Source organism: Streptomyces sp. NPDC005070 (assembly GCF_053600395.1).
The window spans coordinates 1-55,342 of sequence record NZ_JBSFZS010000041.1; the positions used below are offsets into that span (position 1 = coordinate 1).

Sequence of the window (55,342 nt, forward strand, 5' to 3'; positions counted from 1 at the left end):
ACCACAGCTTGCGGGCGCGCGGGGTTTCGGTGGAGTGGCCGTTGCTCAACCAGACGCTGTCCGCGCTGCGGCCCAAGGGGGTGCCCTCGGGTGAGTAACGCGTTGGGGGCTGTTCAGCCATGCGCTTCTCCTAAGGATTCGGAGAGCTGGTCCCGCAGCCCTTGCGCAGTTCATTGTCGGAGCGGGTCTTCGGGCCCCAGCCAATGCCGCTGGCGTCGCCCTGCATCACAGGGTAGTAGGTGTCGGTGCCGCCGCCGTCATTGCAGTCCGTCGACCATCCGTAGTCGATGAAACTGTTCGAGGTAAGGCCCGTGCCGTGCCCGTCGTTGTAGCCGCGCGGCCCGCTCCACGAGCTGCGCCACATCTGGCTCTGGAGCTTCTGCGAGCCAAAGGAGCCAAAGGAGCCGCTACAGGCTTGCGAGGTCTCCCACTGGAACCACGCGCCCGCTCCGGCGCCGTGGAAGGAGACGTCCGAGATGTACACCGAACAGCCTGCCGTCGCAGGTGCAGCGCGCCTGGCGGGTTTGCCCTCCCCGGGCTTGTAGGTGAAGGAGTACAACTCGCCGTTCTCCTTCCGCCCCACTCCCCGATCGTGGTCCCCGCCATCACCCGGTGTCCGTCCACGATCACGTGCCGAGTCGAGGGCCCGGAATCGTCAGAGGCAGCCGACGCCGCTACCGCGACCGAGGTGCCTGATCCCAGGACAACGGCTGTCGCCAGGCCAACCCCTGTGACCGACAGCAGCGCCCGTCCGGGGCCTGGCCCGGGGACCTTGCTCTCACCTGGCCAGCCGGCCCAGCAGCGCCGAGGCGGACAGGACGCCGAGAGCCGCGGCCATGGCCAGTACGCCGTAGTCGAGGGCCAGATGCGCGGGTGTGCCGAGCAACAGGCCGCGCAGGGCGTCGACTTGGTAGCTGAGCGGGTTGACCAGGCTGACGGCCTGGAGCCAGCCGGGCATGACGGACACCGGGTAGAGGGCGTTGGAGCCGAAGAACAGCGGCATGGTGATGGCCTGGGTCAATGCCGGTCCACAAGGCATTTTCTGTCGGCTGGCATCCGGCCAACCGTGCTACCACTGCCCCTCAATCGTGCACCCCCTGTGTCCGAGATGATCTATTCCAAGGGTCAGTGATCGTAGGCGATCAGTGAGCGTAGGACGGTTTGTCCGGTGGCGTCGTTGTGCCAGATCGCGGCGGTCAGCGCGAGGATATGTTGCATGACGCGGGCTATGTCACCTCCGGGTGTGCGCCCTCGGTGCCGTTCGAGGTCAAGCTGTCCGGAGACGAAGCAATCACCGCCGCCCGCCACCGTGCCCACCAGGCATTCGCCCAGCTGTTCACCGCCCTGGGTACTGGACGTCACCGCCTGCACTACTGCCCTCCGGTGTGGAGGAAGGCCCTATCACGCCGTCTGCTTCGGTTTCCTAGCCCAGCAGGCGGAGTCGGGTCTATTGACGGTGGCCGGTGGCCAGTTCGAGAATGACACGTCATTCCGCGTTCCGCTGACGTGAGGGGAACTCCGTGCCCGGAGGTGTGGTCGACAAGCGGGACGCGATCCTGCGCGCCGCGGGAAAGGTGTTCGCCGAACGCGGCTACCACGCGACCGGTATCTCCGACATCGCGCGGGAGCTCGGCGCCGGACACGGCACGTTCTACCGTTACTTCAAGAACAAGGAGGACATCGCGCGGAGCGTGGTGTCGCGGGCGCTCGGCCGGATAACGGACGTACTGTCCGACGAAGACCCCGGCTCCTCGGAGACCCTGTCGCAGTACCGGGAGCAGGTCAGGCGGATCGGCCAAAAGTTGTTCGAGCTCGTCGTTGCGGAACCGGAGTTGGGCCGCATTCTGTTCTACGACGCGATAGCCATCGACCGCGCCGAGCCCGACCTCGCGGGCCAGGCCATGGAGGCGGCAGCCGCTTACACCGCCGCATTCATCCGCAATGGCCAGGACCGTGGCTTTCTGCGTCGCGATCTGGACGCACATGTGGTCGGGCTCGCGGTGAACGGGATGATCGTGACCGGAGCCGTACGCCTGCTGCACGTGCAGGACCCGGCCGGCATGCGTGAGCCGTGGATCCACACGGTGGAAACCCTCATGTTCGACGGCCTCGGCTCCTCCTGAGTCGCAGGCCCGCAAGGACCGTTCATTTCTTCTGCCTTCGAAGCGGAATGACATGTCATTCCGGAATGGAGAGCACGATGGTCCAGGTCGACGTCTTCTGGTCGTACGGCATCGGCGCAAGCTTCGCGACCGCCGCCGCGTACCGGCTCGTCAGCAGGCCCGGTTCGCCCCGCCGCCGCGTCCTTCGGTGGTCGGACCCGTACCTGATGGGCACCGTCCTGTACTGCTCGGTGCTGTTCGCGCCCAGCGGCGTATGGCTGCTCTGGGGCTTCCCGGACTGGGAGACGATGCAGGTGGCGCGTGGGCACGAAGCGCTGCCCGCCTGGCTGGTCGCCCTGTTCGCCGCAACCAACGTGAGCCAGGGCCTACTCGGATACTGGGTCGCTGCGCGGCTGATCGCGGCCGACCGCGCGTACGCCGCCTTCCTCCAGGCCGGAGTGGGCTACCTCGGGATGTTCTTCCTCCTGGTCCACGGCTGGGACGGGCGCGGGTACCAGCGGTTCTTCTCGGCCGACCGGAAGACCTTCGCATCCTGGCCGGAGCACCCGGGCTTCGGGCAGGTCCTGTCGCGCGTCGGCGACTGGCTGTCTTCGCCGGTCGCGCTGACGCTGTACGGGATGGGAGCTGTCCTCGTACCCGTGATGCTGGGAGCGATGGTCTCCTGGCTCGGGTCGGGCGAGCGTGAGCCGGGCAGCGGTGCGGCACCCGGACACGTCCGCATCGTGCTCGCGGTGCTGAGTGCCGTCTTCGGAGTGGCGCTCGGCAGCGCCATAGCCGCAAGTGTTCTGATCCATCTGCTGGACTGGTGGCTCGGCGTGCCCGCCGCGGCGGCCCTCATCGCCCTGGCCGTCGTCCGGCGTGGGACGGGTGCGGCCCACCGCGCTTTCGGGCTGCTGACCCTGCCCGATGTGCACAGCGGCCGCCCGCGGCACGTGCCCTCGGCTGGCTGACGGCGTCGGGAGGACCCCCAGTGTCACGACATACCGGACATCACCCCGGCCGGCTCCTGGACGGCACCGAGCTGCACGCCTACAACATGATCGCCTTCACCGACGACCGCCAGGGCGTCAGCGTCCACCGCCTCGTACAGACCGTCCTGCGCACCCGCACCCCGTCTCAGTCCGGGCCCGACTCGTACGCTCTGGGCCGCAGCGAGGCCGAGCAGGCCGTCCACCAGGCCCTGCCCACCCAACCGGACGACTTCCTGCCAGAACCCACCGCCCTGCGGGAACGCCTACTCCCCCATGCCCTGGCTCTGACCGAGTCCACGCCATCGGACACCCCCACCTCAGCCGACACCGCCGACACCGCCGACACCTACCACCAGATTGCCCAATACCTCCACCGGCAAGGCCGCGACGCCCACACCATCTCGCTGCGCACCGCCGTTCTCGCCCAGCGCGAGCCGGTACTGGGCCCCATCCACTCCGACACACTGAGTAGCCGCAACAACCTCGCGTGGGCCTACCGGGCGGCGGGAAACCTGAAACGAGCCATCCCCCTGCTGGAAGACACCCTCGCCCAACGTGAACAAATCCTGGGCGACACCCACCCCGACACCCTGGCCAGCCGCAACAACCTCGCCTGCGCCTACCGAGCGGCCGGGAACCTGGAACGGGCCATCCCCTGCTGGAAACCAACCTCGCCCAGTGCGAGCGGGTCCTGGGCAATACCCACCCCGACACACTGAACAGCCGCAAAAACCTCACATGCGCCCGCCGAGAGGCCAAAGCTGCGCGGAAGGAAAATCCAGCAGGTGCCACCGGCCCTCACCAACCCACACCAAATGTGTGACCCAGTAGATCTCAGCGACCACTCGCGCGTAGCCCGGAGCGAAGGGGGGCGCGCCAGGCCCGTGCCCGATCATGCGGGACCACCGGGGATCGAGACAGCGGCTTGCAGGGATGCAACGCGGCCCCGCCGCAGGTCATTCGGATGAGCCACTCTTACTCAATGGCCTGGGTCAATGCCGGTTGACAAGGTATTCACTGTCGACCGGCGTCCGGTCGATGGAGCGGCCGATGTAGCTCATGGGTGCACCGGCCTGGGGCCGAGGTGACAACGAATCCGATCTGAACGCACCACCTGGTACCAGCGTGTAGTCGTGACTCTCTAGACGTCGCCAAGAGCTTGCGCCTCGACTACACCTCTGATCGTAAGGGGATGCGGCCTTACAAATCGGCCTGACCAGCGAGAAGCTCCTGCCTCGGGTCTGCTGCACTGGCCCACTCGATGTCGGGTCTGCCGCACGATCGGGTGACATCTTGACCTGCCCCACCTCTGAGGTTCCAGTTTTGGTGGCTAACTGACAGCTCTTCACGGAAGGCTGGCAGTCATGCCTCGTCCCTATCCTCCGGAGTTCCGGGCGCGTGCCATCGCGTTGATCCGTGCCGGCAAGCAGGCCAGACAGACAGCGGTGGAGCTCGGTATCCATCCCGTCACGTTGTCGAAGTGGTTGCGGCAGGACGACATCGACAACGGGCGGCGACCGGGAACGCCGTCGAGCGAGTCTGCTGAGTTGCGGGCCGCTCGCCGGCGGATCCGTGAGCTGGAAACCGAGCTGGCGGTCGTCCGGCAGACAGCGAAGTTCCTCGGCGAGGACAAGCCCCGCCCAAAAGGCTCTACCCGGTGATCGACCGACTCGTCGATGCCGGGGCACCGGTCGACAGGTGCTGCCGGATCCTTGGCGTCACCCGGCAGAACTACTACAAGCACAAAGCGCACCCCGACCACTGCACGGCAGCTACGGCGGGACTGGCCGGCCGGGCTGATCCGAGAGGTTCACGTCGCTTCCCGCGGCACTTACGGCTACCGCCGCATCCACGCCGAGCTCACCCTGGGCATGGGCATCCGGGTCTGCTCCAGGACCGTGTCGGTGCTGATGACGCAGGCCGGGATCCACGGCCTGCCCGGACCGGTGCGCGTCAAGCGGCTGCGTGGCATCGCCACCGCCGAGGACCTGGTCAATCGCACGTTCCATCGGTTGCGTCCCGACGAGCTGTGGGTCACCGACATCACGCAGCACCGCACCAGGGAAGGGTGGGTCTACTGCGCGGCGGTCCTGGACGCGTTCAGCCGCAAGATCGTGGGCTGGTCCATCGACTCACGGCAGGACTCCACCCTCGTGGTCAACGCGCTGGACATGGCCGTCCGCAACCGCCGCCCCGAGCCGGGCGGGATCGTTCACGCCGATCACGGCACCCAGTTCACCTCCTGGGTCTTCGGGGGAAAAGATCCGCTCCGCCGGCCTCCTGCCGTCGTTCGGCACCGCCGGGGACGGCCTGGACAACGCGATGACGGAGTCGTTCTGGTCCTCGATGCAGATCGAGCTGCTCAACCGCAAGCGCTGGAAGACCCGGGTCGAACTGGCCAACGCGATCTTCGAGTTCATCGAGATCTTCTACAACCGCCAGAGACGACACTCGGCACTGGGCTACCGCACCCCCATCGAGTACGAACTACTCTCCGAGAACGACACCATCCCAGCTGCCGGTTAGCCACCGAGCCTGGAACCCAAATGGTGGGGCAGGTCAAACCTGTCACCCGAGCCTGCATCAGACCCACGACTGTCAGGGTGTTGCCCGCTTCGAGGGGTGAGCCGTCCGGAACCCGTCACGGGTGTCGGTGCTGTGGTCCCGATTAGGCTCCCTGCCCGTTAGGTACGACCTGACAGCCGGTTTGCCGGACGGATGCAGCCGACCTACTCCGGACAGCGAGGGTCCACACGCCATGACCGACTACCTGCGAGCCGTACTCGACATGATCGGCCCACCCGAGAACCGCTACGCCGACCCGGCCGCCTGGGCCCGCCTGGAGGCCGAACTCGGCACGGAACTCCCCGCGGACTACAAGACTGTCCCGTCTCAAATGATCTGGTCTGTGAGTAGGGCTGTGAACTGCGGCGACCAGATCAATTGAGACGCCGGACCGCCGAAACTCTCAGGCGATCTGGTCTTGGATGTCTGGACGTCGGTTGTTGTCTCAGCTGATCTGGTTCGTCCGTGAACAGGGCACACAGCTCGACGTTGAGCCGGATGGGCGTGTCGAGGGGCAGACGATCTCCGAGGGCACGGAAGGCCGCCTTTGAGCCTCACCAACTCGCAGGGCGGGCGATCTTGTTGGTGCCCTCGGCGCAACCCGGCCGGACCGCAGTCGTTGATCAGCGGAGCGAGTGCCGTCGGTGCTGGCCATTGGGGAGTGCTGGGAGGGTCCGTGTTCGATCCGGCAAGCAAGGGGTCCGGTCGTCCTGTGGTGCGCAGCGTGGTGGTGACGGGGGCGACCGGGGGTATCGGGATGGTCACCGCACTGCGGCTGGCCCGGCGTGGTTTCGATGTGATCGGTACAGCGCGCAGCCAGGTGAAGGCGGATGTGCTGGTGGCTGCTGCGGCCGAGTTGGGGCTGGGCCTGCGGACGGTGGTGCTGGACGTGGCCGACCCGGTCTCGTGCGAGCAGGCGATGGCTCTGGTGGAGGAGATGACGGGGGGTGGCGCGTGGGCGGTGGTGAACAACGCCGGTGTGCCGCAGGCGGGTTCCCTGGAGGACGTGAGCGATGAGCAGGCCCGTCATCTGCTGGAGGTGAACGTCCTGGGTGCGATGCGGATCTGCCGGCTGGCGCTGCCGCCGATGCACCGCCGGGGTACGGGGCGGATCGTAAACGTCTCCTCGGGCCTGGGGAGGGTGCCGTGGCCGCTGGGCGGCTGGTACAGCGCGAGCAAGCACGCGCTCAGCGCGCTCACCCACTGCCTGCGGGTGGAGAGCGCCCATGCCGGGGTGCGGGTGTGTCTGGTGGAACCGGGCGCGTTCGCGACCGCGATGCTGGACCGGGCGGTTGCCGACCTGTCCGCGGCCGGTGGTGGCGCGGGCTATGAGCGCACACGGAACCTGTTCACCACGGTCAACGGGCGTGTTCCGGGTCCGGAACCGGTCGCCCGGGTGATCGAGCGATCCCTGTCCTCCCGCCACCCCCGGGCCCGCTACACCGTCGGCCTCGACGCCCGCCTCCTGGTCCCGCTGCACAGCGTGTCGCCCCTGTGGCTCACCGACTGGGTCAAGCACACCGCCAGTGGCCTGCCCCGCACCCGCAGCGGCCAAGAAGCACACCTCCGCGACCCGGAACCCCAGCCCCGGGCCAACGCGGGACGGGAGACGGCATGAACCTTCACAGCCGCATCACCCAGGTCGCCGTCCACCTGCCCCCCGGCCGCCAGACCTCACAAGCCATCGAGGACCGGCTACGCCGCGACAGCCCCGCCTTGCGGATCCCCAACGGGCTGCTACGGCGGCTCTACGGACTTCAGGAACGCGTTCTCGCCGACGCCGACGCCTTGCCCTCCGACCTGGCCGCACACGCCCTCACCCAGGCTCTGACACAAGCACGACTGGATCCGGGCGACATTGACCTGCTGCTGTTCGCCGCCGTCAGCGCCGACGTCCAGGAACCCGCCAACGCCCACATCGTGGCCGCCAAGACCGGCCTGACCTGCCCGGTCCTCGATGTCTCCAACGCCTGCAACAGCGTCCTGAACGCGTTGGAGGTCGCTGACGCCCTCATCCGCACCGGCGCCTACCGCTGCGTCGCCATCGCCTGCGGCGAGACCCTGAGCCGCCTCAGCCGCTGGTCGCTGACCTGCCCCGCCGAGCTGCGCACCGCGCTCGCCTCCCTGACCGGCGGGGACATGGGCGCGGCCCTGCTCGTGGAAGCCAGCGCGGAACCGGGGATCATCGCCTCCACGTTCCTGGCGAACTCGTTCGGCTGGCCCGCCGCAACCCTCTTCAACCCCTATCAGGTTCCGGGTGCGACATCAGGGCTGAACATCGACTCCGAATGGCTGCTTGCCTCCTTCATCGGCCTGGACACCCGAGCCAAGCAGTGGCTCAAGCAGCGGGACGTCGACGCCGGCGGCCTGGACCTGGTCTGCGTCCACCAGCCCTCCGTCCCCTTCGTCCACACCTTCCGCGACCGCCTCGGCATCCACGCCGACAGCGTGCTGCCCACCTTCCACCGCACCGGCAACATGGCCGCCGCCACCATCCCCCTCCAACTGTCCCTCGCCACGGAGCAGGGACGGCTGCGCCCAGGCACGGACATCGCACTGTTCGGCCTGGCCAGCGGCGCAAGCGCCGGAGTCATGCTGATCAAGTGGTAACCCGGCCGGGTGCGCCGGTGAGTACGCGGATCACCATGAATCGCCCGGAACGACCATCAGCGGGAAGCTCGGCCAGGTCAAGTGAGAACGGACAGTTGAACCAGATCAATGGAGACGAGGAGCGAATCGGGCCAGGTCGCCTGAGACAGAGACCAGATCGTTCGAGAGACAAAGACCATCGTCGACGCATACTCGCCGATCCAGATCAACGGACACCTGTATCTGTCGCATCCGGCCACCGCTCGGTGGAACCTCCCGGAGAAGATCCGCGACACCTCCCAGGCGTACTCCCAGACTCGGTGGGGGAACTGGACTGGACGAATGATCCCGAATCCGACCCCCGTCAGATCTGCGGACTGCAGGACCTCGCCTTCGGTACCCCGCAAGGCATGATTCCACTGGCTTCCACGGACCGGGGAGAGACCATCTTCCTGGCACCCCAGGTCTACGACGTCCCCGGCGGCATGTGCGTCGCGTGCGAGGACGGAGACTGGGCCGGCTATCCGATGCTGTTCGCCGAGTGGCTCTACCGCTACCTGATCGGAGAGGACATGGCGGGATACAAGAGCGCGGCCTTCTACCCCGGCCCCGTGATGCTGGAGTACCCGCCCATGACGCCCGACAAGCGCACACGCGTCAGTCACGGCCCGGAACGCGGCATGTAGACCGGGCCCGCCGGACAAGACGTCCCCAAGGGGCTGTGAACGCGGCTTGATATGAGTTATCAAGCCGCGTTCGCAAGGCGTCGAGGAGGCCAGATCCTCAAGGTCACCGGACTGACCGCGTTCGCCTGGGTCAATCCCGGCCCACAAGGTATTTGCGCCGTCGCCGGACGTCTGGCTGTCAGAACGCCTGATGCACCTCAGGCGTGCACCACGCCTGTTTCAGAGGCGCGCATGAACGCGACCTGAACGTACCTCCCCAGATGTCAGCACGTCTTCGGGGTGTGACTCTCTCAAACATCGCCAAGAGCTCGGAGTTCGACTGCACCGGTGACCATAGACAGACGTGACAAGCCATGATGAGCCCTGGGATCTCCTGGCGTTGCGCGCAACACCTCGGCGAATGCGACCTTCTGAGCTCCCGTCGCCAACCTTTGGCGCGCAGGTTAATGTCGCTAGGGTTCGTCCCTTGTTAAGCCTTCCAGCACTGCATGGATCGCACTGAGGTTGTTCACGCGCAGGGCGGTGGTGGGGTGATCGGGACCGAGGGCCGCCTCACTGATGGCCAGCGCCCGCTCCGCCAGCGGCAGAGCTTCGGCATGCCGCCCCAGATCCCTGAACGTGCTGGCGAGATTGCCCAGGCGAAGGCCAGTCGTGGGGTGGTCGGAACCGAGGGCCACCTCACTGATGGCCAGCGCCCGCTCCTCCAACGGCAGAGCTTCGGCATGCCGCCCCAGATCCCTGAACATGCTGGCGAGATTGCCCACTTGACCGGACCGTTCGTCCGTGGGGCGACGCCTACGCCAACACCACCGTGGTCGCCGGCCTCGTCACCGAGGGCGTGCACGACGGCCGCCTCGGACTGCGCGGTCCGCTACGGCTCGCGCACGTCGGCTGGTGCCGGGCCCCTTCGACACGGCAGCGGCTCCCGTTGCAGGTGTGGCGGCTGCTTTCGACACTAGAAGTGAGCAGAAAAATCCCCTAACTTCTAGTTGAAAGGGGAACAGACATGGCTGACTCAGCGAACAGGAGAGTGAGACCGCTCAATGTCGTGCTGCGTCCCGAGTCGCCGGTCTCCCAGGCCTACGCGAGGGAGCAGGCACCTGCGACGGTCACGACGGAGGCGGTGACGTCCGAGGGATTCCGCGAGATCCCGGCGTGGGACCTGACGGACCACGGCGGCAGGAAGATCACGGACCTCGTCTTCGTCAACCGCTACCTCGGCGGGCAGGACGCCTGGGACACGGACGACATCAAGGAGATCGATGCAGCGCTCGAGGCCGCGATGACGGACCCCCGGCTGCAATCGGTGATCGCCCAGTACTACCCGGGCGAGATCTCGTCCAGAATGCTGGACTCCGACGTGCTGGCGGAACCGGCGCCGAAGAGGTTCTTCAAGGACCAGGCGGAGAAACTCGCCGCACGGCTGTTCCAGGACGGGGCGCTCGGTGACAGCGACCCCGGCGAGAGCGTCATCAACCTCATGCTTCCGCGCGGCGTCGTCCTCGTCGACGGGTTCTCACCGCAGTTCCGGCCTCCGGCCGGCGAGGAAGAGGAACACGAACGCCGCCAGCAGGCGCTGATCAAACTCGATGACGACGCCGACTCCGACTCGGAGAACGGACTCGCCGGTTTCCACGGGTCGGTGCACCTGAGGCACAACGGCCGGAACGTCACGGTCTACTACGCGGTCGGGGTCTTCTCCCAGGTGGTCAACGGAGTGAGGAACGGCATACCGGTGTTCAACGGACCGGACGCCTGGAAGAACGTGGTGGCCACCTTCTACCACGAGCTCAACGAAGCGCGGACCGACCCCGATGTCGAGGACGCCGCCCGGTCGAACGACTTCTCGAAGCTCGGGTGGTACTCCCTGGACGGCCGGGGTGAGATCGGAGATCTCCCCATCAACGAACTCGAGGCCCAAGGCCGCGACATCAAGACGGTCTTCAAGGAGGTGCCCCTCACTGACGGGGCCGGCAAGGTTCCGGTCCAGCTCCAGTGGTCGAACGCGGTACACGCTCCCGCCTCATCACTGTGAAGGGGACGGCGGCCCGGGTGGGCACCCGAGCCGCCGTCGGCCGAGCAACCGTCAGCAGGCAGTCACTTCACGGCAGTCGCACATCAGCCGTGGTGGGCCGCCTTCGCCAGGGCCGGCACGAAGCGCAGGGCGTCCAGCGTGCCGACTCCGGTGGCCATGTCGTAGCCCTTGACGGCCTTGTAGCCCTTGACGCGCCCTCGTAGCTGTTGTCGGTGCCGTCGTTGACGTCGCCGACGCCCGAGTCCTTGTGCTGGGCGAGGGTGTAGAGCGCCTGGTTGATGTTGCCCAGACGGTGGCCGGCGGCCTGGTCGGCGAGGGCGACGATGCCCGAGAAGAGCGGGCTGGTCTCGCTGGTGCCGCCGCTGACGTCCCAGCCGGTGGCGGTCGGGTCGAAGCTGGAGTACACCCAGGCACCGCCGTTGACCGCGGCGGCCATCGAGATGTCCGGGGTGCCGCGGCGGGTGCCGACGACCTTCTTCACGCCGTTCTGGAAGGACGGCCGCGTGAACACGTGGGACTGGCCGCCGGCGCCCGCGCCGTAGTCGTTGTAGACGCTGTCCGGCCGCCCGCTCACCCTTGTCGTTCAGGTGGAGCTGGGTGCCGCCGATGGAGGTGACCAGCGGGTCGGAGGAGGGCCAGGAGTTGACCCGCTTCTTGTAGTAGGTCTTGCCGTCCGCCTGGAGGTCGGTGGCACCGCCGTCACCGGAGGAGGCGAGGACCGTGACGTGCTTGCGGTTCGCGTCCTGGAAGGCGTAGCGCAGGTTCTTGATGCTGGAGAAGTCGCCCTTGCCGAAGCCCGGGATGGTGTTCTCCGTGGCGCCGAAAACGGAGGACCCGGCCCGGACCCAGCCGAGCCGCAGCCGGCCGACGGCGACGACACGGCGGCCACCGGGGACGGCCGGCAGGCTCCGGTGGCCATCGTCGACCTGGGCGTGCACGGCGGGTCGGGCTGGACCCTGGTGCGCTACGAAGACGACCACAGCCGGTGGCGGGTGCTGCGCGACGGCGAAGGACGGCGCCGATGGGGCTGACGGCCGCCGCCGCGAGGGTGTCTCGGTGGGTATCGACGCCGATGACGCCGTCGACGTGTTCTGCGAGCAAGGTCATGTGGTTGTTCTCCTCCGCGCGGACGACCGCGACGGTGTCGGCCTGAATGGAGTCACCGCGTGGCGGAACTGTGATGAGTCACGCCGGAAGGCGGACAAGCTGCTGATCAAGCCAACGGGTGGGCCCGGCTCGACGCCGATGTCCGGCAGACATCTCGGGGGAACGGCAGTCCCTGACGGGGCGCCAGTTATGTTTCGAGTCATGCCGGATCATCGGCGCCGAGCCTGACAGCAACCCATCCCGGGCCGCAGAAGAACTCTCACAGTTATGTTTTCCGCGGTCCTGCAAGAGGGCCGCTGGCCTCCGGGCCTGGCATGACTGGTCCCCCCTGTCGATCCGATGACCTGGGGGGTGGTGTCACCGGGCCCGGGAGGCGCCGTTGGAGACGCTGATGAGAGGTCCGACTACCGCCTGGCCCGGCGCAATGCCTGGCCGCTTGCAGGCGGCAGGTCTGCATAACGTGGATGCGCGCATACGACGCCAACGCCCTGGCCAGCACCGCACGAACCCCGTTCGGGAGGATGGGTTGAACGACATCGACGACGTGAGCGTCTTCCTCGGCCTGGATGTCGGCAAGAGCGCCCATCACGGGCACGGGCTGACCCCGGCCGGGAAGAAGGTCTTCGACAAGCAGCTGCCCAACAGCGAGCCGAAGCTGCGGGCCGTCTTCGACAGGCTGGCCGCGAAGTTCGGCACCGTGCTGGTGATCGTGGACCAGCCTGCCTCGATCGGGGCCCTGCCCCTGACGGTCGCCCGGGACGCCGGCTGCAAGGTCGCCTACCTGCCCGGACTGGCGATGCGGCGGATCGCCGATCTCTACCCGGGCGAGGCGAAGACCGATGCGAGGGACGCCGCGGTGATCGCGGACGCCGCCCGGACCATGCCGCACACCCTGCGCTCGCTCCAGCTGACCGACGAGATCACCGCCGAGCTGACCGTGCTGGTGGGCTTCGACCAGGACCTGGCGGCCGAGGCCACCCGCACCTCGAACCGGATACGGGGCCTGCTCACCCAGTTCCACCCCGGCCTGGAGCGCGTCTTGGGCCCGCGCCTGGACCACCCCGCTGTGACCTGGCTGCTGGAACGCTACGGATCCCCCACCGCCCTGCGCTAAGCCGGACGCCGCAAGCTGGTTGAGGTGATCCGGCCCAGGGCTCCGCGCATGGCCCAACGTCTGATCGACGAGGTTTTCGATGCGCTCGACGAGCAGACTGTCGTGGTCCCGGGCACCGGCACCCTCGACCTCGTGATCCCGTCCCTGGCCCGTTCGCTCGCGGCCGTCCACGAACAGCGACGAGCCCTGGAAGCCCAGATCGGACAACTGCTGGAGGCTCACCCTCTTTCCGCGGTCCTGACCTCGATTCCGGGGGTCGCGGTCAGGACCGCCGCCACCTTGCTGGTCACCGTCGGCGACGGCACCAGCTTCCCCACCGCTGCCCACCTGGCCTCCTACGCAGGCCTTGCCCCGACGACGAAGTCGTCGGGGACCTCGATCCACGGCGAACACGCGCCACGAGGCGGGAACCGGCAGCTGAAACGCGCAATGTTCCTGTCGGCATTCGCCGCGCTGCACGATCCCGCCTCCCGCACCTACTACGACCGATGCCGGGCCCGCGGGAAGACCCACACCCAGGCACTTCTCCGCCTGGCCCGCCAGCGGGTCAACGTGCTCTTCGCGATCCTCCGCGACGGCACCTTCTACGAACCCAGAACCCCACGCCTCGCTTGACGAAAGACATAGAGGCACCCCCCGCCGCGCAGGCCTGACACCTATGCCGCCAGGCCTGTGCATGGTCAGAGTCGGTGCGGCAGTACATCGTCACCAGCAGTACCGGGTCCTTGGACAGGGTCCGTGAAGGCTACGAGGAGGTCTCCAGCTCGTGGTGGTCGGTGCGTGCCGGTCACAGACCGCGCAGGAAGGAGAGCGAGGGCATGAAGAAGTACTCGCCGCCCTTCATGGTCACGGCCTGCACCATTGCAGGGACTTCCTGGCCCTCCGCCTTGCCCCACACCCGCGGCCAGGTCGCCGGGGGGCGATCGCCTTGCCCGATGACCTGGTCGAGACCGGGGGCCGACTCACCTTCACCGGGCTCTGGGAAGCCGGGGTTGTTGGCCCAGGTGTGCTGCGTGAACTCGAACTGTTTGTTCAGATCGGAGTTGAATGCCATGAACAGCAGGCCGACGCCGGTCTCGGGAAGGTCGCCCTCGGACCGCTCGCCATAGGTCTGCCCGCGCCGCGCCATCAGGTGGCGGCGTTCGGCTTCCGGTGGCTGCCCGAAGCCGCCGGAGCCGCGCGGGTTGGTCTTGCGGATGTGTGCCTGGTACGGACACTTGTCGGCGGCGCCGTCGCTCGCGTAGTTGAAGTTGTTCATCACCGGGCTGTGTGCTCCGGGCGTGGCCTGCAGCGTGAGCGGAGTGCCGTCCTTGAAGCGGCCGACGAGCATGGCACCGGCTCGCTCGCGGTCGTTGTTCTCAAGCTTCAACGCATCGGCGAGGGCTTCCTCCGCCTGCCTGAACGCCAGGACGTTCTGCTCCAGCTTGCGCAGCACGAAGTAGCTGCCGAAGTCCGTCGCGGGGTCGGGTGCGGCCGGATCCGCGACCAGTACGCGTTCCAGTGGCTGGGTCGGGTCCCATACGGAGACTCCGTCGGTCCGGCGGAGCTCTTCCTCCAGGTCCTCGGTAAGGAACAGCGGCTGGCTGCGGCCGTCGACATAGCCGAAGTGCTCGATCCCATCACCGTTCGCATTGTGCATGCCGCGTCCCGTCTCCTTGCCGAGCACACGGATCGAGCCCGTCAGCAGGCCCTCAATCTCCTGGCGCTTGCTGTCCACCGGGCCGGCTTCGGCGCCGCCGACCAGAACGACGGCGTGGATCGTCTCCTGAAAGCCGGCTTCCCACTGCGCGACCTCCGGGTCTCCCAGCCTTTCCCGGGTCCCGTCGTCCCGCATCCCCCTCCTGAACGCCTCATCGGAGGGAGCCCGGTCCGCCAGTTCCAGCTGTTCGTAGCCCGCGAATGTCAGTCCCACCCCGACGTAGGGCACGTCCGACACGTCCTTCGGCCCGCCCTCCTTGAAGGCCTTCACTTCCTGAAGTTGCGTCTTGGCCGACTTCACCAGCGGGGCCAGCCCGGTCAGGAACGCCCGCGCCTCCGCAATGGCTTCCGCGCCCTGGCCGAACTGCAGCAGCCGGATGTGAAGGTGTTCGCGTACGTGGCCCTTCAGAATATTGGCCTGCAGATTCTGCAGCATCGCGTCGGCGTCACCGGTGGCGTTCTTCCACGACAGGGGGTTGTTGAGATCGACGGGCATGCGGGCCCCTTTCATCGAGCCTGGAACGTGACGTCTTCCGGGCTGGCCTGCAGGGTGGCCGGTGCCGGAACAGAAGCCCGCACCGTGGATGGGTCCGTCTGACCTGGATCAGTCGGAGGCAGCAGAAGGCTGTCGTGGGCGGTGCAGGACCTGATGTCCAGCCTGGTGGATCATTCAGTGATACGCGACTTGGCCATCACGTCCTCAGTTGCTCCCGACTGCCGACTTGCGTTCACCTGAGCACGAGGTTGCCCGACAGCTTCGCGAGTGAAGGCGGGCTCCAGGAGCACCGTTCCTCTTCTACGGTCACCTCCGGGGAGGCCTGTCGTGCCGGTTTGCACTCCGACGAGCCGCGGCCAAACAGGTGAATGTGACAGCAGTCGACACGGGAATCCCTACCGGACAATAGGAATTCCTCCCCGAGCACCGCTTCGACGTATCGCAACCCACGCCCACCGTACGGATGAACTCTGCCAGCGCGGTCTCGCACCTCCAGTGACGCACACCCGCCGTATTTCACAATGAATCAAAATCCCCCGTGAGCGAGAAGGAGACCACTGTGTCCACGGTTCTCAACTATCGAAGCAATATGATCGTCGAACTGATGCGGATGCCCGCCGAGGAACACGACGAGCTGTGGCTAAAAAACGCACTGCAGCAGGCGGTCCTGCTGGAGCTGGCGACGCTTCCCCCTTACTTGTGCGGTCTCTGGTCGATCGAAGATCCGGACCGTGACGGCGACGTCTCCGAAACGATCAAGGAAATCATCTTCGACGAGATGTCCCACATGGGCCTGGTCTGCAACATGCTCACCACCATCGGCGGCGCCCCCCGGATCGCCGACGCGGCACTGGTGCCGAAATATCCTGGCCCACTGCCCGGCGGCGTACGGCCTGAGCTGTCCGTTTCCCTCACCGGCCTGACCAGGGAGGCGGTCAACATGTACTCCCAGATCGAGAGGCCCGACGACCCTGTCGTCGAGGACGCGGAAGTCCACACGTCCATCGGGGCCTTCTACACGCAAATCCTTGAAGCGTTCCGGAACCAGCCGCAGCTCATCAAGGGAACCAAGCAGGTCACCAGGGACATGTCGTTCCACGGCAAGGGGAACGATGTCGTCGCACTCACATCGCTGGATGACGTAGATGCTGCCATCACCATCATCAAGGAACAGGGGGAAGGAACTACCGCGTCGCCGGACAACCCCTTCCCGGGGCAGCCGGGGGAACTGGCCCACTTCTACTCCTTCCGGGAGATTTTCCACGGCCGAAAACTGGTCCTGGTGTCAAGCGACCCGCAGCGGTTCGACTTCCAAGGCGACGAGATTCCCATGCCACGGACCTCCCGCATGGGGACAGTCCCCACCGGTGGCTGGGAGCAGGGAGGGGTTCCGATCTCCAGTGAGGTGCGTGGACTCCTTGACACCTTCAATCAGCACTACAGTGCGATGCTTCGGTCCCTCGAAAACGCCTGGCAGGCTGATCCGTCAAGTACGCCAACACCGGCACAATTGCTGAACCAAGCCGTCAAGGAGATGCGCAAACTGGAGAATCCGGCGCGGCAGCTGATGCAGATCCCACTGTCGGATGGCAGCGAGATGACCTTCGGTCCGGAATTCCGGTACGTCGAGGCCGGAGGGTGACAGAGAAGATCGGACCGGCACACAATACGGACCCGCCGACCGGTTCCTGGGAGGCCCGGTTCAGTGGCACAGAGCCGTTTCCACGACACCCCCCAGGCGCTTCTGGGTCCCGGGTTCAGCCCTCGTGAGCCTGCCGTGCCGCACAGCTTCACCGTTGTATCGATCACACACCCGACGTTCAGGAGGCACTCGGAACATTGCGTCATCCGTCCTCCCGCACCGGCGCACCCGGCCTGGTCCGCGGGCCCGATCTGCGGTGGAGGGAGGGGTGAAGCTTCCGCCTCAAGCCAGGCCGACACCCGTGCTCGCGCAGCTCACGGATTCGTTCAGCCGGGCCCGGGCGACGAGCTCCTCGCAGGCGTCGAGCTTGGCGATGTGGACGGCGGCCGTCAGCGCCTCGCGAGTAGCGAAGCGCCGGTAGACCGTGCGCCGGTCGACCGCCCCGGCTGTAGCGATCGCCGCGATGCTCGTGCCGGGTCGAGCGGCGACAACGGGCCGATCTTGGCCCCGCTTCGGTGGGCCAGAGCCGGCGAAGGCGAAGATCCGGTGTCGGGCCGTACAGAAGATTTCAGTGGGCGTGGCTGTGACCTGGGCCCTGAAATCTTCTGTGCGGCGCCTCGGGGCGGTGCGAGCGCGCCGATCACTTCGTACCTAGTAATGGTCGTGACGTCTGCGGTCTCTTCTGCGGTGGGGCTGGTGGTCAGCGTTTGACACGACCGCGGATGGCCAGGGCGGCCAGGCCAAGGAGAATGGGTTCGGCGATGCGGGAGGTCGTCTCTGTGTAGGTGCCGGCGGTGGTGAGCTCCTGGCCGGAGGAGCGGAAGACCACCGAGTTGATCACCACACGCAGCGCCTTCTTGAACCGCTGGGTGGTGACGCGCTCGGACCACGCCCCCGTGGGATTGACCGGGTCGGGGGTGTCGGTGGTCAACGTGACATCCTGCCCGACGGCGACCTGGCGGCCGGTGGTGGTTGGCTTCGGATCAACTGCTGGAAAACCCCACAACAGTAGCGCTAGCAGGGTGGTGGCCATGGCACCCAGCAGCCAGGCTAGCTATAGCTAGGCCGTTTCTTTTGGATCAGCGTGCTGACCAGAGGAAGATGCCTGCGAGGTGGAGACCGGCGAGGTAGACGGTTGCGGTCTTCTCGTAGCGGGTTGCGATGCCACGCCACTGTTTGAGGCGCTTGATGCAGCGTTCGACGGTGTTGCGTTGCTTGTAGGCCTCGCGGTCGAAGGCGGGTGGCAGGCCACCGTGGCTGCCGCGTCGGCGGTGTGCCTGCTGGTCGGTGGGGACCGGGATCACTGCCGGGATTCCGCGGCGTCGCAGGTGTTCGCGGATGGCGCGGGATGAATAGGCCTTGTCGGCCAGGACCGCATCCGGCCTGGTTCGGGGTCTTTCGATGGGTCGTGGCAGCCGGACCTTGGCCATGACGTGTTCGAAGGCGGGTGCGTCGCCGGCCTGCCCGGGTGTGAGGACGAAGCACAGTGGGCGGCAGCGGCCGTCGGCGGCCAGGTGGATCTTGGTCGTCAGATCGCCGCGGGACCGGCCGAGGGCATGGTCGCCGGGCTCGTCGGCCGGGGCCCCTTTTTGCGACGTGTCCTGGCTCATGGCCGCGCTGTCAGGCGTTACGCGTAACCGGTCGACATACCCGCCATGCCCGGGGCAAACTTCACAGCCCGCCTCCGGGCCGCTGTGTGTCCGGCCGGTCCCGCAGGCACGCGCAGAGCTCGCTCAGGCCGCTCCGTCATCCCACCGGAACTCCGGACGGATCCCTCGCTTGATCAGGTCCCGCCCGAGGGTCTGAAGCTGGAACATGGCCGCCACGTTCGGCGGTGCGCCAGACGTCCAGCACGTCTCCAGGTCGACCAGCAGCTTCGACAGGGTGCGGTTGAACTCGGTCGAGGGGTTCGGCCGGGCCTGTGAGGACGCGAAGTCGTACACCTCCGGCAGGGTGACGGGAGTTCCGCTGAAACTCCACTTGCCGCCGGTTTTGACCAGCCGCTTCTGGACGTAGAGCTCCTTGAACAGGTAGTAGTGCGCGTGTCCGCTACCCCCCTCCTCCGGCGGCTGGTCGGGGGAGCCCTGCGTCCCCTCCCCCTCGCGCTTGATCCGGTCGATCGTGTCGACCGCGTCGGCGACCGTTCTGATCGGCTTCGCGAAAGGCACCTCCACCGCGTGGGCCTTCAGGTCGATCGCCGGCTCGAGCTTCTGGAACGTCTGGATGATCGTGTCGTAGAAGGCGCCGATCGTGGCAGGCGGCCGCCCGCGCAGGAGGGCGATCGGGGGGAACTCCGGGTACTCGATCTGCATGAACACCGCGAGCTGGTGCTTGACCAGCGGCTTCAGATCAACCGGAAGCTGCTGCGGAATGCCGCCGGGCAGCTCGTCGGCCGGATAGGTCGGCAGGAAGTCCGGGTGCGCGATCGACGGCCGGCCGCCGATCGCGGCCAGCAGGTTTCCGGCCAGTGCGAAGTGGTTCATCTCCTGGCTGACGATTCTGTGTAGCGCACCCTCAGTGCGGTCCGGGTCGTCCTTGACCGACCACTGCGCACACAGATACGGCGGGATGGTGGCGAATTCCAGCCGCATCGCGAGCTGCAAGGCGCCTTTGAGGTCGTCCAGCGGCAGAACCCCCGCCTCGACGTACTCCCTGATGGTCTTCATGCGCGGAGTGCCCGCGGTCACCGAATTCACGCTACAGCCCCAGCTTCCTGAGTTCGTCGTCCATGATGCGCTGCGCCTCCGGCGGGACGCCCGGAAAAGCGAGCAGCGGCACGTTCCCGGGATACCCGATCGCCTTGAAGCCGATGTCGGAGGTGAAGTAGCCGGCGAGCAGCAGGGACCGGAACCTCGTGAAGAAGCTCCGGTCCGTCGCGGTGGTCGACGCGATCTGGTCGACGATCGCGCGCTGCCGGGAGGCGTCCAGTTCGACGAACCCCGTCCCGAACTGGCGCCGCGCCTCCGCTTCGACCATGGCGAGGCCGGTCGTGATGACGGTCCTGTGGCCCTGCTGCGTCGTGTAGGGAGCACTCACCCAGTCGTCGAAGAAGTCGGCGATCCCCATCGCACTCGGCGCCGGGTACTCGGCGGTGCCCGGCAGAACGATGTCGGCGAGGGCCCCGACGAGTGCGCGCTCGCGCTCCGAGAGGGTGCGCGACCATGGCGTGTGCGGCGTCACGAGGTTGGGATCGGTGCCGTAGCCCTGCGGTGCGGTGCCGACCTCGGCGGCACTGTGCTGGTCCATCTCTTCCTTTCGCTTCCGTTGTACCGTCATCCGGTCGCGCTCGCTCGGCTGTTAGGTGCCTGGCGTGGTCAGATGCCACCGCTCCTCAGCAGTTCGAGGATGCGGGCCGAACTCCGCGCGGCCAGGGCCAGGATGGTGAGCGTGGGGTTCTTGTCCGGGCTCGACGCGAATGAGGCGCCGTCGACGACGAACAGGTTTCTTACGTCCCAGCACTGGTTGTAGGCGTCGAGCACGGAGTTCTGCGGCGAGGTCCCCATCCGCGCGCCGCCGACCTCGTGGACCGCCCCGCCGCCCTGCGGCATCGCGATGGGACTGGTGTCCGGCGCGCCGCCGAGCAGGCTGAAGACCTTGTTGAAGGTGTCGCGCATGTGCGTGACCTGCCGGACTTCCGAGTTTCCCCATTTCCAGTGGAACCGCAGGACCGGAACCCCCCACTTGTCCTTGACCGTCGGATCGAGCTCGCAGAGGGAATCCTCGTTCGGGATCATCTCGCCCTCGCCGATGAGAGTGACGGCGGTGCCGTACCTCCGCCGGACCTCCGCCCGTAAGGCGTCGCCGTAGATCGCGCTGCTGTTGTCGATCAGGCTTCCGATGCCGGTGGTCGGCATCCTGCGCCCCCCACGCGGCTCGATGTGGTACCCGCGCGGGAACCCGAGCTGCCCGGCAGCCTGCTCGGGCAGCAGCCACCACGGCACGTAGATGTGCGGGGTGAAGATGCCGTCGTCGTTCAGCACGGGGAGTTTTTCGAGCATCGGAATTCGCGACGAGCGCGAGAACTCAACCGAGTCCATCAGGTACTTGCCGACCAGCCCGTGGCCGTTTCCGATCCCGTTGGGGAACGCGGCGCTTCGCGAATTGAGCAGGATGCGCACTGACGAGCAGGTTCCCGCCGCCAGCACCACCACCCGCCCCGTGACCGAGAACTCGGAGCCGGTCACCCGGTCGTTGTAGGTGACCCCGGCGGCCCGCCCGGTCGCGTCGACGTCGACCCGGGACACCATGGCGTTGCACACGACGGTGAGATTGCCGGTGGCGTGGGCCGGAGGAATGAGGACGGTCGTGCTCTGGAAGTTGGAGCGGCTGGAGCAGCCCCGGGTGCACTGGGTCGAGTACAAGCACGCCGCGCGGCCGTTCAACGGGCGGGTGAGTACGGCCGCCCGGATCGCCGCCGTCTTCATGCCCAGGTGTTCGAACGCCCGGCTGAGGACCATCTCGAAGGCGCGCGGGGGCGGCGGTGGGAGCTGGACGCCGGGCGGGGAGTCGGGGGCGTTCTCGATCCCGTGGGGAAGGCCGGTGACACCGATGAGGCGTTCGGCCTTGTCGTACCACGGCGCCAGGTCGGCGTACTCGATCGGCCAGTCGAAGCCCAGTCCGTCACGGGTCTTCGGCTTGAAGTCGTACGGTCCGAAGCGCAGCGCCACCCGACCCCAGTGGTTGGTGCGACCGCCCAGCATCCGCGGCCGCCACCAGCTGAACTGATTCGACCTATCCGGATTCGGGGGGTCCGCCTGGCTGTAGGGCTCACCGACGATCTGTGAGCCGCCATCGACGGTGGCGTCGTAGAAACCCTGCGGCTTGTCCGACGTCGAGGCCGCCCGCAAAGGCGCGTCCTGCGGCGTGTTGAACATCGGCGTCTCGGTCCCTGGATCGTAGTCCCGGCCCGCCTCCAGTATCAGGACGCGAGCACCCGCCGCACAGAGCTCGTGCGCCGCCATTCCACCGGCAGCCCCGGAGCCGACGATAATGACGTCGAACGCCTGGATATCGGACAAGAGATCACCTTTCACCGGATATCACTGCATAGCGCATAGATATCACTTTCAGTGAGCCTCTTCAGCGTTGCCGCTCCAGGGTGAGAATGGCTTTGGCGATTGACGTCATGCGGTTGGGGCTGCAGCGGGACCTGCGGAAGATCCGCCAGGACTTCAGGCAGGCCACGTCGCGCTCAACCGGTGCCCGTGCCGCGGCCAGAGCCCGGTTGACGGTCTTCTCGGTAGGGGTGAGTTCCCGCAGGGGCCTGCGTTTGATGCCCGTGGTCAGCCAGGGGCCACCGCCCTGGTAGGCGAGATCGGCCAGGATGGGGACGCCCTGGCGCTCGCAGATGCGGATGATCCGGTGAGTGCGGGCGGCGGTCAGGTCGTGGGAGCGGCCCGGCAGCGCGGGCGAGAGCCACAGCAGCCGGCCGTCCGGATCGGTGACTACCTGCACGTTCACCCCGTGCCGGCGGTGCTCGTGGGAGTAGTCGGCCCGTCCGTCGCCGACCCGGTCGCACTCGGCGAGCGTGCCGTCCAGGAGGACGAAGTCCGGATCCTGCTCGCGTAGGACCCTCAGCAGGCCCGGTGCACGGTCGGCGAGGAGGTCGATGACCGCGCTGGTGTAGGCGTGGGCGGTGGACTCGCTGATCCCGAACCCGGCAGCGACCTTCGCCAGGGTGGTGTGCTCGCGCAGGTACACCAGTGCCACTATCGCGCGCTGACGGACGGAGCTTGCAGCGGCGGTCACCCTCACGGGTGACGATGAGCATGGTGACCCACTCCACGAGCGCATGTGGCAGGTCGAGTGCGGCAGGTATAGATGACCAACGAGGCCCCTGAGCAGCGTGGTTGAGACGTCAGACATCTCGATCAACTGCCCGGGGGCCTCGCTCGTTGCGCTTCACGGACCGTCACCCGACCGGTGGCCCGCTCGAAGAAGCTCAGTGAGCCCATTCCAACTTCAGGCGACAGCCGATCGACGCTGTGCCACGAAGGTTTGGTAGACCCTGGCTATGACGTTCTTGGCGGTGGTCGAGGGTGATGCGGGCGGATGGCGCATCGATCGGGACGGTCTGACAGACGCGATCCGTGCCCGGTGGTCCGGGGTCGAGATCGACTCGACGCAGCGAAGTGCGCAGCCTCATATGGCAGTTCGAGACCGAGAACGGCCCAGATGAGGCCTATCTGTACGAGGACGGTACCTGCCTGTACATGGACGTCTGGGAGGAAGACGCGATCTGGTTGGCGATCGTCTTCCGCAGGCTGGCACCCACGGACCTTGACCTGGTGTTCTGCGATGAGGGTTACACCTTCGACGTTCGTCTGCGGGCCGCGACGACGGAAGCCGAGTTGACGGATCTGGTGAATGCAGCGGGTTGATCTCAGCCCGTGGCAGTGAGCTGGAGGACCAGGACGGCTTGGACGAGGCTCGTGACCCGGGTCGTCGAGCAGCGGAGTTTGCGGAGGAGGCGCCAGGACTGAGGGTGGCGATGGCCTGCTCGACCAATGCACGGATCTCTCGCGTGGGACCGGTTGACGGCCTGCTGGCCGGTGGAGAGGCTGTCCCATCGGCCGCGGTAAGGGAGACGGACCGTGCCGGTGCGGCGGTCGACGGAGCGGTTTCGCATTGCTGATCGCACTCTGGATGATCGCGGTGGTGGCAACCGGCTTGGTGCCGTACGTGTGGTCACATGAGCCTGGTAGCCGACGCGTGGCCTGGTTGATTCTGGTGGCCTGCACACTGACAGGAGCCAGCCTGCTTACGTGGGTCGGAGTGAAGCTGCGCCGCCAGCCGGACAGCGACAGGCGTGACTCATGACCACCGTGTGATCCGCTGCACGGAACACTCGGATCCGATCACCGAAGTGAGGCCACCGCAGGGTCGACGCGGAAACGGTGATAGCCGAGGCCGCCGTCTTCGCGGCGTCCCATCAGCGGACTGAGGTCGCTCACTTCTCCGTGGACAGGCCAGTCCTTCTCCGCCGGGCCGGGCATCCGACAGATCACAGGGCAATCAACACGGGTTCGATGTCCGTGTCAGCGGAAACACTGGCCATTCCGTGAGCTCCGCCAACCTGCCCAGGATGATGAACGGCGGGAACCCCCACACGAGAGCGGCCCCGGCCCATACCCTGACAATGTCGAGCCGTTCAGAGAGGGGCAAGGCCGTGTCGTCTGAGGATGCCAGCCCGAACCCGTACACCGATTCACTGGTGTTCGGCCAGCGCCTGCAAATCCTGCGCACCCGTAGGGGCATGACTCGTGACCAACTCGGCGGACTGGCCGGCAAGACCGCGTCATGGGTCAAGGGCATCGAGACGGGACGCCTGAAGACGCCCAAGCTGGAGACGATCCTCCTCATCGCCGAACTTCTCCGCGTGCGGGACCTGTCTGAACTGGTCGGGGATCAGTCCGGGCGCGTGGACCTGTTCGCCGGCCCCGGTCATCCGCGGCTCGCCGAGGTAAAAGCCGCAATCGACGCCTTCCCACTGACCACTCAGCGGGAGGCGCCGCCGGCAGCCCACCTTCAGGCGCGGCTTGTCAGGGCTTGGAGCGCCCGCCACTCCGCACCCAACCACCGCGAAGTGATCGGTGAGTTGCTCCCGGACCTGATCCGTGACGCGCAACTCGCCGTACGGCAGGCCGAGACGGCCCCGGACCGCAGGGCAGCTCTGGCCGTGCTCTCCGAGGCCTACTCGTTGTGTCAGTTCTTCGTGGCGTACCAGCCGGACGCCGCGTTGTTGTGGCGCGTGTCGGAGCGAGGGCTCATCGCCGCTCAGGAATCGGAAGACGCCCACGCCATCGGAACGGCCGCGTGGCTGGCCGCTCAAGCCCATCGCGACGCAGGCTTGGCCCACTTCGAGGCCGCCGACGCAGTGAACCTTGAAACGTTGGCCTATCTGGAACCCATGCTGCCGGATGCATCCGACGATGTACTCGCGATCGCTGGGGCACTCACCTTCGAAGCGGGCTATACCGCGGCACAGAGGGCCGACACGGGCACGGCTTGGCGCTACTGGGACCAGGCACGCAGCTTGGCGCAGCGGCTCCCTCAGGACTACTACCACCCGGTCACATCGTTCTCGCGCGCCATCATGGGTGCTCACGCGGTCACCGTCGCGGTGGAACTGCGCCAGGGCGGCGAGTCCGTGCGACAGGCCGCGCGTGCCGACGCCGACACGATCCCTTCAAGGCCGCGCAGAGCCCGGCACCGCATCGAGGAAGCCCGCGGATTCCATCTCGACGGACAACCAGACGTCGCACTCGCCACCTTGGAGAAGGCACATGAGGCCGCTCCAGAGACGATCAAGTACAACGGCTACGCGAAGCGGATCGTCCTTGAGGAAGCGGACTCCAAGGCCCCGGCCCGTCGGCGGCGCGCCGCGGAACTCGCCGTGAAGATCGGCCTGTTGGCCGCATGACGCAGGGGCACATTCTGTGCCCCTGGTTCCCTCATCCTGCTCCTACGGTCGGAGACCACGAAGACCCCGGCGACCGCTCACGACGGCCCCGGGGCGTGGCCAACGCTGACAAGGAGCGCCGACCCATGCAAACTACAGCCCGCCCGCCATCAGCCGAAGAGGCCGACGGATGCCCGCCCGACATCGCGACGATGCGTTCCGGCGTGCGCCGCTTCCTCGCCGAGGATGCCCTCCCGCCAAGCGCACACGAGCTGGAAACGCTCACGCTGCAACTGCGGGGCCACATGCAGCTCCTCATTCCAGAAGTCGAGCAGTTCATCGCCCGACTCCCCGAGGACGACGTACCACGCTACTGCGCGCTTGCCTGCGTGGGCGAGGCGCGCAGAAAGCTGGACATCGCCCCACGCCCCGGACTCGGTGCCGGCATCGCACGCGCACGTCGCCTGGCCCGCTCGCTGAACGCGTTATGCGACCACTACGAGAACTTCAGCGGCGATCGCTCGTGACCCTCGTGCTGTATGTCTGCTGCTGCGACAGGCTGATCACCGAGCCGGAAGATGCAGTCCCCGTGGGATATGAGCTGAGCATGTCCGGCAGCCCCGGCTGGATCGTATGGGCACACAGCGAACATCCCTTGCACGTCGAGCCGGACGCCATGCCACGGAACATCCTGGCCCGCCTCCTGATCACGCGTGCCTTGCAGCCGGACGACTGATCCAGCCACCCCGCCCCAGTGAGATGGGGCCCCACGGCAACCGCAGGGTCAGGGTTGCAACAGACACCCGCCAGCTCTCCCCTTCATCCCCCAGGGGAGCGGGCGGGCCCTTGTCCGGTGCAAGGCCAGCGTCGCCCTCGCGAGGTACGCGAGACTCATACGGCTTGTGTCCCACGCCATCCGCACCGTCGGCTGGCCCCGGGCCGCCCTACCATCGGCGGCCCTGGCGCGTCGGCCCGCCCGGCACGCAACACCGGCGAGCGTGCGCCGATCCCCGGCAGCGGCCGCGCCGCCCATTCCTGCCCTCCCTCTCCTCAACTCCGTCCAGGGCATGGGCAAAAGCGGTCGCAACGAGGATGTCAGAGCCCCGACCACGCCCGCACGGAAAGGTGACCTGCACGGATTCCGCGATGCGGGGCGATCCTCGCGCAAGAGAAGTCGCAAGAGATCTCGCAGGAGATGCGACAAGAGTAGGTGCAAGAGATGTTGTCGCGAGGCCCCGAGATGTGGTTCGAACGGCAGTTCTGTCGGGCCGTGACATCCTCGTACGGCTCTGATCGACGTTCAGGACGAACTCGGTCAGGTCCGCGCAGATCTGCGGACGCTCTTCCAGCGGGTGTCGTGGTCGACCGAACCGCTGGATGCGTGGGAGGCGCACGAGAACGCATGGTGGAAGTCGCCGCGCACCTCCTCCCCCGGCCTGGGATCCCCAGGGCGTGGCGGATAGCGCCCGGCTCCGAGTGAGGGGGCGCGAACGCGCGGCTCTGATCGTCGCCCACACGTACTGGAGCGGCCGCGCTCCGGACGCCGCCGGATTCCCGTGGCCGCCGCGCGCGCCATCAGGTGCAGGACCCGATCACCGGCGAGTAGCCGTCGGCGGGGGACGCCAGCAGGTGCGCCAGTTCCATCCGTCGCGGAACAGCGCACCGCCCCCTCCGGATTGCGCAGGCGGTAGGCCACCAACCCCTTGCTGCGCAGTCCCACTACAGCACCGAGCTCCGCCACGGTCAGCCCCTCGACGGACAAGCCGATGATGCGCAGGATCTGTTTCTCCCGCACGGTCAGCTGCGCAGGCCCGCGCCGGTTCACCGCTGCGCATCCACGCCAGCGCGGACCCAACTGCGCAACTCCGCCCGCACAGCCAACCCCCGACCAGGACCCGACCAGAACGGATGCCACCACAACGACGTCGACAACATCAGCAACGACGACGACGCAGCACCGTGTTCCCCACGGTGGAGGTGGGCGCGGTGAGGGCGTCATAGGCGCGTTTCCAGGCCGATTGCAGCTGGACTACATTCGATTTCTTGTTCAAGTCGACACATGTCTGCTGCGCATTGCGCAGGGAGGCTGCGCAGCAGGGAGGGAGCTGCGCAGTGCGGTGTCTGGTCCTGTTCACGGCACAACGTCACCTGCGCACCGCGGAGAACGACTCCCCCACACAGACGCTCCCCCGACCGCACGACGCCGGGTCCGAGACCAGCTGGTGCTTGCCAACAGCGGCACCAGATCCGCCGCGGCTACGGATGCTCAGACACCCTCCAAATGTGGCGGCCGAGGACGTCCCGATCAGTGTAGACGGGCACCCCGACCACAGGACCGACCACGACGTCCCTCACCAGGTACATCGCTTTCCGACCTCCCCCGACCACAGGCTCCCGACCTCCGACCACAGCCCCCACCACAGCAGGTCAACGCCCTACCGGACGGCTCGATGTCCACAGCCAGAAGGGGGTTCCGGGAACCGTCGGCTGGTGGGGGCGCACTTCGTAGCCTTCGGCTTCCCGCCGACTGAACCGTACGGACACCATGGGGTGGCCCTACGGCGCCGCAGGGCCACGCTGGAATGCATGATCCCCGTCCGCCGGCGATGGCGCCGTGGACGATGCGCGGCTCGTCTCCGCTACGCGGCTTCGGCTGCCCGGGAAACGTCTGGGGCGTCGCCCTGGATGGCGGGCAGCAGCGCCGCCCAGGCCAGGACCTCGACCAAGTGTTCAGCCAGCAGCCCAACATGGGGATCAGGCTGCACCAGGGCGGTCACCCGGCCGCGGTCGGTGCGTTCCGCCGCCCATTCGTGGTCGAGGCCGGTGAAGTCGTCGTCGATCCAGATCGCGGGCGCGTCGCCGAGCCATGCGTCGGCGTGGTCGCGTTTCCAGAGGTAGCCGTCGGGGTGGCTGGTGGTGATCTGCGGACGCGGGAGGTCGACGTACGGCAGGAGCGGCAGGCCGAGGAGCGGGCCGATGAGGGTGGTGGCGTCCTGACGCCAGCTGGTGCACCAGACGGGCGTGAGCAGGCCGGTCCGGATCACCTGCATCAGCAGGGGGCCGTGGGCGGGGTTGAGCCAGACGGTAACCGGGTCGTCGGCGCTCCGGCCGATGGGCACAACGTCGTGGCGGGTATGGGTCGCAGGGCTGTCGCCTTCGGCGTCCGGAAAGGGTACGAGGACGCCGTCGATGTCGAGGAGCAGGTAGGGCGGCGGGCGCATCGGTGTCTCCCAAGGCAGTCGGGATGAGGGTCAGATTTTGCGCGCGGTGATCAGCAGGGTGGTGGGCCAGAGGCCGTGGCGGGCGTCATGGAACTCCTTGGCAGAGCTGAGCCAGAGGCCTGCGTTGCCGAGGTGCTTCTCCCAGCGGTCGGCGTCGAAGTCCCAGCGTGCGATGGGCAGTCGGGTGTGGTCGGGGAGGGTGACGTAGTCGCGGCGGGGCCGGTCGTCGGTGGTGGGGTGCAGGCCGCCGCGCTGGGGGTGCGGGACGGAGAAGGCGAGGGTGCGTCCGCGTGGGAGGTGTCGGGCGATGGCCGGGAGCAGGAGCTCGGGGGTGACGAGGCCGATGGCTCCGAAGACGGAGCAGACGGCGTCGAAGCGTTCGTCGGAGGTTTGCAGGTAGTGCAGGGCGTGGCCAGCGACGAAGGTGAGGTTGTTCAGTCGGCCGTAGTGGGAGCGGGCCCGGCGGATCTGGAGGCCGACGAGGTCGACGGCGGTGACCTGGGCTCCGTAGCGGGTGGCGAGGTGGGCGGCGTTGTGGACGGGACCGCCGCCGAGTTCCAGCACTCGTTTGCGGCGCAGGTCCGGGCCGAGGATCTCGGCGTTGGGTCCGCTGCCGGGCCGTGTGGTCCACTCCATCCGCGCGGGTACGGCCAGCGGCTCGGCGGGGGCGGCGGCGGTGCGCTGGAGCGCGTGGACATACCAGGGGGAAGCCTGGGCAAGCACCTAGACCTCCAGGAGGTGAAGCACGTCGGTGAGGTGCCGTCGGACGGCGTTGATGTAGGCGGGGTCGGTGGTTGGGTCGTTGATCCAGCGGACGGACTGCTCCATGAACCACTCGACGGCCCACATGCGGTGCCAGCCCAGTGCCCACTTCTCGGCGGGCAGGCCCCCGCGTTCGGAGAGGGCGTCGGGGGTGCCGCCCTCGGTGACGTAGGTGTCCAGGAAGACCCGCATGCGCAGGGGGTCGGGGGTGTCGAGGGTGCCGTGCCAGCTGGCGAGGTCGAGCAGTCCGGGGCCGGTGAAGGCGCGGGCGAAGTCCAGCAGCCGCCAGCCGTGCCGGCCGATGTGGAGGCTGGTGGGGTGGAACTCGGAATGTACCCAGCCGAATGGAGCCATCGTCGCACCGGCCGAGCGTGCCTCGGCGGCCTGGGCGATCCGGTCGAGCGCGTCCTCGACGTCGTCCGCATCCTCCCACCGTTCGGCCTTGCGGAGGCGGCTGAGGTGTTCCAGGGCCCGGCTCGGTAGGTTGCGCAGCCGCTCCCGGTCGACGATGGGCAGGGCGGCGGCCGTGCGGGCGCGATGCAAAACCACGGCGGCAGCAGCACCGTCGAGGTCGTCGGCTTCGCGTACGGCAACGCCGAGGTCCTCCAGCAGCATCCCGAGCCAGCCGTCCACGACCGCGGAGGCGTGTACGGCGGGCACCGGGACACCCCGGTTGTCCGCCAGTCTGAGTGTCTGGTCCTCGCTCTCGAACGGCCTCTGGGCGTACTTGAAGACGGCGGTGGTGCCGTCGGTGAAGGTCAGGCGCTCGACTCCGGACATGGACCACACGCGCACCTCTTCGCGCTTCGCGGCGCACCGGTCGGTGATGGTCAGGAGGTTGTCCAAGAGGTCGGTGTTGAGGGTCGTATCCATAAAGGGCTCCCGTGCGGTGGGTGGCGTCCGGGGCGGGTGCGGGAAATGGGCCCGCCCCGGAGCCGGTGCTGGGTGTTGGTGTTACGCGGCGGGGGTCACGCGGTGGGCGTAGACCTGCTCGAGCCAGCCGGTCTTGAAGGCCGCGAGGTCGTCGCGGAAGGTGTCCATCGAAGCGCCGTAGGGCGCCACGACGCCGCCGGACTGGTCCGGCACGGACTGGCAGCCGTGCACGAGCCGTCCACCGAGGGCGGCGTGGGCCTTGATGGACTCGGTGCGGCGGTGCTCGTTGAACCAGCCGCCGTGGTAGACCTCGTCGAGCATGCCGCCCGTCTCGTCGTCCAGGTCGAAGACGACGGAGGTGGCGGCGGGGAAGAACCAGCACGGGCCGACGTTGGAGATGCGCCCGTCCAGTTCCACCTTGTTCAGCGCCATCAGCGTGGCCGCCTCGCGCAGCATCTGCAGGTGGTCGGCGGTGATCTGCGGCAGGCCGAGGCCGGCGAGGTGCTCGTCGCGGAAGAGGTATGCGTACACCTCGTAGGCGGTGGTGAGGACGTGGGCGGCGTCTGCGGTGGACTCGGCGTGGTTCTTGACGAACTCCAGCGCGAGCTGCTCGACCGCGCTCTCGGTGGTTTCCTCCGCGTCCAGGAGCCGGGCCTTGACCAGCTCCCAGTCGGCGACGAGCCAGGTGTGGGACTCGAAGCGGAAGAAGTACTCGGCCGGGTCGATGGTGATGCGCCGGCCGTCGACCTGGATACCGGGCAGGCGGCTCCAGCGCTCGTCGAACGCCTCGGGCAGTACGACCGTGATGGCCGCGGTGTCGATGATGGTCACCGTTTCTCCGTCTCTGATCGGCCGGGCCCAAGGGCATAGGAATGCCCGAACCCGGTGTGGGTGTACGGAACTTCGGGAGCCGCCCGGGCCGAAGGGGGAGCCTGGTCATGGTGTCGGGCCGTGGCCGGGCGGCTGATGATTAGTGAACACGCTGTCACGCACAGTGGGTACGGTGGGAGGTGGTCGAAGCGGTATACGCGGTTTACAGGACCGGAGCGGAGGCGATCGATCGTGGCAGCGCAGAGAGAGCCCAACTCCCGCCTGCGCGAGGCCATCGACGCCATCGGCTGCACCTACGAGGTCCTGGCGAAGGACATCCGGCGCATCGCCGCCGAGAATGGCGAGACCCTCCAGACCAATAAGTCGGCTGTCTCCCACTGGGTGAACGGCACACGTCAGCCCACCGGCCGGAATAGCCGGTACCTCGCCGAGGCGCTGTCCCGCCGAGCAGGCCGCACCGTCACACGGACCGAGATCGGCCTTCGGACACCGGATGCCGAGGAGGTGGGCTCGGACGAGCGTGATCCGGTCCTGGCCGCCACCGATCTGGGGCGCGCCGACGTCGAGCGGCGCCGCTTCCTCGCGGTGGCCGCCTTCACCACGGCCGGCGTCGCCATGCCGCTCGCCCACGACCACGAGGCCACCACCCGCATGCTCCGCGCCCGCACCGGCACGTCTGCGGTCGGAGCAGAGGACGTGGACGTCGTACGCCAGATCACCGCGGCCTTCAGCGCGGCCGCCGAGCGCCTCGGCGGTGGACACGGCCTGACCACAGTCACCGCCTACCTCGCCGACACCGCCGCCCCGATGCTCCGGGGCCGCTACCCGAACGAAGCCTTACGCCGGGCAGCCTTCGGCGCCGTGGCTGAGCTTGCCTACCTGGCGGGCTGGAAGCACCACGACCTCGGCCAGGAAGGCGCCGCCCAGCGCTACTACCAGGTCGGCTACCAGCTCGCCTGCGAAGCCGACCCGCACGGCCATTCCGCCTGGATGATGCGCGCCCTCGCCCACCAGGCCCTCAGCCTCAAGCAGCCCCGCCACTGCGTCAACCTCGTCGAAGGAGCCCTCACCTGCGGCCTCGGCCACGTCGACGGCCAGACCGAGGCCCTGCTCCACATCACCCACGCCCGCGCCTACGCCGCCACCGGCGAGAAGCCCGCCGCAGCCCGCGCCCTTCTCGCCGCCGAAGACGCCCTTCTGCGGGACGACGGCCCCCAGCCCACCTACTCCCGCGTCAGCGGCCCTGCCGCCGGCACCGTCGCCAGCCACACCGCCCGCACGCTGACCGACCTCGCCGACCACGTCGGCACCGAGCAGCAACACCGTGACGCCCTGGTGCGCTGGGACCCCGAGAAGTACAAGCGCGTCCACGCCCTCACGTATGCCGACCTCGGCGACAGTCTGGCCGCCCAGGCCCGCGCCGACGAGGCCGTCGCCGCCTGGTCCCAGGCTCTGATCCTCATGGAGGGCATGACCTCCAACCGCACCCGCAAGGCCATCACCTCGCTCCGCTCCACCCTGGCCGTCTACCAGCGCCGCAAAGTGCCCGGAGCCGCCGAAATCGCCCGCCGCGCACGCGAAGCACTGGCTTAAGCTGCCCACCAACCGGCCGACGAAGGGACTCAGCCGTGGCTCAGCCACAGACCGACGACCAGCCCAAAGCCTTGCCGCCCGCCCTCGCATCCATGACGCTGCTGGTCGCTGCCGTCATCGTCCACGACAAGGCCGCCAACCGGGTCGTCCTCCTCCAGCGCAGCCAGAACGCCAAGTTCGCCCAGGGGATGTGGGACCTGCCGGTCGGCAAAAGCGAGCCCGGCGAGCCCATCACCGACACCGCCGTACGCGAGCTGCACGAGGAGACCGGCCTGACCGTGAAGCCGGAGTCGCTCAAGGTCGCCCACATCATCCACGGCGCCTGGGGCGTGGAGGCCCCTAACGGCTTCCTCACCGTCGTCTTCACCGCCCACGAGTGGTCCGGCGAACCCGAAAACCGCGAACCGCGCAAGCACGCCCAGGTCCGCTGGGTCGATGCCGACGCCATTCCCGCGGAGTTCGTGGACACCACCGCCAGTGCCCTCCGCCGCTACCTCGCGGGTGGTCCGGAAGTCTCCCTCGACGGCTGGCGATAGGAACGGTTGACCCGGCTCACTGCAGCCGACGCCTCTTGTCGTCGGCCGGGTATCCGTTGGAGTACCACCAGCTGTCGATGTCCCCCAGGCCGGACAGGTCCGGCTCCGGCGCGCGGGCGTGCCACCGGCGTCGGCACCGTCTCTCGGGTGCAGGGCAGGGCAGCTTCGTGTGCCGGGGAGGTCGTACCGCCGAGAGGTCACGCCGTTGGCGGGGTGGAGCGGCCGGCCGGAGGCGGCCACGCGGTCGGTCAGCCACTCGACCGCGTGCCGGTCTTCAGCGTGTACGGCACTGAAGGTGACGCTCCACAACTGGGCGATGGTGCGCTGCTGAGAATCGCCGGGCGGCGTGGCTGCGAGGACACCGGCCGGATCGGCGCGTAGCTCGCTGAGGTAGCTGGCCGCGGTGGTGCGGGTCTGTGCGAGATACGCGCCAGCCTGCTGCAGGGCCAGGGGCAGATATCCAAGTTCCTCGGCCAGCCGGGCCAGCCCCGCAGCGTCCCTGTCGGTATGACGTCCGGTGATCTCCTGCAGCACCTTCAGGGAGGCGTCGGGGGTGAGTGTGTCGAGGCGGAGTGGGGTGCCGAGGTCGCGCCAGGGCAGGTCGCGGCGGGTGGTGACCAGGGTCTGACCGGTGCTGAGTCGGCCGAGGTAGGGGTGAAGATCGGCTGGATCTTCCGCGTTGTCGAAGACCAGCAGCCATCCCGTGCGCCCTTGCAGCCAGGCAACAGCCCAGTCGGCGGCCTCGTCCAGTGGCAGCGCGGCGTGCACCGGGTCGATGGCCGTGGCGAGGGCCGCAAGGCTGGCGGTGATGGTCGCGGTGGATGAGGCATTGATCCACCACACCGGACCACGCCCGGCCGTCAAACAGGCGTGAGCGTGGTGAAGTACCAGGGTGCTCTTGCCGACCCCGCCCATGCCCCGCACCGTCTGGGTGACGATCCCCGTCCCCGTCGACGGCAACTCCCGCAAAGCAGCAAGGGCGCTGTCACGGCCTTCGAAGACTCGGCTGTCCGGTTCCGGCAGATTGTTCAGCCGCGGCACCGCGTCGTCAGGGACCGCAGCCTGCAGGGCGCCGGGAGGGAGCACGACGTTTCGCTGCTCGATCCGGACCTGATCGCCGGTAGAGATGACGCCAGAACTGTTGCCCGCGGCAGCTGATCGTCCTCCGGAGGCGGGTGGTGTGGGTGACTGAGTCATCGCTGAACGGTGCCGTTGTCCCCCGTGATGATCACCCCGGAATTGTCCTGCGCGGCCACCGCCCGCTCACCCGATGCGGTCGACGTTCCGGGCATCGTGGCAACCGGCGGAGCCGAAGACCCGATCACGGATGATGCCCAAGCTCCCAACACCCCCGCGATGACGGCGCCGGCTCCCGCACCTGTCCCGATCCGCGTCGATTGGTCCCACGGCAGCAACAGATCACCCAGCAGCACACACAACCCGAACACCACCAACGACCCGAAGAACACCAGCAGCCAACGCCCTGTCCGACCCATGCGACGCCCCCTCACACACCATCAGCGAACCAACCATGCTTCCACGACGCCAGGCACGACTCACACAGTTCCGACGATCCGGTACCAGAGCAGATCCACATCACTCCAGACCACTCCCCCAGTACTTGGAAGCGGTACCGCGATGGTCTGGGTCAATGCTGGTTCACAAGGTATTCACTGTCGACCGGCGCCCGACTGGGCGTGCCACACCTGCGCAACAGCTCAACCTCCAAGCTGGTCCGCCAACCGCGTGGGCAGCGAGCCGTGTGGGTAACCACGGCTAGACAACTTGCGCATGCCGGGGGGCTCGATGGCTGACGACGTTGACGTACTACTTCAGATGTATCGAGAGCAACTTGACCAGGCTCGGCAACTTGAAGGCCAGCGAGCCACACTCAGCAACCTGATCATCGCCGTAGCGTCCGCCGCCCTGGGGTTCACAGCGCAACACGGCCTAGAAATGATCATGCTGATCGTGACGCTTCCCCTGGTTGGCCTAGGAGGCTACGGAGTACTTGCCTGCCTCAAGTATCACGAGCGCTCCGTGCTCCATCACCGGGCGGCTCGCCTCTTCAGCCGCCGCATTGAGGAACGAATGCCGTCACTACTCATCAATGACGGCTGGGCGGAACTACATGCACAACAGCGTCTACGCTTCCCGAAGATCTTTGAGGTGCGCCTCTACGCCTTATGGATCACGCTGCACCTCGGCGTCGCAGCGAGTGGTGTCACCCTGTCGGTCATGATCCTCACCAAGGCTCCGTAACGACAACTGCGCCCTTCCCGCTCAGCACAGAGCAGGCAGACGCTGCGGCGCAGGCAGACGACCCAACGCCGGCAAAACCCTGCGCCACCTACGCCATATCCGCTGGTCAGCCATTCCGCAGCTACTTGAAGCGGGACTGCCATGACATGCCCGATGCCCATCAACCGGTCCCGGGTGAGCACGATGCCCGCGATCGTCATCGACAGGCAGGAGAAGAACGCCGAACCGAGCACGACGGCCACGGCCACTCCGAACAGCCGCAGGGGGTTCCAGGTCATCGCCACCCCGAGCAGCGCGGCGATGACGACGACCACCACGGCCTGGATCAGCGCCTTCACCCCGGCGGCGAACGCCTTGCCGGTGATGAGGGCGGAGCGGGGCGTGGGCGTGACGAGGAGTTTGGTGAGGATCCCGGCGTCCCGCTCCCAGATGATCATGATGCCGTAGAAGATGGCGATAAACATCGCGGACTGGGCGATGATGCCGGGCGCCAGATAGTCGAGGTAGGGGATTCCGCCGGTCGGGATCGCGTGGATCCGGGTGAACGTCTCGCCGAAGATCAGCAGCCAGAGGGCCGGCTGGATCGCCCGTGTGTACAGCTCGGTGCGGTCGTGGCGGAGTTTCTGGAGCTCGACCGCGCACATCGCGGCGACCCTGGCGGGCAGCAGGCGCCAGCCCGTGCGGGCCCTCGGCGGGGTCACGAGCAGGTCGAGGCTCCCGGGGCGGACGCGCTCAGCCGACGCGGGAAGCGGTACGGCGGGTGCTTCGGGCATCGCTGAAGTCTCCTGATCGGTCGTCGAGTCCACTGCCGGCGACGTCGCGGAAGACGTCTTCGAGCGTGGGAGGTTCGGCGTCTCCGGTGATCCCACGGCGCTCGCCGAGGCCCGCCCTGAGCTGCCACGGGGTGCCGAGCGCACGGACACGTCCGCGGTGCATCAGCGCGACGCGGTCGCAGTACTGGTCGGCCTCGTCCATGTAGTGGGTCGTCACGAGGACGGTCATCCCGGTGGCGGCCCGTACGGCGTTGATGTGCTCCCACACGCTGGTACGGGCGATCGGGTCGAGCCCGATGGTCGGCTCGTCCAGGATCAGCAGGCGCGGTGCGCTGACCAGTGCCTGGGCGAGTTCGAGGCGGCGGACCATGCCTCCGGAGTACGTCTTGGCGAGCCGGTCGGCCACGTCGGCGAGGCCGACCGCGTCGAGCGCCTGGGCGACACGGGCCGCCCGTTCGCGCCGGGACACGTCGAAGACGCGGGCGAACAGGGAGACGTTCTCCCGGCCGGTGAGTCCGGAGTCGGCGGACAGTTGCTGCGGCACGTAGCCCAACAGGCGTCGTACGGGCATGCGTTCACGGGTGGCGTCGTGCCCGAAGACACGGACCTTCCCGGCCGGAACCGGCAGCAGGGTGGTGATGCACCGGAGCGCCGTCGTCTTGCCGGCACCGTTGGGCCCGAGCAGTCCGAACACCTCACCGTCACGGACGGCGAGGTCGAGACCGTCGACGGCCGTCATCTCGCCGAAGGCGTAGACGAGTCCGGTACAGGACACGGCGTCCGGCGCCGGCGATCCGTCGGGGGCCTCGGCGCCGACCGCAGTGACCGCAGTGACCGGGTGCGGTGTTCGGGCCGTTTCCATGGGGTCGCCGACCGGGTCCTCCTCGTCGCGAGGGGGTTCCGGGTTCACCGGCTGAACGGGTTCCGCTCGTCCGCTCCTGTGCCGTCTCATGTCTCCTCGGCCTCCTCGTGCAGGTTCGCCGCCAGCTTGCGCAGGGCCGGAAGGGCGGCTTCCAGAGCGGCACGATCGGCCGCGTCGAGACGCTCCACCTGCGCGCGTACGAGCACCGCGCGCCGCTCTCGCCAGTCGCGCAGCCGGGCGTCGGCCGCCGGTGTGGACAGCAGCCGGGCGGCCCGCCGGTCGGCCGGGTCCGTCTCGCGGATCAGATAGCCGTCCGCGACCAGCCTGTTGACCAGTGTCGAGACCGAATTGCCCGCCAGGTAGAGCTCTTTGGCCGCCTCCGACACACCGATGCCCGGCCGGTCGGCGACGAGCCGCAGCAGGTCGACCTCGGCACCGCGCAGGCTCGGTCCGGCCGTACCGCGGCGCAGCCGCCGTCTGATCAGCCGCTGCAGCCCGGCCAGGGCATCCGCCAGGGCCTCGGGGAAACTCTCCGACTCCGACTTCACCTTTCCCGAATTACCTCTGTGTCAGAGGTAATTCGGGAAAGGGAGAGTCAAGACACCGGCTCCGGCGGCGAAACCCGCGGTGGCACCGATTCGGCCCCGGCAGCCAAGGTGGCACCGATTCGGCTCCGGCAGCCGCGGCGGAACCCGGGGAGTGCCCCTCGATCCGCCTCCGGCGGCGAAACCCAAGGTGTGCACCTCGATTCGGGGGGTAACCGTTGCCCTGCTCACCGGTGTACCCCAGCGCCGGGTGGATCCCGACGGGTCGAAGTTCCAACGTGGAGGTAACCGTGCCGGCCGAAGAGGCTCCTGTGTCCATCGACGCGACCGCGTACGGCGAAGGCATCGCGCTGGTCACCGTCGCCGGGGAACTGGACGTCGAGACAGCACCCGAACTGCACAACCGACTGGCCGACCAGATTCGCGGCGGCCGGCGGCACCTGCTGCTCGACATGTCCGCGGTCCCGTTCATGGACTCCTCGGGCATCAACGCCCTGCTCAAGGCGCACGACGCCGCCGGACGTGCGGGAGGGGGCCTGCGCCTCGTGTCCCCGGCCCCGGCCGTCCAGCGCGTTCTGGATCTCACGGGCGTCAGCCTCGCCATACCGTCGGTGAAGGACGCGGAGGCCGCGCTGGTCCAGATCGGCGAAGGGACGGCTCCCCGGCACTAGGCACTCGTCACTAGCCACCAGGCGGTGTCCGCGCCCTAGGCCGAGCGGGCCTCCATGGTGCCGGGCTCGTGAAGCTGCGCCGACGCCGCCGCGCAGAAGGCCGACAACCCCTCCACGAGCGCCGCCCGCCCGGCGGCCGGCATCTGTGCGAGGACCGCTTCCAATACCTCCTCCCGCCGAGTGCGCAGCTCGGCGAGGAAGGTGCGGCCCTGGGGGCTCAGGAAAAGCCGCAGCTCACGGCGACTGGTGGCGCTCGGCGCCCGTTCGACGAACCCCACGGCCTGCAGCCGGTCGCAGAGCCTGCTGGTCGAGGGAGGCGTGGAGCCGAGGGCGTCGGCCAGGGTCCGCAGGTTGATGCCCTCGTCGTGTTCCAGGATGAACAGCACCCGCAACTGGGAGGCAGAGACCGGGGCCGTCGAGGCGCGGCCCCAGAGGATCTCCAGCAGCTCGGACGCCTCGGCGGTCACGCGAGCCACCTCGTTGCGGTGCGGACGCGGGCCTGAGGAAGTCACCGTCCAACTCTCCCAGTCTTCTCGAGCGCTGTCAGCCTATCGGTCCGAGGTAAGGAACAAAATGGTGGATATCAACACTCAAGAGATGGGCATGCCCGACATCATGAACAGATTCGTGGCCGCGGAGCGAGCCGTGCGCACCGCGGCGCCCCACAAACTGCTGGACGCGGTCCGCGAGGTGCTGTGCGCCCACTACGCAGCCGATTCCGTCGAACTCTTCATGGCCGACTACGGGCTCACCGTGCTGCAGCCCGTCTCGGTGCTTCCGCACACCCTGGAACCCATTCCGGTGCACACCAGCCCCGAGGGCCGGGCCTTCGGCGCCCAGGAACCCTTCACCGAGGAACGCGACGGCGGGAGCGTACGAGCGCACCTCCCGGTGACGGTGCGCGGCGACCGGCTCGGCGTCCTGTCCGTCGTCCTGCCCTCCGCCGGCTGCGACGCGAAGACGCTCGCCGATCTCGCCGACATCGCGGAGGTCCTCGGTCACGAGGTGCTCGTGGCCGAACGCGACACCGATCTGTATCTCCAGGCGCGCCGCAAGGACCGGCTGACCCTGGCCGCGGAGATGCAGTGGCAACTGCTGCCCGGCCGCTCCTGCTCCCGGCGCGAGTACGAGCTCGGCGCCCAGCTCGAGCCCGCCTACGCGATCTTCGGCGACAACTTCGACTGGTCGGCCGACGCCGAACGGCTGTCCCTCTACGTCACGAACGGGATGGGCGAGGGCATCGAGGCGTCGCTGCTCACCAATCTCGGCATCAACGCCCTGCGCAACGCGCGCCGGGCCGGCATCCCGCTCCACGACCAGGCGGCCCTCGCCGACCAGGCGATCTACGCCCAGTACCGCGGCGACCGCTATCTGTCCGTGCTCATGCTCGACTTCGAGCTGTCCACCGGCCGGATGCGGGTGATCGACGCGGGCTCGCCCCAGATGCTGCGGCTGCGCGGCCGGACCGTCGAACGCGTGGACTTCGAGGCCCAGTTGCCCCTCGGCATGTTCGAGGAGACCGACTACCTCGTGCAGGAGTTCCGGGTGGAGCCCGGCGACCGGCTCCTCTTCGTGAGCGACGGTGTCCACGCCGTCGCGGGGCCGGGCGGGGAGAAGTACGGGGAGAAGGCCCTGGCGATGGCGATCAACTCCACCCGGCTGCTGCCCGCGACGGAGGTGCCCCGTGCCGTCCTGAGGGAACTGACCGGCCACCGGGGCAGGCCGAAACCGGAGGACGACGCCCTCGTGGTCTGCCTCGACTGGCACGGCCCGGCGGGCGCCGAGCGCTGAGGAACTCGACGGTTCGGGCGGCCGGACGCCGAGGGCTGAGGAACGCGAAGGTTCCGGCAGCCGCACGCCGAGCCCTGAGGAACCCGAAGGTTCCGGCAGCCGCACGCCGAGCCCTGAGGAACCCGAAGGTTCCGGCAGCCGCACGCCGAGCCCTGAGGAACCCGAAGGTTCCGGCAGCCGCACGCCGAGCCCTGAGGAACCCGAAGGTTCCGGCGGCCGGGTGCCTGCGCGGCCCCGGCCGGCAGCACTCGTCAGAAGGTCACGACCGCGTGGACGGTCTTGCCGTCGGGGCGGGACAGCACGGTCAGCTCGGAGGACAGCCGGCGCACCAGGGGCCAGCCGAAGCCGCCCTGTCCGGTCAGGTCGAGGCGCCTCGGGCGCGGTGGCTCGGGGTCGTCGTCGGAGACCGAGATGCGTACCCCGTTGCCCATGTCCCTCAGGTCCAGGCTGCACAGCCGACCACGGGCGTGCCGCACCACGTTCGTCACGAGCTCCGAGACCACGAGCAGGACGGCCTCGGCGGTCTCGCGCGGTACGGCACGCGGCAGGGTGTCCAAAAACGTGCGGACCATCCGCCGGGCCTGCACGGCGGCCTGCGGATCCCGCTCCAGCCTCGCGCCGAGACCGGGACCGGGTTCGCAGGACGGTTCGACGGTGGTCATGCCTTCGCCTCCTTGCCACACTCCCGCCCGCTCGCCGCGCGGCGGCGCCACTTCTTACGGATCGAAGTGCCGGGCAGGCTGCCTCCCCTTCTTCCCGGACCTTCGCAGCCCATGTCACGGGTTCCCCGAGCCCATGTCACGGGTTCCCCCACCTTCACACCTCACCCACAGGCGTCCCGGCCGGCGCCGTGCGGAGAGGCCCGGCCGGGGCGGCGAGAATCCCGGGGCGGGGGGACTGTCGCGGCGGATCGGGGGCACTAGGCACGCGTCCCGGACGCCCACGGGCGGTTCGGTGACCCGCTCCCGTGGCGGTCGCAAGGGGCCGGGCGACCCCGAGGCCGGCACGGTCGAGCGGCTGGGGTGGTGACCCTCGTCGGGCAGGGGCCGGCAGGGCCACCACCCCAGCACTGCCCCGGGCCCGCCCATGGCGACGAGGCGGGACGCGGTACGCGGTACGGACAGGCGGATGCGCCACGGACAGCAGGAGACAACGGATGTCCCAGACCATCGCGGCACGAGCCGAGGGCTACGGAACGGTGGACCCGGCGGAGGCACGGCGCCGCAAGCAGCGGTTCCGCAGACGTCTGGAGCGGCTGATCGGCATCGCCGCCACCGAGGGGAACGAACTGGTTCCCCTGCGGAACGGCGACCGGATCTTCGCCGCGATGCTCGACGCCGTGCGCTCCGCCGAGCACACCATCGACATGATGACCTTCGTCTACTGGCGCGGGGAGATCGCCCGCGACTTCGCCGCCGCGCTGGCCGACCGGGCGCGGGCGGGTGTCAGGGTGCGGCTCCTGCTGGACGGCTTCGGCGCGAAGCGGATCGAGGAGGACCTGCTCCGGTCCATGACCACGGCAGGCGTGCAGGTCGCGTGGTTCCGCAAGCCGCTGTGGCTCTCGCCGCTGAAGCAGAACCACCGCTGTCACCGCAAGGCACTCGTCGTGGACGAGCACACGGCGTTCACCGGGGGCGTGGGCATCGCCGAGGAGTGGTGCGGGGACGCCCGCGGTCCCGCCGAGTGGCGGGACACGCACGTCAAGGTGCGGGGGCCCGCCGTGGACGGCATCGCCGCCGCGTTCGCGCAGAACTGGGCGGAGTGCCACGACGAGCTCTTCGACGACCGGGACCGTTTCACCGGGCACGGCCAGCCGGGTACCGCGACCGTGCAGGTGGTGCGGGGCTCCGCCAGTTTCGGCTGGCAGGACATGCAGACCCTGATCCGGGTGATGCTCACCTCGGCCGAGGAACGCTTCCGGCTCGCCACCGCCTACTTCGCACCGGACACCTACTTCGTGGACCTGCTGTGCGCGACGGCGCGGCGCGGTGTCCGGGTGGAGATCCTGCTGCCCGGTCCGCACACCGACCAGCGGGCCTGTCAGCTCGCCGGCCAGAACCACTACGGCGCGCTGCTGGCCGCCGGTGTCGAGATACGCCAGTACCAGCCGACCATGCTCCACACCAAGATCATGACGGTGGACGGGGTGGCCTCCCTGATCGGCAGCACCAACTTCAACCGCCGCTCGATGGAGCACGACGAGGAGGTCATGCTGGCCGTCCTCGACGAGGCGTTCACCGCGGCCCTCGACCGGGACTTCGACGAGGACCGGGAGAACGCCGTGGGCATCGAACCGACCCGCTGGGGGCACAGGTCGCTGGTCCAGCGCGCCAAGGAGCTGGCCGTCGTACCCCTGCGCCGTTTCCTCTGAGCCCGGCCCGGCCGCATTCCTCTGAGCCCGGCGGGCCGAATTTCGCTGAGCCCGACCGGGCCGAAGGGGAGATCGCCGAGGCCGTCAGCGGGGGCGTTCGCCCGTCTCGCAGACCTTGCGCGCGATCTCCCGCAGTTTGATGTTGTGGTCCTGGGAGGCCTTCTTCAGCACGGCGAAGGCCTCCTCCTCGCCGAGACCGTGCCGCTCCATGAGGATGCCCATCGCCTCACCGATCTCGTGCCGGGTCTCCAGGGCCTGACCGAGCTGCTGCTGCTTCCGGGCCGCCGAGAGGGCGACCGCGGCGTGCGAGGCCAGGATCCACCCCGCGCGCTGAGCCGACTCGTCGAAGACGTCCGGAGTGTGCGAGTACACGTTCAGTGCGCCGAGCGCGTCCTCATCGGTGAACAGCAGGAAGCCCATGACACTGCCCATGCCCAGCTTTCTCAGTTCGGGCGCGAAGCGGGACCACCGCTCGTACGGCCGGCGCAGGTCCTCGATGACGTAGAGCTGCCGCCGGTCGGTCACCGCGTCGAAGCACGGGCCCTCCCGCAGGTCCTGCTGGATCCGGTCCGCCTGGCGCACGACGTCGCCGGTCGCCGCCAGTGCGCTGACCTCACCGCGGCGGACCGTGAGGATACCGGCCTCGTCGCAGCCGTTGATCAGCACCTTCGCGTGCTCCACGATCCGGTCCAGGGTCGCCTGCACCGTGTCCTGCGCCAGCAGATCCCGCGCCATGTCCGCCAGGGCGACGGCAAATTTCTCCCAGACCTCGCCGGATTCCTGCGCCATGAGCCATCCGTTCATGCGTCGAGACAGTCGAAGCGAGAGCGGCCGTCACTTGGGGTTCCATTTTGCCACCCCGGTGCGCGCCCGCCGCGGCGGGCGCGTGCCGTCGGTCGGTCGGCCCGGAGGAAGCCCGTCGCACGGCGCGGCCGACGCGTGCGGCCGCTCTCCACGGGATCTTTGCACGACTCGCCTGTTTCATCCGGCGGATCAAGGGTGACCCGGGAAGAGACCGGATTCCGGAGAACGCGCTCGATTCGATCAGGAGGTTCGCAATGGAGAACTGGCGCGAAGGGGCGTCTTGCCGCACCGTTGACCCCGATCTGTTCTTCCCCATAGGGAGTACCGGCCCCGCGGTGCTCCAGATCCAGGAGGCGAAGGCGATCTGCGCGGACTGCCCGGTCCGTGAGGAGTGCCTGCGCTGGGCCCTGGACACGGGCCAGACCGTCGGCGTCTGGGGTGGTACGAGCGAGGCGGAACGGCGCGCACTGGCACGGCGCCGCTCCCGTCGGCGCTCCCAGAACACCTCCGCGTAGACAAGGGGCAGCACCGGGCCACAGCACAGGGGCCGGGTTCGGAGCAGATGACCGGGTCACGGCGCGGCGAGAGGCATTCCGCCGACGAGATCCGAACGAAGGGCACGATGGAGATCGATCCGAGCCGGAACAGGAAGTCGTCGTTCGCGGAACTGGGGACGCTCACCAGCGCGTTCGGCGGGGAGCTGCGCAACGTGACCGACGCGCGGCTGGCCGCGGACGGCTATCTGCGTGCCCTCTCGCGGGCCACACCGCCCTCGCAGGCCGAGCACTGGGACGACATCCTGCTGGTGGTCACCGAACTCGCGGCGAACACGATCCAGTACGCTCCCGGCCCCTTCGAGCTCCAGATGCGCCCCACCATCGGCGGTGTCCATGTGACGCTCCACGACACCAGCACCACCCCGCCCGCGCCGCGCCGCTTCCGCCCGTCCCAGGGCGGAGGCGGCATCGGCTGGCACCTGGTCCACGCGCTCTGCGACCAGGTGAGTGTGATCGTGCGGCCCGACGGCAAGGACGTCCACGCGTTCCTGCCCTGGTGACGGACCGGCGCCTGCGGCCGCCGGCGCGGAGGTGTCGTCCGGCACGACCTGGGCACTCGGTTCCGGTGAAGGAAGCTGTTCCGTCGCACGATCGAGGTGGAGCGTTGAGTCCAGAACCGGAACTGTCCGAGCCGGAACCGTCCGAGCGGGAGCACGCCGTGTGGGACCGGGTGCGCCGCGCCGCCACCGGGATGAACCATCACCGGGCGAAGGCGGCCCTCGACGACGCGAGGAAGGCGGCCGAGGACGCTTCGTCCGGCGGCACGACGGCACCCGACGCGCGGACGGAGGTGGACGAGTGGGAGCGGATCACCGAGGCCCTGGCCGACCACGCCGGATCGTACGACCCCGTCACGGACCCCTTCGTCCAGGGGCAGCTCACCGCCCGCGCCCATCGTGCCCAGGCATCCGGGCGACGCGGCTGAGCACGGCTGCGCCCACGATGTCAGTCCCGTACGGAACAATGCTGGTCAGCCGGTACAGCACCGCATCCGTGCCGTGTGATCCCGTCCGTCCGTCGAAAGGCCGCCCGCACATGACGCCGACCCCGCACCTCCGTGCCGTGCCGCGAGCGCCGATCGGAGGCCGGTGACCATGCTGCGGCCGCTGCCCCGCGCGCAGGCCCCGCTCGGCCCCGAAGGCGCCGAGATCCTGCGGCTGATCACCCAGCGGCGGTTCCCCGTCCGCCTCACGGTGCACGCGAACGGCCGCCGCCGGTACGGGTATTGGCTCCCCTTCGACCCCGCGACCGGACGCGGCGGCTGCTACGTGGCACTGCCCACCGGTGAATGCGACGCGCTGCACGCTTCGGGCCGGATCGTGCTGGGCGACCCGCTCGTCGACCCCGCGAAGACCACGTACGCGGTCCAGGCCGCGGCACGTACGACCGGCACGGGCCGGAGCGACGCCATCGCTCGCAGCGAGGCACCGGGGCGGAGCGAGGGAACCCGGCGGAGCGGGGCCATGGATTCGGTCACCTTTCGGCATGCCCTGACGGCCTGACTCACCGTCCCGCCCGGCCACCGCGGCTCAGCGGCTGCCCCGCCACTCCGGCTCGGCGCCTGGCCCACTGTGCCGCCCGGCCACTTCCGCCGGCCTGCGCCGTTCAGCGCCGCGGGACGGAATCCCGGGGCCGTCGTGACACCACGTCCTCGCTTCTCGGCCAGGGCGGGTCACTTCTCCGGCTCACCGTGAAGGGCGTTCCCGAACCAGGACGTTCACGCATCCACCGGACGTCGCGGTACCGGCCCCGCTTCCCCGGCCCGGCGAGGGCACGCGAAGGCCACCCGACGCACAGGCGGCTGACACATCCCACCTGTACCACTGGCACTTACCCTGCAGTAATATCCGCGGGCAGGCCCCCCGAGGAGGAACCGTGCCACGGTCCGAACGATCGCCCTTGCTGCTCGCAGGCCTTCTGGCCACCGCGGGCGTCGCCCACTTCGCCGCGCCACGGCAGTTCGACGCCATCGTCCCGCGCGCGCTGCCGGGAGCACCCAGGACCTGGACGTACGTGAGCGGCGCCGCCGAACTCGCCCTGGCGGCCGGAGTGGCACTCCCCCGGACCCGCCGGGTCGCCGCGCTCGCCACCGCCGCGTTCTTCGTCGGGGTCTTCCCCGCCAACGTCAAGATGGCCGCGGACTGGCGCGGGCGCCCCGCGCCGCTCCGGGCCGCGGCTCTCGCACGGCTTCCGCTCCAGGTGCCGCTCGTGCTGTGGGCGCGCGGAGTCGCCCGGTCCGGAAAGGGACAGTCATGACATCTCAGGTGAACGTGGGCGACCAGGTCGAGGACTTCACGCTGCCGGACGAGACCGGCGCGATGCGGAGCCTGTCCGAACTGCTGGCCGAGGGACCGGTGGTGCTCTTCTTCTACCCCGCGGCCCTCACCGCCGGCTGCACCGCCGAGGCCTGCCACTTCCGCGATCTGGCCACCGAGTTCACGTCCGCCGGCGCGCGGCCGGTCGGGATCAGCGGTGACGCGGTCGACCGTCAGCAGGAGTTCGCCGACCGTCACACGCTCGGCTTCCCCCTGCTGTCCGACGTCGACGGAACGGTGCGGGAGCGGTTCGGGGTGAAGCGGGGCTTCTCGCTCGCCCCCACCAAGCGGGTCACCTTCGTCATAGCGACGGACCGCACGGTCCTGGAGGTCGTCCGCAGCGAACTACGCATGAGCGCCCACGCCGACCGCGCTCTCGCCGCGCTGCGCGAGCACAAGGGCTGAGAGGCCCGGGGCGCTGTCGCTCCCGGCCCCGAACAGAGTGAACGGGGCCCGCCCCTATGCGGATGGAGGGCGGGCCCCGTTCACTGTGCCCCATTCTCGGCACGGGCCGTGTCCGCCGACAGGGAGTGCGGCCCGGTGAGGTGAGGACACCGGACACACCCCGTGCGCGCCGCGCGCCTCCCGTGTGCGCCCCCTCTCCCGCGAACACCCGCCCTCCCCTGGCGGGAGGCCCGCCCCCCCCTCGCGAGGCGGCCTGTCGGGTGCCCCGTCGAGCGGTCATGCTGGAGGCGACGAGCCGGACACACGCAGCACGGAGGCCCCATGACGGACCAGGTCACATCCCTCGAAGTGAAGCCGGCGGCGGGACACATCGGCGCCGAGATCACGGGAGTCGACCTGGCGGAGCCACCGACGGACGAGGTCGTGGCCGCGATCAGGGCGGCCCTCCTGCGCTGGAAGGTGCTGTTCTTCCGCGGCCAACGGCTCGATCACGCCTCGCATGTCGCCTTCGCGCGCCGGTTCGGAACGCCGGTCCGCCTCCGGTCCCGGGGCAGCGTGTCCCCCGGGGACGTCCCCGAGGTCGAGACGACGGCCGACCGTCTCGAACTGGGCGGGCGCTACGGGATGGACCACGAGGAGTGGCTGCGCAGACGCCGTCACTCGCTGCTGCGCGGGTGGCACTGCGACCACGGCGCCCGGGTCGATCCCCCGGCCGCCACGATTCTGCGCGCCGAGACCGTACCCCCGTACGGCGGCGACACGACCTGGTCGAACCTGGCCGCCGCCTACGCGGGCCTGTCGGCTCCCGTGCGCTCCTTCGTCGACACCCTGCGCGCCGAGCACCGGCTCGGGGTGGGCTACCAGAGCCGGCCCGGCGACGACGCGTACGCCCGTCATCTGCTGGACCGTCAGATCGCCACCGATCACCCGCTGGTGCGGGTGCACCCGGAGACGGGCGAGCGGGTGCTGTTCGTCAACGGCTACTACGTCGAGCAGATCCTTCGGGTGTCCCGGCCGGAGAGCCGGGCGCTGCTCGACATGCTGCTGGAGCAGGCGGTCCGGCCCGAGTACACGGTCCGCTTCCGGTGGGAGCCGGGCAGTGTGGCCTTCTGGGACAACCGGGCCACCATCCATCTGGCACCGAGCGACACCGCCCACCTCGACCACCCGCGGGTCATGCACCGGGTGATGCTGGCCGGTGATGTCCCGCGGGGGGTGGACGGTGCGCCGTCGACGCCGATCGTGGGCAGCGAACCCGGCCGCTGGTGACCCCGGGCCGGGGCGGGGGTGGAGCGCGAACGAACCGCCGCCGTCAGAAGACGCCCTGCCCGGGGACCAGGATCCCTCGCGGGTCGTAGGTGTGCCGGGCGGAGGCCAGCCGCCGGTAGGCGGGGCCGAAGTGCTCGCGCCAGTCGGCCGCGTCGAAGGGGACCGAGCCGACCGGGTAGTGCGTGCCGCCCGCCGCGTGGACGGTCTCGTAGGCGGTCCGGTTGGCCGCGAGCAGCCGGTCGACGGTCGCGGTGTCCTCGGGCGGGGTCGTGCGCAGGACGGCCAGGAGATAGGACACCGGGTCGTCGGCGGTGCGCAGCAGCGGGGTGTGCAGGTTCTCGCGCAGCACCGGGTACAGCAGGACGACGCCGGGCCCGAGATCGGCCGGGGTGAGGTCCGCCAGCAGGGATTCGGTCAGCGTCGCCGCCGAGCGGCCGGGCAGCAGCAGGTTGAGCCAGGGGTGGGCGAAGGCCCACAGTCCCGCTGCCTTGAGGGCGGCGACCGAGGCCGCGAGCCGGTCGAGGAAGTCGTAGTAGCCGAGGTCGCTCGCCTGCACGCCCGCCGGGTCGTGCCGCAGTCCGCGCAGCAGCACGGTGTCGTCGGGGGCGGGACCGACGGGCGGACCGTAGGCGACGGCTTCGAGGAGATAGCCGCTGAAGGCCCCGGCGGCGTCGGCGGTCACCTGGCCCTCGACGTAGTCGAACCGGCCCTCCTCGACGAGCCGCCGCTGGTCGTCGAGGAACGTGCGCAGGTCGTCGTACGGAAGGAGGTAGTGCCGTACGGTCTCGGGCGCGGGGACCAGGCGCAGCGTGGCGCCGACGATGATCGCGCACTGGCCGAGTCCGGCGAGCACGGCGTGGAACAGGTCGCTGTTGCGGGTCGGGGAGCAGCGGACGAGGTCGCCCGCGCCGGTGACGACCTGGAGTTCGGTCACGTTGTCGACCTGGGCGCCCCGCTGGTGGGTCTGGCCTCCGATGCCGCCGACGGACAGGGTTCCGCCGACGGAGAGTTCGAGATAGTCGGTGAAGGTGGGCGGGGTGAGTCCGTGGGCCAGGGTGGCCTGGGCGACCTGGCTCCACCGGGCTCCCGCGCCGACGGTGACCGTCCTGCTGCGCGGTCCCACCGGGCCTATGGAGGCGAGCGGCGTGGTCTCGATGATCAGGCCGCCGTCGACCTGCGCCTGTCCCTGGGTGGCGTGGCCCTGGCCGCGCGGTGCGACGGAGATGCCGTGCTTGCCGCAGAAGCGGACCATGGCGACGATGTCACGCACCGAACCGGGCCGCAGGACCGCGGCGGGACGCCGGTGGACGATGTGGCCGTAGTCGTCGGCGTCCGCGGTGAGCGAGGCGTCGTCGGTGTGCACGCTGCCGTCCAGCGCCGGGAGGCCCGCGAGCGGCCGGCGGGTGGTGTCGGTCGTGGTGGCCGCCCAGCTCCGGGTGAAGGGATCGAACCCGACGACCGCGGCGCCGGTGGCGGCGAGGCCCTTGATTGCGGTACGTCGCGAGGGTGTCCGGGGCATGCGCTCCTCCTGGGGCGGCCGCTTCAATTGATCAACTGGGCCAGAGTGTAAGGGACTTGAGGGACATCCGGGCCGGTTGATACAAACGCGGACCACCGTGCGCCCGCGCCCGGGGAAACGGCCGCGTCCGCCGCCCCGGACGGGACGGCGGACGCGGAGGACCGGGGAAGGACGGTGGTCAGCCGGCCGACGAGGCGCCCTTCGACTCGTCGCCCTCGACGTCGACCGGCGTGCGGTATCCCTGGAGTTCGAGCGGGCCGTTCGCCTTCGCGGCGCCGCTCTCGGAGTTCGGTCCGCCCAGGTTCTGGCGGACCGAGTCGAGGATGGTCAGACCCTGGGCGACCAGGCCGGCCGCTATCTCGCCGAGACCGTCGGCGCCGTTGAGGACGTTGACGTTCGCGCCCGCGAGACCGCCGGCCGCTTCCTTGACGATCAGGGGCAGTTGGTCGATCAGCATCCGGTCGAGCGCGACCCGGTCGTGCGAGGCGGCCGCCTCGGCCTGGATCTTCATGCGCTCGGCGTCGGCGATGGCGAGCACCTTGATCCGCTCGGCCTCGGCCTCGGCCGGCTTGACGACCTCGGCGACGAGCTGCTGCTGACGCAACAGGGCGGCGCGCTGGGCGAGTTCGGTCTGCGCGGCGAGGACCTCCTGCTGGGCGTGGGCCTGGGCGAGGGGACCCGCCTGGGCGGCCATCGCCTGCGCGCGGTCCACCTCGGCCGAGTACTCGGCCTGGACGATGGCCGTCTGCCGGGCGTACTCGGCCTGGTTGCGCGCCGCCACCTGCTGTGCCTCGACGGAGGCCTGCGTGGCCTGGGCCTGGGCGATCTGGGCCTGACGCTGGATGGCCGCCTTGTGCGGCGCGGACATCGCGTCGATGTAGCCGGTGTCACCGTCGTCGATCGACTGGATCTGGAGCGAGTCGACGATCAGGCCGATCTTCGCCATCTCCAGCTTCGAGGTGTCGAGGACCTCGGCGGCGAGCTTCTGCCGCTCGGTGACGATCTCCTCGACCGTCATCGAACCGATGATGGAACGCAGATGGCCCGCGAAGATCCGGCCCGTCAGGACCGACATCTGGTCCTGGTCGGACAGGAACCGCTGCCCCGCGTTGATGATGCTCTCGGTGTCGTTGCCGACCTTGAACGCGATCACGGCGCGGACGTGCAGCGAGATGCCCTGCTTGGTGACACAGGTCTCGGTGACCTCCGCCTCGCACATGGACAGCGTCAGGAAGCGGGTCTTGCGGAAGACCGGAAGCACGAACTTGCCGTGCCCCGTCACCACTCGGAACGGCGCGCCCCCCAGTCCCCGCCTGCCGCCCGAGATCAACATCGCCTCGTCGGGGGCGGGTACGCGATAACCGAACATGCTTCTCCTTCTCAAGCTTCGCCGACGGCATCGCCGTCGAGCGCGTCCAGCGGATCGGCCCATGTGATGACGTCGACCTCGCGGCATCCTCTGGACTCGATCACCAGCACGGTCGCCCCTTTCGGCAGGGGCTCCCGAGACCAGGCATGGAAGGTCTCGGTTCCGCCTCTCACGCGCACGAGGACCTCGCCGGGTCCGGCGGACCCCCGGGTCCCGATGAGCAGTTCCCCCGTGCAGCCGATCACGGCTTCGTCCTGCACCATTGCCGGCCACCCCCCATCACTCTGAATCTGCCTCTGACCTTAGACCCAGCCCTCTCCGGGCGCGTACGCCCCCCGTCGGTCGACAGCCCTCCGGGGGTACGCGCCCAGGCCTCCTCCGAAGTGTGGGCTCAACTCTTGGTGAAGCGATAGGTCTTGCTGTCGGTCAGCACACAGAAGCCCGGGGACACCACGATCACGCGCAGGGTGGCGCTGCGGCGGTCGTAGTCGATGCCCTCCACCTCGAAGGTGCCCGAGCAGGAGCTGCGCAGCGGGAGCTGCCGCAGGGCCGTGACGTGTCCGGAGACGTCGGCCGAGCCGTTGGGCTCGGCTGACAAGTCGATCTGGAGCAGCGGCTTGGTCATGCCGAAGAGGGTGCCGGCGGGGTCGTCGGACGAGCACAGCAGCCGGGTCGCGGTCACGAAGTCGCAGCCCTGTACGTCGCGTACGGCGTGGTCGAGGCTGATGGCCGACGCCTGCGGAAGGTCGGCCGAGGGCGAGGTGGCCGGGTTGACGCCTGGGGTCGGGAACACCAGGAGCCGGCTCATCGTGCCGTACTCGCCGGACACCATCCACGTACCGCTCGGCGCGATGGTGACGAAGGAGTTGTTCAGCGCCTCTCCGGCGCTCAGCTTGTGGACGTACTCCGACCATGTGCCGCCCGGTGCCTGCACGCGGAACATCTTCGCGCTGCCGGAGTCGCTCTGGTACGGCTCCACGTAGTAGCCGTTGTACGAGGCGTCCGGGTCGCCCACGTGGTTCCAGCCCCGGCCGCTCACGCTCACGGGGATCGTGCCGATGCCCGTGTAGTGGTTGGGACTGCCGGCCGGGACCTCGACGGAGGTCAGGCCCTGGCTCTCGGTCAGCGGGTCGGCACGGTCCGAGCCCACCTCGTTCCAGGTGTCGGCGGCCGAGGCGGGCGCGCCGCCGGCCACGGAGAGGACGGCGGCGGTGGTGAGGGTGACGAGGCCGGCCAGGACCGCGTGACAACGTTGCCGTGCGGGCATGCGCATGAAGGGTGCTCCTCGATGGGGGGTGTGCGGTCGGCGCACAGTCTGGCCCGCCGCGATGGTCATGTACAGACCAACACGTAGACGCCGGACGACACCCCCGGTCCACGAGTCGCCAACCACCCCCGCCCCCCGCGAATCCGGCCCCGCCCTCTCCCCCCACCCCCGTCGGACCGGATCCCGCACCCGGAGCGCGGACGAGCCCGGCGGCTCACTCGGGAGGATGAGTGTGCCGCCGGGCTCGGGCCGGGCAGCGGGTCCGGGCAGCGAGAGCCCGGACCCGCGGACGCCGGTCCGTCAGCTGTTCGAGCAGGAGGTCGTGTTCCCCGCCGTCGGGTTCAGCAGCGCCACCACGTTGAGCGTGTTGCCACAGAGGTTGACCGGGATGTGGACCGGGATCTGGATGACGTTGCCGGACAGGAGTCCAGGACTGTTCGCCGCGGCGCCGGTCGGCCCGGTGTCGGCGGCGGCGGTCCCGGCGGTGGCCAGCAGGGCGATGCTGGCGACTCCGGCAGCGGCCATCAGACGAATACGCATTCCAAGCTCCGTTCATTCGTGGTGGTGCGAGCTCCTTCACCATCACCTCCGCGAACAAAAACCGACATTCCAGCGCAGCCGAACGGGGGTTCGCACCCTGCGGCGGACGTGGATCAAGCCTGGCCCACGGCGTGTCGCGCGGGGCGTACGGAATGCCCGTAGCGTGAATACAGATCCGGTGGAACAGGGAGAGACCATGCCGATGAGCCAGTCCGACACGTCCACACCCTCCGAAGACAGGGCGACCCCCGACGCACTGCTGCACACCGGGACCGAGGGCCCGGTGACGGCCGAGGACCTGGTCCTCGCCGCGGGTCGCGACGTCACACCGCAGAGCCTCGCCTGGGCCGAGCGAAAGCTCCAGGACGAGGGCTCCGCGGCGGTCGACAAGCTGCTGCCGTAGCGCCACCCTTCGGACGACCGTGGACCGCTCGGCCGGCTCCGGTGCGGCGGAGCCGGCCGAGGACCCACCCGGGAGGCGGCGGGTCAGGCGGCGGGGCACTCCCTCCAGGCCAGGTGGTAGACGGTGCTGATGTCACCGTCCGTCGAGTCCATGGTCATGAAGCTGGAGCTGCCGGGCGTCGAGGTGCCCGCGTTGACGCGGAGCTCGGTGTTGATGTTGAAGTTGCGCTGGACACCACAGGGCGCCCAGACCAGTTGGGCCCAGTCCGTGGTGTCCGTGGTCTGCCAGTCGTCGCCGTACGGGCCGCGGAAGGGGTGGGTGATGGAGGCCGTGTTCGGGGATCCCTGGAAGTAGTACGAGGCCTTCTCCGTGCTGCTGGCTCCCGGCTGGAGCGAGGCGAAGCCGCGGTAGTCGGCGCTGGCGATGGCATAGGTGAAGCCCTGCGGGACATGCACGTTCAGGTTGAGCTGGCAGTTCTTGCGGAACGCGGTGGGGTCGGCGTTGCCTCCGACCTGGGCGAGGTAGGTGCTGTAGGTCACGGTGAAGGCGGTGTTGTCCGGGGAGACGGCGACAGCCGCGGTTCCCTGGGGACAGCCGGATCCGTTGACCGTGGCGACACTGATGACGATCTTGTCCGGGGGCGGGTTGTCGAAGACGGGGTTCTGGCTCGACAGGGGAAGCGCTGTGGCGAACAGGGCGGCGATCGCGCCACCCATGAACAGGCCACCGGCCATGGTGCTCCAATCCGTTGCGTAGGTGTTCCGGCGGCAGCGCGCGGGCGTACCGCCATGAATGGGGGGTGCGGCTCCCCGAGGGAGCGGGGAACCGTCGCGGACCAGTGCGTTGGATCAAGCGCGGCTTATTTGTGCATGCGCATGACAAATACGCACGCGCAGCCGACTCCCGGCTGTGAAGGAGCTGTGAAGACCGGGAGCGACGAAATCGTACGTACGGCGGGTCGCGATGGACAGGACCATCTCCGGCCATTCGATACGCGCCGTTCACACCCGCCGCCACGGTCACGAGGCCGGTTCACGGCGGTTCACGCCACCCGGGGCCGTGGCGCGGGGCGTTCCGGAACCGGCAGCCGTCACGATGCGAACCCGCCACGACGGCGCGGGGAGCGGCCGGACACCCCGGCCCCGGGTCGGTCGGGCCGGAGGGTGGTGGGACCGCGCGAATCACCCGCCCCCTCGGCGCGTCCCGGGCGCCCCTGAGACACTGAGACACATGGATCCACGACACCTGAGACTCGGCCGCCGCCGGATATGGATGAGCAGTGCCGTCTGTCTCCTGGTCCTCGGGCCGCTCGGCTGGTTCTTCGGTGGCTGGATTCCCTTCACGTTGCTGGCCGTTGCCCTCCTCGTCGCCACCGCCGTCTCGCACTGGCGGGCTCCCACCTGGCTCGCGCCCGCCGTCGCCAAGGGCCAGTCGGAGAACCGCCGGGACGTCGCCACCTTCTGCGTGGTCATAGCGGTGAGCGGCTACGCCCAGCCGCCCGCGCAGCCCGCTCCCTCGCCGTCGGCCCTCGCGGCCCTGCGCCTGGAGGCGTACCGGGCCGCCGCGGACGACGATCTCTCCGAGGATCTGCGGCTCCTGGCGGCCGACGCGCTGGCCGCGGCGGACCAGGCCAACGCCGAGGACAGCCCCGCGGGCTGGCGGACCGCGCGGGCGAGCGCGGAACGGCTGGCGCACTCCGCACAGGAGGGCAATCCGTACGTACGACAGCTCCTCATCCAGTGGGTGGAGGGCAACCCGGCGAGCGATCGGTAGCCGATCGGCGGACGGTCCGCGCCGCCCTCAGGGCCGCTCGAAGAACTGGATCACGCCCCCGGCCGAGAAGCACAGCGCTCCCACGAGGGTGCCCCAGTTGGCGATGTCGACGTTCACGAGACTGCCGGTCGCCGGCCGTGTGTAGGCGGCCAGCGCCGAGACGAAGAAGAGCACGGATCCGAACTGGTTGACCGCGACGATCCACCAGCCGAGGTCGCCGGCGAGGACGCGCGGGCGTCCGTGGCAGACCTCGACGACGGCGAGGTGACCGGAGACCAGGAACAGGACGCAGCCGACCATGTCGGGGGCCCAGATCAGCCGGTCCATCTGCTGGACCGAGAGTCCCTTCAGCAGCGAGTCCAGCAGATTGACGCCGAACGCGAGCGTCCCCAGGAACAGCAGGAACGTGCTGAGCCAGTCGATCCGGCCGGGCTCGTAGCTCCACCACCGCCAGCGCCGCCCGGCCAGCGCGTCGGACGCGCTGTCGCGGCGAGGAGCGTTCACCGCCTGAAGCAGTGAGGCGTAGCCGCCGGTGTTGAAGAACAGTCCACCGGTGAAGTAGATCCAGGCGCCCGTCAGACCCCCCGAGCCGAACTGGGCGAC

Annotated in this window: 54 protein-coding genes and 9 pseudogenes (1 of these 63 cut by a window edge); 31 read left to right on the forward strand and 32 right to left on the reverse strand. The window is 68.9% G+C overall.

Annotated features, from left to right (window positions below; all coding sequences use genetic code 11):
• Window positions 1-130: 130 nt before the first annotated feature.
• From ACWEBX_RS16135 to ACWEBX_RS16145, 3 genes and pseudogenes are all read right to left on the reverse strand, one after another.
• A complete protein-coding gene (locus ACWEBX_RS16135; protein ID WP_451885480.1) occupies window positions 131-559 on the reverse strand; it encodes a hypothetical protein in 429 nt (142 codons plus the stop codon).
• Between the two features lie 219 nt (window positions 560-778).
• Window positions 779-1,015 (reverse strand): annotated as a pseudogene (locus ACWEBX_RS16140) (ABC transporter permease); the annotation flags it as partial.
• 110 nt (window positions 1,016-1,125) lie between these two features.
• A pseudogene (locus ACWEBX_RS16145) lies at window positions 1,126-1,278 on the reverse strand (IS982 family transposase); the annotation flags it as partial.
• Window positions 1,279-1,520: 242 nt separating this feature from the next.
• Here ACWEBX_RS16145 and ACWEBX_RS16150 point away from each other — a divergent pair.
• The 8 genes and pseudogenes from ACWEBX_RS16150 to ACWEBX_RS16185 all read left to right on the forward strand — a co-directional run bounded on the left by ACWEBX_RS16150 (window position 1,521) and on the right by ACWEBX_RS16185 (window position 8,934).
• Entirely contained in the window at window positions 1,521-2,123 is a 603-nt protein-coding gene (locus ACWEBX_RS16150; protein WP_451885481.1) for a TetR/AcrR family transcriptional regulator, read from the forward strand.
• Window positions 2,124-2,188: 65 nt separating this feature from the next.
• Window positions 2,189-3,073, forward strand: coding sequence for a hypothetical protein (locus ACWEBX_RS16155; protein ID WP_451885482.1), 885 nt, complete (start codon window positions 2,189-2,191; stop codon window positions 3,071-3,073).
• A 20-nt stretch (window positions 3,074-3,093) separates the two neighbouring features.
• Window positions 3,094-3,813, forward strand: coding sequence for a tetratricopeptide repeat protein (locus ACWEBX_RS16160; RefSeq protein ID WP_451885483.1), 720 nt, complete (start codon window positions 3,094-3,096; stop codon window positions 3,811-3,813).
• Window positions 3,814-4,458: 645 nt separating this feature from the next.
• A pseudogene (locus ACWEBX_RS16165) lies at window positions 4,459-5,620 on the forward strand (IS3 family transposase).
• A gap of 232 nt (window positions 5,621-5,852) precedes the next feature.
• Entirely contained in the window at window positions 5,853-6,041 is a 189-nt protein-coding gene (locus ACWEBX_RS16170) for a hypothetical protein (protein WP_355987384.1), read from the forward strand.
• Window positions 6,042-6,335: 294 nt separating this feature from the next.
• Window positions 6,336-7,277: an SDR family oxidoreductase gene (locus tag ACWEBX_RS16175; RefSeq protein ID WP_355987386.1), complete on the forward strand. Its 942-nt coding sequence runs from the start codon at window positions 6,336-6,338 to the stop codon at window positions 7,275-7,277.
• The gene (locus ACWEBX_RS16180; RefSeq protein ID WP_451885484.1) at window positions 7,274-8,269 is read left to right on the forward strand and encodes a 3-oxoacyl-ACP synthase III family protein; all 996 of its coding nucleotides are present in this window, start codon (window positions 7,274-7,276) and stop codon (window positions 8,267-8,269) included. Before ACWEBX_RS16175 ends, ACWEBX_RS16180 begins: the two co-directional genes overlap by 4 nt.
• Before the next feature lie 389 nt (window positions 8,270-8,658).
• Window positions 8,659-8,934, forward strand: coding sequence for a hypothetical protein (locus ACWEBX_RS16185; RefSeq protein ID WP_451885485.1), 276 nt, complete (start codon window positions 8,659-8,661; stop codon window positions 8,932-8,934).
• 452 nt (window positions 8,935-9,386) lie between these two features.
• Here ACWEBX_RS16185 and ACWEBX_RS16190 read toward each other — a convergent pair whose 3' ends face one another.
• Complete coding sequence (locus tag ACWEBX_RS16190; protein WP_451885486.1) at window positions 9,387-9,698, reverse strand: tetratricopeptide repeat protein; 312 nt, start codon at window positions 9,696-9,698, stop codon at window positions 9,387-9,389.
• Between the two features lie 242 nt (window positions 9,699-9,940).
• Between ACWEBX_RS16190 and ACWEBX_RS16195 the strand changes: the two genes are divergently transcribed.
• A complete protein-coding gene (locus ACWEBX_RS16195; RefSeq protein ID WP_451885487.1) occupies window positions 9,941-10,969 on the forward strand; it encodes a hypothetical protein in 1,029 nt (342 codons plus the stop codon).
• Between the two features lie 83 nt (window positions 10,970-11,052).
• Here the strand turns inward: ACWEBX_RS16195 and ACWEBX_RS16200 are convergent.
• Window positions 11,053-11,793, reverse strand: a pseudogene (locus ACWEBX_RS16200) (S53 family peptidase); the annotation flags it as partial.
• Between ACWEBX_RS16200 and ACWEBX_RS16205 the strand changes: the two are divergent.
• Both ACWEBX_RS16205 and ACWEBX_RS16210 read left to right on the forward strand, forming a co-directional pair.
• Entirely contained in the window at window positions 11,695-12,000 is a 306-nt protein-coding gene (locus tag ACWEBX_RS16205; RefSeq protein WP_451885540.1) for a hypothetical protein, read from the forward strand. The pseudogene ACWEBX_RS16200 and the gene ACWEBX_RS16205 overlap by 99 nt on opposite strands.
• Before the next feature lie 602 nt (window positions 12,001-12,602).
• Window positions 12,603-13,805, forward strand: a pseudogene (locus tag ACWEBX_RS16210) (IS110 family transposase).
• Between the two features lie 172 nt (window positions 13,806-13,977).
• Here ACWEBX_RS16210 and ACWEBX_RS16215 read toward each other — a convergent pair.
• Window positions 13,978-15,384, reverse strand: a complete 1,407-nt coding sequence (locus ACWEBX_RS16215; RefSeq protein WP_451885488.1) for a Dyp-type peroxidase — start codon at window positions 15,382-15,384, stop codon at window positions 13,978-13,980.
• Between the two features lie 559 nt (window positions 15,385-15,943).
• Here ACWEBX_RS16215 and ACWEBX_RS16220 point away from each other — a divergent pair.
• Window positions 15,944-17,026, forward strand: coding sequence for a ferritin-like domain-containing protein (locus ACWEBX_RS16220; protein WP_451885489.1), 1,083 nt, complete (start codon window positions 15,944-15,946; stop codon window positions 17,024-17,026).
• A gap of 700 nt (window positions 17,027-17,726) precedes the next feature.
• Here ACWEBX_RS16220 and ACWEBX_RS16225 read toward each other — a convergent pair.
• The 6 genes and pseudogenes from ACWEBX_RS16225 to ACWEBX_RS16250 all read right to left on the reverse strand — a co-directional run bounded on the left by ACWEBX_RS16225 (window position 17,727) and on the right by ACWEBX_RS16250 (window position 22,796).
• A complete protein-coding gene (locus ACWEBX_RS16225; protein WP_451885490.1) occupies window positions 17,727-18,059 on the reverse strand; it encodes a hypothetical protein in 333 nt (110 codons plus the stop codon).
• A 46-nt stretch (window positions 18,060-18,105) separates the two neighbouring features.
• Window positions 18,106-18,648, reverse strand: a pseudogene (locus tag ACWEBX_RS16230) (IS5 family transposase); the annotation flags it as partial.
• Between the two features lie 111 nt (window positions 18,649-18,759).
• Window positions 18,760-19,713 carry a ferritin-like domain-containing protein gene (locus ACWEBX_RS16235; RefSeq protein ID WP_451885491.1) on the reverse strand — a complete coding sequence of 318 codons (954 nt, stop codon included), beginning with the start codon at window positions 19,711-19,713 and terminating at the stop codon, window positions 18,760-18,762.
• Between the two features lie 10 nt (window positions 19,714-19,723).
• Window positions 19,724-20,272, reverse strand: a complete 549-nt coding sequence (locus ACWEBX_RS16240) for a gluconate 2-dehydrogenase subunit 3 family protein (protein ID WP_451885492.1) — start codon at window positions 20,270-20,272, stop codon at window positions 19,724-19,726.
• Window positions 20,273-20,340: 68 nt separating this feature from the next.
• On the reverse strand, window positions 20,341-22,044 hold the full coding sequence (locus ACWEBX_RS16245) for a GMC oxidoreductase (RefSeq protein WP_451885493.1): 1,704 nt from the start codon (window positions 22,042-22,044) through the stop codon (window positions 20,341-20,343).
• Window positions 22,045-22,105: 61 nt separating this feature from the next.
• Window positions 22,106-22,796 (reverse strand): annotated as a pseudogene (locus tag ACWEBX_RS16250) (transposase family protein).
• Between the two features lie 361 nt (window positions 22,797-23,157).
• Between ACWEBX_RS16250 and ACWEBX_RS16255 the strand changes: the two are divergent.
• The gene (locus ACWEBX_RS16255) at window positions 23,158-23,406 is read left to right on the forward strand and encodes a hypothetical protein (protein WP_451885494.1); all 249 of its coding nucleotides are present in this window, start codon (window positions 23,158-23,160) and stop codon (window positions 23,404-23,406) included.
• A 2-nt stretch (window positions 23,407-23,408) separates the two neighbouring features.
• Here ACWEBX_RS16255 and ACWEBX_RS16260 read toward each other — a convergent pair.
• Window positions 23,409-23,624 (reverse strand): annotated as a pseudogene (locus ACWEBX_RS16260) (transposase family protein); the annotation flags it as partial.
• Between the two features lie 570 nt (window positions 23,625-24,194).
• Between ACWEBX_RS16260 and ACWEBX_RS16265 the strand changes: the two are divergent.
• From ACWEBX_RS16265 to ACWEBX_RS16275, 3 genes are all read left to right on the forward strand, one after another.
• Window positions 24,195-25,448, forward strand: coding sequence for a helix-turn-helix domain-containing protein (locus tag ACWEBX_RS16265; RefSeq protein WP_451885495.1), 1,254 nt, complete (start codon window positions 24,195-24,197; stop codon window positions 25,446-25,448).
• Between the two features lie 125 nt (window positions 25,449-25,573).
• Window positions 25,574-25,954, forward strand: a complete 381-nt coding sequence (locus ACWEBX_RS16270) for a DUF6415 family natural product biosynthesis protein (RefSeq protein ID WP_451885496.1) — start codon at window positions 25,574-25,576, stop codon at window positions 25,952-25,954.
• A complete protein-coding gene (locus tag ACWEBX_RS16275) occupies window positions 25,951-26,163 on the forward strand; it encodes a hypothetical protein (protein ID WP_451885497.1) in 213 nt (70 codons plus the stop codon). The genes ACWEBX_RS16270 and ACWEBX_RS16275 overlap by 4 nt, the downstream gene beginning before the upstream one ends.
• Before the next feature lie 1,903 nt (window positions 26,164-28,066).
• Here ACWEBX_RS16275 and ACWEBX_RS16280 read toward each other — a convergent pair.
• The 4 genes from ACWEBX_RS16280 to ACWEBX_RS16295 form a co-directional block, all read right to left on the reverse strand.
• Window positions 28,067-28,648 (reverse strand): HAD domain-containing protein, encoded by a 582-nt coding sequence (locus ACWEBX_RS16280; protein WP_451885498.1) that lies wholly within the window; start codon window positions 28,646-28,648, stop codon window positions 28,067-28,069.
• Between the two features lie 30 nt (window positions 28,649-28,678).
• Window positions 28,679-29,371, reverse strand: a complete 693-nt coding sequence (locus tag ACWEBX_RS16285; RefSeq protein ID WP_451885499.1) for a class I SAM-dependent methyltransferase — start codon at window positions 29,369-29,371, stop codon at window positions 28,679-28,681.
• A complete protein-coding gene (locus ACWEBX_RS16290; protein WP_451885500.1) occupies window positions 29,372-30,283 on the reverse strand; it encodes a phosphotransferase family protein in 912 nt (303 codons plus the stop codon).
• Window positions 30,284-30,364: 81 nt separating this feature from the next.
• A complete protein-coding gene (locus tag ACWEBX_RS16295; protein WP_451885501.1) occupies window positions 30,365-31,114 on the reverse strand; it encodes a hypothetical protein in 750 nt (249 codons plus the stop codon).
• 231 nt (window positions 31,115-31,345) lie between these two features.
• On the opposite strand from ACWEBX_RS16295, the gene ACWEBX_RS16300 reads away from it, so the two are divergent.
• Both ACWEBX_RS16300 and ACWEBX_RS16305 read left to right on the forward strand, forming a co-directional pair.
• Window positions 31,346-32,707, forward strand: coding sequence for a tetratricopeptide repeat protein (locus ACWEBX_RS16300; protein WP_451885502.1), 1,362 nt, complete (start codon window positions 31,346-31,348; stop codon window positions 32,705-32,707).
• A gap of 35 nt (window positions 32,708-32,742) precedes the next feature.
• Complete coding sequence (locus tag ACWEBX_RS16305) at window positions 32,743-33,243, forward strand: NUDIX domain-containing protein (protein WP_451885503.1); 501 nt, start codon at window positions 32,743-32,745, stop codon at window positions 33,241-33,243.
• A gap of 465 nt (window positions 33,244-33,708) precedes the next feature.
• Here ACWEBX_RS16305 and ACWEBX_RS16310 read toward each other — a convergent pair.
• Both ACWEBX_RS16310 and ACWEBX_RS16315 read right to left on the reverse strand, forming a co-directional pair.
• Window positions 33,709-34,440: pseudogene (locus ACWEBX_RS16310) on the reverse strand (NB-ARC domain-containing protein); the annotation flags it as partial.
• Window positions 34,437-34,739 carry a hypothetical protein gene (locus ACWEBX_RS16315; RefSeq protein WP_451885504.1) on the reverse strand — a complete coding sequence of 101 codons (303 nt, stop codon included), beginning with the start codon at window positions 34,737-34,739 and terminating at the stop codon, window positions 34,437-34,439. The gene ACWEBX_RS16315 and the pseudogene ACWEBX_RS16310, both read right to left, overlap by 4 nt.
• Before the next feature lie 310 nt (window positions 34,740-35,049).
• Here ACWEBX_RS16315 and ACWEBX_RS16320 point away from each other — a divergent pair, with 310 nt between their 5' ends.
• Window positions 35,050-35,505 (forward strand): hypothetical protein, encoded by a 456-nt coding sequence (locus ACWEBX_RS16320; protein WP_451885505.1) that lies wholly within the window; start codon window positions 35,050-35,052, stop codon window positions 35,503-35,505.
• On the opposite strand, the gene ACWEBX_RS16325 is transcribed toward ACWEBX_RS16320, so the two are convergent.
• From ACWEBX_RS16325 to ACWEBX_RS16335, 3 genes are all read right to left on the reverse strand, one after another.
• Window positions 35,421-36,278 (reverse strand): ABC transporter permease, encoded by an 858-nt coding sequence (locus ACWEBX_RS16325; RefSeq protein WP_451885506.1) that lies wholly within the window; start codon window positions 36,276-36,278, stop codon window positions 35,421-35,423. The genes ACWEBX_RS16320 and ACWEBX_RS16325 overlap by 85 nt on opposite strands.
• Window positions 36,238-37,017: an ABC transporter ATP-binding protein gene (locus ACWEBX_RS16330; protein ID WP_451885535.1), complete on the reverse strand. Its 780-nt coding sequence runs from the start codon at window positions 37,015-37,017 to the stop codon at window positions 36,238-36,240. Before ACWEBX_RS16330 ends, ACWEBX_RS16325 begins: the two co-directional genes overlap by 41 nt.
• Window positions 37,018-37,226: 209 nt before the next feature.
• A complete protein-coding gene (locus tag ACWEBX_RS16335) occupies window positions 37,227-37,688 on the reverse strand; it encodes a MarR family winged helix-turn-helix transcriptional regulator (protein WP_451885507.1) in 462 nt (153 codons plus the stop codon).
• Between the two features lie 287 nt (window positions 37,689-37,975).
• On the opposite strand from ACWEBX_RS16335, the gene ACWEBX_RS16340 reads away from it, so the two are divergent.
• Window positions 37,976-38,356, forward strand: a complete 381-nt coding sequence (locus tag ACWEBX_RS16340) for an STAS domain-containing protein (RefSeq protein WP_451885508.1) — start codon at window positions 37,976-37,978, stop codon at window positions 38,354-38,356.
• 35 nt (window positions 38,357-38,391) lie between these two features.
• Here ACWEBX_RS16340 and ACWEBX_RS16345 read toward each other — a convergent pair whose 3' ends face one another.
• Window positions 38,392-38,823, reverse strand: a complete 432-nt coding sequence (locus ACWEBX_RS16345; protein ID WP_451885509.1) for a MarR family winged helix-turn-helix transcriptional regulator — start codon at window positions 38,821-38,823, stop codon at window positions 38,392-38,394.
• Between the two features lie 148 nt (window positions 38,824-38,971).
• Here ACWEBX_RS16345 and ACWEBX_RS16350 point away from each other — a divergent pair, with 148 nt between their 5' ends.
• Entirely contained in the window at window positions 38,972-40,147 is a 1,176-nt protein-coding gene (locus ACWEBX_RS16350) for a PP2C family protein-serine/threonine phosphatase (RefSeq protein WP_451885536.1), read from the forward strand.
• Window positions 40,148-40,398: 251 nt separating this feature from the next.
• Here ACWEBX_RS16350 and ACWEBX_RS16355 read toward each other — a convergent pair whose 3' ends face one another.
• Window positions 40,399-40,809 (reverse strand): ATP-binding protein, encoded by a 411-nt coding sequence (locus tag ACWEBX_RS16355; protein WP_451885510.1) that lies wholly within the window; start codon window positions 40,807-40,809, stop codon window positions 40,399-40,401.
• Between the two features lie 494 nt (window positions 40,810-41,303).
• On the opposite strand from ACWEBX_RS16355, the gene ACWEBX_RS16360 reads away from it, so the two are divergent.
• Window positions 41,304-42,518 carry a phospholipase D-like domain-containing protein gene (locus ACWEBX_RS16360; protein WP_451885511.1) on the forward strand — a complete coding sequence of 405 codons (1,215 nt, stop codon included), beginning with the start codon at window positions 41,304-41,306 and terminating at the stop codon, window positions 42,516-42,518.
• Window positions 42,519-42,602: 84 nt separating this feature from the next.
• On the opposite strand, the gene ACWEBX_RS16365 is transcribed toward ACWEBX_RS16360, so the two are convergent.
• Window positions 42,603-43,307 carry a GAF and ANTAR domain-containing protein gene (locus ACWEBX_RS16365; RefSeq protein ID WP_451885512.1) on the reverse strand — a complete coding sequence of 235 codons (705 nt, stop codon included), beginning with the start codon at window positions 43,305-43,307 and terminating at the stop codon, window positions 42,603-42,605.
• A 269-nt stretch (window positions 43,308-43,576) separates the two neighbouring features.
• Here ACWEBX_RS16365 and ACWEBX_RS16370 point away from each other — a divergent pair, with 269 nt between their 5' ends.
• The 7 genes from ACWEBX_RS16370 to ACWEBX_RS16400 all read left to right on the forward strand — a co-directional run bounded on the left by ACWEBX_RS16370 (window position 43,577) and on the right by ACWEBX_RS16400 (window position 47,868).
• On the forward strand, window positions 43,577-43,837 hold the full coding sequence (locus ACWEBX_RS16370) for a WhiB family transcriptional regulator (RefSeq protein ID WP_451885513.1): 261 nt from the start codon (window positions 43,577-43,579) through the stop codon (window positions 43,835-43,837).
• A gap of 107 nt (window positions 43,838-43,944) precedes the next feature.
• A complete protein-coding gene (locus tag ACWEBX_RS16375; RefSeq protein ID WP_451885537.1) occupies window positions 43,945-44,379 on the forward strand; it encodes an ATP-binding protein in 435 nt (144 codons plus the stop codon).
• A 104-nt stretch (window positions 44,380-44,483) separates the two neighbouring features.
• On the forward strand, window positions 44,484-44,804 hold the full coding sequence (locus ACWEBX_RS16380) for a hypothetical protein (RefSeq protein ID WP_451885514.1): 321 nt from the start codon (window positions 44,484-44,486) through the stop codon (window positions 44,802-44,804).
• Window positions 44,805-44,973: 169 nt separating this feature from the next.
• A complete protein-coding gene (locus ACWEBX_RS16385) occupies window positions 44,974-45,381 on the forward strand; it encodes a hypothetical protein (protein ID WP_451885538.1) in 408 nt (135 codons plus the stop codon).
• Between the two features lie 373 nt (window positions 45,382-45,754).
• Window positions 45,755-46,135, forward strand: coding sequence for a DoxX family protein (locus ACWEBX_RS16390; protein ID WP_451885515.1), 381 nt, complete (start codon window positions 45,755-45,757; stop codon window positions 46,133-46,135).
• Window positions 46,132-46,599 (forward strand): peroxiredoxin, encoded by a 468-nt coding sequence (locus tag ACWEBX_RS16395; protein WP_451885516.1) that lies wholly within the window; start codon window positions 46,132-46,134, stop codon window positions 46,597-46,599. The genes ACWEBX_RS16390 and ACWEBX_RS16395 overlap by 4 nt, the downstream gene beginning before the upstream one ends.
• Window positions 46,600-46,920: 321 nt before the next feature.
• Window positions 46,921-47,868 carry a TauD/TfdA dioxygenase family protein gene (locus ACWEBX_RS16400; RefSeq protein WP_451885517.1) on the forward strand — a complete coding sequence of 316 codons (948 nt, stop codon included), beginning with the start codon at window positions 46,921-46,923 and terminating at the stop codon, window positions 47,866-47,868.
• 43 nt (window positions 47,869-47,911) lie between these two features.
• Here the strand turns inward: ACWEBX_RS16400 and ACWEBX_RS16405 are convergent, their stop codons facing one another.
• From ACWEBX_RS16405 to ACWEBX_RS16425, 5 genes are all read right to left on the reverse strand, one after another.
• Window positions 47,912-49,387 carry an FAD-binding protein gene (locus ACWEBX_RS16405; RefSeq protein ID WP_451885518.1) on the reverse strand — a complete coding sequence of 492 codons (1,476 nt, stop codon included), beginning with the start codon at window positions 49,385-49,387 and terminating at the stop codon, window positions 47,912-47,914.
• Between the two features lie 178 nt (window positions 49,388-49,565).
• Window positions 49,566-50,756, reverse strand: coding sequence for a flotillin family protein (locus tag ACWEBX_RS16410; protein WP_451885519.1), 1,191 nt, complete (start codon window positions 50,754-50,756; stop codon window positions 49,566-49,568).
• Window positions 50,757-50,767: 11 nt separating this feature from the next.
• On the reverse strand, window positions 50,768-51,019 hold the full coding sequence (locus ACWEBX_RS16415) for a hypothetical protein (protein WP_451885520.1): 252 nt from the start codon (window positions 51,017-51,019) through the stop codon (window positions 50,768-50,770).
• Window positions 51,020-51,147: 128 nt separating this feature from the next.
• Entirely contained in the window at window positions 51,148-52,029 is an 882-nt protein-coding gene (locus ACWEBX_RS16420; protein WP_451885521.1) for a hypothetical protein, read from the reverse strand.
• A 294-nt stretch (window positions 52,030-52,323) separates the two neighbouring features.
• Entirely contained in the window at window positions 52,324-52,563 is a 240-nt protein-coding gene (locus ACWEBX_RS16425) for a chaplin (RefSeq protein ID WP_451885522.1), read from the reverse strand.
• A gap of 196 nt (window positions 52,564-52,759) precedes the next feature.
• On the opposite strand from ACWEBX_RS16425, the gene ACWEBX_RS16430 reads away from it, so the two are divergent.
• Window positions 52,760-52,966: a hypothetical protein gene (locus ACWEBX_RS16430; protein WP_451885523.1), complete on the forward strand. Its 207-nt coding sequence runs from the start codon at window positions 52,760-52,762 to the stop codon at window positions 52,964-52,966.
• A gap of 83 nt (window positions 52,967-53,049) precedes the next feature.
• On the opposite strand, the gene ACWEBX_RS16435 is transcribed toward ACWEBX_RS16430, so the two are convergent.
• Window positions 53,050-53,700 carry a DUF4360 domain-containing protein gene (locus tag ACWEBX_RS16435; RefSeq protein ID WP_451885524.1) on the reverse strand — a complete coding sequence of 217 codons (651 nt, stop codon included), beginning with the start codon at window positions 53,698-53,700 and terminating at the stop codon, window positions 53,050-53,052.
• Between the two features lie 496 nt (window positions 53,701-54,196).
• Between ACWEBX_RS16435 and ACWEBX_RS16440 the strand changes: the two genes are divergently transcribed.
• Window positions 54,197-54,739, forward strand: a complete 543-nt coding sequence (locus ACWEBX_RS16440) for a hypothetical protein (RefSeq protein WP_451885525.1) — start codon at window positions 54,197-54,199, stop codon at window positions 54,737-54,739.
• 27 nt (window positions 54,740-54,766) lie between these two features.
• Here the strand turns inward: ACWEBX_RS16440 and ACWEBX_RS16445 are convergent, their stop codons facing one another.
• Window positions 54,767-55,342: the 3' portion of a hypothetical protein gene (locus ACWEBX_RS16445; protein WP_451885526.1), read on the reverse strand. The gene runs 261 nt beyond the window's last position; the window shows 576 of its 837 coding nt (coding positions 262-837); its start codon lies beyond the right edge, outside the window — the gene reads right to left on this strand; the stop codon is at window positions 54,767-54,769.

What these genes read in the sequence shown, in the direction of transcription:
- ACWEBX_RS16430 (WP_451885523.1), top strand. Translation starts at nt 52,760, where the DNA reads ATGCCGATGAGCCAGTCCGACACGTCCACACCCTCCGAAGACAGGGCG.
- ACWEBX_RS16440 (WP_451885525.1), top strand. Translation starts at nt 54,197, where the DNA reads ATGGATCCACGACACCTGAGACTCGGCCGCCGCCGGATATGGATGAGC.
- ACWEBX_RS16270 (WP_451885496.1), top strand. Translation starts at nt 25,574, where the DNA reads ATGCAAACTACAGCCCGCCCGCCATCAGCCGAAGAGGCCGACGGATGC.
- ACWEBX_RS16155 (WP_451885482.1), top strand. Translation starts at nt 2,189, where the DNA reads ATGGAGAGCACGATGGTCCAGGTCGACGTCTTCTGGTCGTACGGCATC.
- ACWEBX_RS16325 (WP_451885506.1), bottom strand. Translation starts at nt 36,278, where the DNA reads ATGCCCGAAGCACCCGCCGTACCGCTTCCCGCGTCGGCTGAGCGCGTC.
- ACWEBX_RS16350 (WP_451885536.1), top strand. Translation starts at nt 38,972, where the DNA reads ATGAACAGATTCGTGGCCGCGGAGCGAGCCGTGCGCACCGCGGCGCCC.
- ACWEBX_RS16180 (WP_451885484.1), top strand. Translation starts at nt 7,274, where the DNA reads ATGAACCTTCACAGCCGCATCACCCAGGTCGCCGTCCACCTGCCCCCC.
- ACWEBX_RS16195 (WP_451885487.1), top strand. Translation starts at nt 9,941, where the DNA reads ATGGCTGACTCAGCGAACAGGAGAGTGAGACCGCTCAATGTCGTGCTG.
- ACWEBX_RS16385 (WP_451885538.1), top strand. Translation starts at nt 44,974, where the DNA reads ATGCTGCGGCCGCTGCCCCGCGCGCAGGCCCCGCTCGGCCCCGAAGGC.
- ACWEBX_RS16290 (WP_451885500.1), bottom strand. Translation starts at nt 30,283, where the DNA reads ATGGATACGACCCTCAACACCGACCTCTTGGACAACCTCCTGACCATC.
- ACWEBX_RS16435 (WP_451885524.1), bottom strand. Translation starts at nt 53,700, where the DNA reads ATGGCCGGTGGCCTGTTCATGGGTGGCGCGATCGCCGCCCTGTTCGCC.
- ACWEBX_RS16330 (WP_451885535.1), bottom strand. Translation starts at nt 37,017, where the DNA reads ATGACGGCCGTCGACGGTCTCGACCTCGCCGTCCGTGACGGTGAGGTG.
- ACWEBX_RS16365 (WP_451885512.1), bottom strand. Translation starts at nt 43,307, where the DNA reads ATGGCGCAGGAATCCGGCGAGGTCTGGGAGAAATTTGCCGTCGCCCTG.
- ACWEBX_RS16215 (WP_451885488.1), bottom strand. Translation starts at nt 15,384, where the DNA reads ATGCCCGTCGATCTCAACAACCCCCTGTCGTGGAAGAACGCCACCGGT.
- ACWEBX_RS16225 (WP_451885490.1), bottom strand. Translation starts at nt 18,059, where the DNA reads ATGGCCACCACCCTGCTAGCGCTACTGTTGTGGGGTTTTCCAGCAGTT.
- ACWEBX_RS16425 (WP_451885522.1), bottom strand. Translation starts at nt 52,563, where the DNA reads ATGCGTATTCGTCTGATGGCCGCTGCCGGAGTCGCCAGCATCGCCCTG.
- ACWEBX_RS16375 (WP_451885537.1), top strand. Translation starts at nt 43,945, where the DNA reads ATGGAGATCGATCCGAGCCGGAACAGGAAGTCGTCGTTCGCGGAACTG.
- ACWEBX_RS16410 (WP_451885519.1), bottom strand. Translation starts at nt 50,756, where the DNA reads ATGTTCGGTTATCGCGTACCCGCCCCCGACGAGGCGATGTTGATCTCG.
- ACWEBX_RS16320 (WP_451885505.1), top strand. Translation starts at nt 35,050, where the DNA reads ATGGCTGACGACGTTGACGTACTACTTCAGATGTATCGAGAGCAACTT.
- ACWEBX_RS16280 (WP_451885498.1), bottom strand. Translation starts at nt 28,648, where the DNA reads ATGCGCCCGCCGCCCTACCTGCTCCTCGACATCGACGGCGTCCTCGTA.
- ACWEBX_RS16415 (WP_451885520.1), bottom strand. Translation starts at nt 51,019, where the DNA reads ATGGTGCAGGACGAAGCCGTGATCGGCTGCACGGGGGAACTGCTCATC.
- ACWEBX_RS16315 (WP_451885504.1), bottom strand. Translation starts at nt 34,739, where the DNA reads ATGGGTCGGACAGGGCGTTGGCTGCTGGTGTTCTTCGGGTCGTTGGTG.
- ACWEBX_RS16185 (WP_451885485.1), top strand. Translation starts at nt 8,659, where the DNA reads ATGATTCCACTGGCTTCCACGGACCGGGGAGAGACCATCTTCCTGGCA.
- ACWEBX_RS16355 (WP_451885510.1), bottom strand. Translation starts at nt 40,809, where the DNA reads ATGACCACCGTCGAACCGTCCTGCGAACCCGGTCCCGGTCTCGGCGCG.
- ACWEBX_RS16405 (WP_451885518.1), bottom strand. Translation starts at nt 49,387, where the DNA reads ATGCCCCGGACACCCTCGCGACGTACCGCAATCAAGGGCCTCGCCGCC.
- ACWEBX_RS16400 (WP_451885517.1), top strand. Translation starts at nt 46,921, where the DNA reads ATGACGGACCAGGTCACATCCCTCGAAGTGAAGCCGGCGGCGGGACAC.
- ACWEBX_RS16370 (WP_451885513.1), top strand. Translation starts at nt 43,577, where the DNA reads ATGGAGAACTGGCGCGAAGGGGCGTCTTGCCGCACCGTTGACCCCGAT.
- ACWEBX_RS16420 (WP_451885521.1), bottom strand. Translation starts at nt 52,029, where the DNA reads ATGCGCATGCCCGCACGGCAACGTTGTCACGCGGTCCTGGCCGGCCTC.
- ACWEBX_RS16170 (WP_355987384.1), top strand. Translation starts at nt 5,853, where the DNA reads ATGACCGACTACCTGCGAGCCGTACTCGACATGATCGGCCCACCCGAG.
- ACWEBX_RS16240 (WP_451885492.1), bottom strand. Translation starts at nt 20,272, where the DNA reads ATGGACCAGCACAGTGCCGCCGAGGTCGGCACCGCACCGCAGGGCTAC.
- ACWEBX_RS16395 (WP_451885516.1), top strand. Translation starts at nt 46,132, where the DNA reads ATGACATCTCAGGTGAACGTGGGCGACCAGGTCGAGGACTTCACGCTG.
- ACWEBX_RS16360 (WP_451885511.1), top strand. Translation starts at nt 41,304, where the DNA reads ATGTCCCAGACCATCGCGGCACGAGCCGAGGGCTACGGAACGGTGGAC.